General features: G+C 40.3%; 47 protein-coding genes, 1 rRNA gene and 1 pseudogene (1 of these 49 running past the window's edge). 5 read left to right on the top strand and 44 right to left on the bottom strand.

Translation table 11 applies throughout. The features are described 5' to 3' along the window. From NPA36_RS06280 to aroF, 6 genes are all read right to left on the bottom strand, one after another. Positions 1-480: the 5' portion of an ABC transporter permease gene (locus NPA36_RS06280; protein ID WP_256945271.1), read on the bottom strand. The gene continues 276 nt to the left of window position 1, outside the view; 480 of the gene's 756 nt are visible here — the first part of the coding sequence; it begins with the start codon at positions 478-480; the stop codon falls past the left edge of the window. Between the two features lies 1 nt (position 481). Then, complete coding sequence (locus NPA36_RS06275; protein WP_256945270.1) at positions 482-1180, bottom strand: lantibiotic protection ABC transporter ATP-binding protein; 699 nt, start codon at positions 1178-1180, stop codon at positions 482-484. Between the two features lie 468 nt (positions 1181-1648). Then, positions 1649-2731 (bottom strand): chorismate synthase, encoded by a 1083-nt coding sequence (gene aroC, locus NPA36_RS06270; protein ID WP_256945269.1) that lies wholly within the window; start codon positions 2729-2731, stop codon positions 1649-1651. Further along, complete coding sequence (aroA, locus tag NPA36_RS06265) at positions 2728-3975, bottom strand: 3-phosphoshikimate 1-carboxyvinyltransferase (protein WP_256945268.1); 1248 nt, start codon at positions 3973-3975, stop codon at positions 2728-2730. Before aroA ends, aroC begins: the two co-directional genes overlap by 4 nt. Positions 3976-4009: 34 nt before the next feature. Further along, positions 4010-5068, bottom strand: coding sequence for a 3-dehydroquinate synthase (gene aroB / locus NPA36_RS06260; protein WP_256945267.1), 1059 nt, complete (start codon positions 5066-5068; stop codon positions 4010-4012). Positions 5069-5098: 30 nt separating this feature from the next. Continuing rightward, on the bottom strand, positions 5099-6121 hold the full coding sequence (gene aroF, locus NPA36_RS06255; RefSeq protein ID WP_256945266.1) for a 3-deoxy-7-phosphoheptulonate synthase: 1023 nt from the start codon (positions 6119-6121) through the stop codon (positions 5099-5101). Between the two features lie 563 nt (positions 6122-6684). Here aroF and NPA36_RS06250 point away from each other — a divergent pair. Next, a complete protein-coding gene (locus NPA36_RS06250) occupies positions 6685-8019 on the top strand; it encodes a shikimate kinase (protein WP_256945265.1) in 1335 nt (444 codons plus the stop codon). 441 nt (positions 8020-8460) lie between these two features. Here NPA36_RS06250 and NPA36_RS06245 read toward each other — a convergent pair whose 3' ends face one another. The 4 genes from NPA36_RS06245 to NPA36_RS06230 all read right to left on the bottom strand — a co-directional run bounded on the left by NPA36_RS06245 (position 8461) and on the right by NPA36_RS06230 (position 11583). Next, positions 8461-8793, bottom strand: a complete 333-nt coding sequence (locus NPA36_RS06245) for a hypothetical protein (RefSeq protein ID WP_256945264.1) — start codon at positions 8791-8793, stop codon at positions 8461-8463. Positions 8794-9470: 677 nt separating this feature from the next. After that, positions 9471-9857 carry a hypothetical protein gene (locus NPA36_RS06240; RefSeq protein WP_256945263.1) on the bottom strand — a complete coding sequence of 129 codons (387 nt, stop codon included), beginning with the start codon at positions 9855-9857 and terminating at the stop codon, positions 9471-9473. Between the two features lie 16 nt (positions 9858-9873). After that, complete coding sequence (locus NPA36_RS06235; RefSeq protein WP_256945262.1) at positions 9874-10758, bottom strand: hypothetical protein; 885 nt, start codon at positions 10756-10758, stop codon at positions 9874-9876. A gap of 27 nt (positions 10759-10785) precedes the next feature. Then, on the bottom strand, positions 10786-11583 hold the full coding sequence (locus tag NPA36_RS06230) for a hypothetical protein (RefSeq protein ID WP_256945261.1): 798 nt from the start codon (positions 11581-11583) through the stop codon (positions 10786-10788). Positions 11584-11896: 313 nt separating this feature from the next. Here NPA36_RS06230 and NPA36_RS10280 point away from each other — a divergent pair. Then, positions 11897-11959: pseudogene (locus NPA36_RS10280) on the top strand (hypothetical protein); the annotation flags it as partial. A 620-nt stretch (positions 11960-12579) separates the two neighbouring features. Here the strand turns inward: NPA36_RS10280 and NPA36_RS06225 are convergent. The 9 genes from NPA36_RS06225 to NPA36_RS06185 form a co-directional block, all read right to left on the bottom strand. Beyond that, entirely contained in the window at positions 12580-13236 is a 657-nt protein-coding gene (locus NPA36_RS06225) for a sigma-70 family RNA polymerase sigma factor (protein ID WP_256945260.1), read from the bottom strand. Positions 13237-13270: 34 nt separating this feature from the next. After that, the gene (locus tag NPA36_RS06220) at positions 13271-13792 is read right to left on the bottom strand and encodes an NYN domain-containing protein (protein ID WP_256945259.1); all 522 of its coding nucleotides are present in this window, start codon (positions 13790-13792) and stop codon (positions 13271-13273) included. 41 nt (positions 13793-13833) lie between these two features. After that, the gene (gene rlmB / locus NPA36_RS06215) at positions 13834-14682 is read right to left on the bottom strand and encodes a 23S rRNA (guanosine(2251)-2'-O)-methyltransferase RlmB (RefSeq protein WP_256945258.1); all 849 of its coding nucleotides are present in this window, start codon (positions 14680-14682) and stop codon (positions 13834-13836) included. Then, positions 14679-15086: a Mini-ribonuclease 3 gene (locus NPA36_RS06210; protein WP_256945257.1), complete on the bottom strand. Its 408-nt coding sequence runs from the start codon at positions 15084-15086 to the stop codon at positions 14679-14681. Before NPA36_RS06210 ends, rlmB begins: the two co-directional genes overlap by 4 nt. Next, positions 15086-16498, bottom strand: a complete 1413-nt coding sequence (gene cysS / locus NPA36_RS06205) for a cysteine--tRNA ligase (RefSeq protein ID WP_256945256.1) — start codon at positions 16496-16498, stop codon at positions 15086-15088. The genes NPA36_RS06210 and cysS overlap by 1 nt, the downstream gene beginning before the upstream one ends. A 96-nt stretch (positions 16499-16594) precedes the next feature. Continuing rightward, on the bottom strand, positions 16595-18070 hold the full coding sequence (gene gltX, locus NPA36_RS06200) for a glutamate--tRNA ligase (RefSeq protein ID WP_256945255.1): 1476 nt from the start codon (positions 18068-18070) through the stop codon (positions 16595-16597). A 67-nt stretch (positions 18071-18137) separates the two neighbouring features. Beyond that, the gene (locus NPA36_RS06195) at positions 18138-19235 is read right to left on the bottom strand and encodes a PIN/TRAM domain-containing protein (RefSeq protein WP_256945254.1); all 1098 of its coding nucleotides are present in this window, start codon (positions 19233-19235) and stop codon (positions 18138-18140) included. A gap of 123 nt (positions 19236-19358) precedes the next feature. After that, entirely contained in the window at positions 19359-20741 is a 1383-nt protein-coding gene (radA, locus tag NPA36_RS06190; protein ID WP_256945253.1) for a DNA repair protein RadA, read from the bottom strand. Positions 20742-20777: 36 nt separating this feature from the next. Continuing rightward, entirely contained in the window at positions 20778-21356 is a 579-nt protein-coding gene (locus NPA36_RS06185; protein ID WP_256945252.1) for a dCTP deaminase/dUTPase family protein, read from the bottom strand. Between the two features lie 252 nt (positions 21357-21608). On the opposite strand from NPA36_RS06185, the gene NPA36_RS06180 reads away from it, so the two are divergent. Continuing rightward, complete coding sequence (locus NPA36_RS06180) at positions 21609-22712, top strand: ABC transporter ATP-binding protein (protein WP_256945251.1); 1104 nt, start codon at positions 21609-21611, stop codon at positions 22710-22712. Between the two features lie 590 nt (positions 22713-23302). On the opposite strand, the gene NPA36_RS06175 is transcribed toward NPA36_RS06180, so the two are convergent. The 13 genes from NPA36_RS06175 to tuf form a co-directional block, all read right to left on the bottom strand. Then, positions 23303-23842 carry a DUF1697 domain-containing protein gene (locus NPA36_RS06175; RefSeq protein ID WP_256945250.1) on the bottom strand — a complete coding sequence of 180 codons (540 nt, stop codon included), beginning with the start codon at positions 23840-23842 and terminating at the stop codon, positions 23303-23305. A gap of 189 nt (positions 23843-24031) precedes the next feature. Beyond that, positions 24032-24214, bottom strand: coding sequence for a winged helix-turn-helix transcriptional regulator (locus tag NPA36_RS10275; RefSeq protein WP_407932791.1), 183 nt, complete (start codon positions 24212-24214; stop codon positions 24032-24034). Between the two features lie 414 nt (positions 24215-24628). After that, on the bottom strand, positions 24629-25519 hold the full coding sequence (rsmA, locus tag NPA36_RS06170) for a 16S rRNA (adenine(1518)-N(6)/adenine(1519)-N(6))-dimethyltransferase RsmA (RefSeq protein WP_256945249.1): 891 nt from the start codon (positions 25517-25519) through the stop codon (positions 24629-24631). Next, entirely contained in the window at positions 25520-26107 is a 588-nt protein-coding gene (gene rnmV, locus NPA36_RS06165) for a ribonuclease M5 (protein WP_256945248.1), read from the bottom strand. Beyond that, positions 26104-26880, bottom strand: coding sequence for a TatD family hydrolase (locus tag NPA36_RS06160; protein WP_256945247.1), 777 nt, complete (start codon positions 26878-26880; stop codon positions 26104-26106). Before NPA36_RS06160 ends, rnmV begins: the two co-directional genes overlap by 4 nt. A 165-nt stretch (positions 26881-27045) precedes the next feature. Further along, complete coding sequence (gene metG, locus NPA36_RS06155) at positions 27046-29073, bottom strand: methionine--tRNA ligase (RefSeq protein ID WP_256945246.1); 2028 nt, start codon at positions 29071-29073, stop codon at positions 27046-27048. Between the two features lie 530 nt (positions 29074-29603). Beyond that, on the bottom strand, positions 29604-30110 hold the full coding sequence (locus NPA36_RS06150) for a QueT transporter family protein (protein WP_256945245.1): 507 nt from the start codon (positions 30108-30110) through the stop codon (positions 29604-29606). Positions 30111-30344: 234 nt separating this feature from the next. Beyond that, on the bottom strand, positions 30345-35468 hold the full coding sequence (locus NPA36_RS06145) for a Cna B-type domain-containing protein (RefSeq protein ID WP_256945244.1): 5124 nt from the start codon (positions 35466-35468) through the stop codon (positions 30345-30347). Between the two features lie 379 nt (positions 35469-35847). Continuing rightward, complete coding sequence (locus NPA36_RS06140) at positions 35848-37350, bottom strand: hypothetical protein (protein WP_256945243.1); 1503 nt, start codon at positions 37348-37350, stop codon at positions 35848-35850. Between the two features lie 594 nt (positions 37351-37944). Further along, positions 37945-39510 (bottom strand): hypothetical protein, encoded by a 1566-nt coding sequence (locus NPA36_RS06135; RefSeq protein ID WP_256945242.1) that lies wholly within the window; start codon positions 39508-39510, stop codon positions 37945-37947. A gap of 1008 nt (positions 39511-40518) precedes the next feature. Beyond that, entirely contained in the window at positions 40519-41169 is a 651-nt protein-coding gene (locus NPA36_RS06130) for an NADPH-dependent F420 reductase (RefSeq protein WP_256945241.1), read from the bottom strand. Position 41170: 1 nt separating this feature from the next. Continuing rightward, a complete protein-coding gene (locus tag NPA36_RS06125) occupies positions 41171-42217 on the bottom strand; it encodes an Atu2307/SP_0267 family LLM class monooxygenase (protein ID WP_256945240.1) in 1047 nt (348 codons plus the stop codon). Between the two features lie 600 nt (positions 42218-42817). After that, a complete protein-coding gene (gene tuf / locus NPA36_RS06120; RefSeq protein WP_256945239.1) occupies positions 42818-44005 on the bottom strand; it encodes an elongation factor Tu in 1188 nt (395 codons plus the stop codon). A gap of 252 nt (positions 44006-44257) precedes the next feature. On the opposite strand from tuf, the gene NPA36_RS06115 reads away from it, so the two are divergent. Next, on the top strand, positions 44258-44848 hold the full coding sequence (locus NPA36_RS06115) for a TetR family transcriptional regulator (RefSeq protein WP_256945238.1): 591 nt from the start codon (positions 44258-44260) through the stop codon (positions 44846-44848). A 210-nt stretch (positions 44849-45058) separates the two neighbouring features. Here the strand turns inward: NPA36_RS06115 and NPA36_RS06110 are convergent, their stop codons facing one another. From NPA36_RS06110 to NPA36_RS06095, 4 genes are all read right to left on the bottom strand, one after another. Next, complete coding sequence (locus tag NPA36_RS06110) at positions 45059-45922, bottom strand: zeta toxin family protein (RefSeq protein WP_256945237.1); 864 nt, start codon at positions 45920-45922, stop codon at positions 45059-45061. A 1-nt stretch (position 45923) separates the two neighbouring features. Next, positions 45924-46196, bottom strand: a complete 273-nt coding sequence (locus NPA36_RS06105; RefSeq protein WP_256945236.1) for an antitoxin — start codon at positions 46194-46196, stop codon at positions 45924-45926. An 807-nt stretch (positions 46197-47003) separates the two neighbouring features. Then, a complete protein-coding gene (locus NPA36_RS06100; RefSeq protein ID WP_256945235.1) occupies positions 47004-47222 on the bottom strand; it encodes a hypothetical protein in 219 nt (72 codons plus the stop codon). A 390-nt stretch (positions 47223-47612) separates the two neighbouring features. Next, positions 47613-48938, bottom strand: coding sequence for a YcjF family protein (locus NPA36_RS06095; RefSeq protein WP_256945234.1), 1326 nt, complete (start codon positions 48936-48938; stop codon positions 47613-47615). Between the two features lie 222 nt (positions 48939-49160). Between NPA36_RS06095 and NPA36_RS06090 the strand changes: the two genes are divergently transcribed. Further along, the gene (locus tag NPA36_RS06090) at positions 49161-50381 is read left to right on the top strand and encodes a CapA family protein (protein WP_256945233.1); all 1221 of its coding nucleotides are present in this window, start codon (positions 49161-49163) and stop codon (positions 50379-50381) included. 848 nt (positions 50382-51229) lie between these two features. Here the strand turns inward: NPA36_RS06090 and NPA36_RS06085 are convergent. The 8 genes from NPA36_RS06085 to rrf all read right to left on the bottom strand — a co-directional run bounded on the left by NPA36_RS06085 (position 51230) and on the right by rrf (position 57632). Further along, positions 51230-51646 (bottom strand): VOC family protein, encoded by a 417-nt coding sequence (locus NPA36_RS06085; RefSeq protein ID WP_256945232.1) that lies wholly within the window; start codon positions 51644-51646, stop codon positions 51230-51232. Positions 51647-51742: 96 nt separating this feature from the next. Continuing rightward, positions 51743-52930: a MalY/PatB family protein gene (locus NPA36_RS06080; protein ID WP_256945231.1), complete on the bottom strand. Its 1188-nt coding sequence runs from the start codon at positions 52928-52930 to the stop codon at positions 51743-51745. 2 nt (positions 52931-52932) lie between these two features. Beyond that, complete coding sequence (locus NPA36_RS06075) at positions 52933-54453, bottom strand: alpha-amylase (RefSeq protein ID WP_256945230.1); 1521 nt, start codon at positions 54451-54453, stop codon at positions 52933-52935. A 35-nt stretch (positions 54454-54488) separates the two neighbouring features. Next, positions 54489-55406 (bottom strand): aldo/keto reductase, encoded by a 918-nt coding sequence (locus NPA36_RS06070; RefSeq protein WP_407932788.1) that lies wholly within the window; start codon positions 55404-55406, stop codon positions 54489-54491. Between the two features lie 38 nt (positions 55407-55444). After that, complete coding sequence (locus tag NPA36_RS06065; protein ID WP_256945228.1) at positions 55445-56167, bottom strand: hypothetical protein; 723 nt, start codon at positions 56165-56167, stop codon at positions 55445-55447. Between the two features lie 466 nt (positions 56168-56633). Further along, positions 56634-56816: a 4-hydroxy-3-methylbut-2-enyl diphosphate reductase gene (locus tag NPA36_RS06060; protein WP_256945227.1), complete on the bottom strand. Its 183-nt coding sequence runs from the start codon at positions 56814-56816 to the stop codon at positions 56634-56636. Between the two features lie 263 nt (positions 56817-57079). Then, complete coding sequence (locus tag NPA36_RS06055) at positions 57080-57265, bottom strand: hypothetical protein (protein ID WP_256945226.1); 186 nt, start codon at positions 57263-57265, stop codon at positions 57080-57082. A gap of 251 nt (positions 57266-57516) precedes the next feature. Beyond that, positions 57517-57632: ribosomal RNA gene (gene rrf, locus NPA36_RS06050) — 5S ribosomal RNA — on the bottom strand. Between the last annotated feature and the right edge of the window lie 39 nt (positions 57633-57671).

Genomic DNA, 57671 nt, shown 5'->3' with positions numbered 1-57671 from the left:
GCAGAATCTGCTTACTAGAAATGATAGTCCAATCACTGGTAAACTACCGACAAACATGACCACTGTTGCTGCTACTAATACTTCTGCCACTATTGGTTCTCTTAAGATGAGACTGCCAAAAACAAAAATGGCCATAGACGACATGACTAGCATGACCAACAATTCTAAGAGGATGACTATATTTTTTGCTAGGATTATTTTTGCACCGCTCAACCCCATACTTTTTTGAAAAACAAGGTGCTTGTCCTTTTCCTTATTGTTGCTATTGACCACCAGTAGGCTCAGCACAACCGGCAACACCATGATGGGATACCAATTAAATGACGTCGCCATCAAATAACTTTTCCCCTCTGGACTTGGCCCCATTAACATGCCCATAAGCACATTAAAGAATACAAAAATAAATGGAACGATAAGAACTAATTTGACATTAGCTCCTCTTCTTTCTTTGATGAATTCTGCTTTAATAACATTTCTCATACTACATTCCCTCTTTTTTGATAATATCCATGAACAAGTCTTCCAGATGATTGTCATTCCTATCGTTTAGCCCCTCGTAACTTAAATGCCCATGATTTATAATTCCGATCTTATCTGCTACTTGTTGCACTTCACTTAGGATATGACTGGATAAAATAATAGTGATTCCTTGTTTGGCAAAGGTTTTTATCAGCTCTCTAAATTCTTGAATCCCAACTGGGTCTAAGCCATTTGTCGGTTCATCCAATATCAGCAATTTAGGATGGTTGACTAAAGCCATAGCAATTCCTAATCGTTGTTTCATCCCCAAAGAGAATTCCTTGGCTAATTTCTTACCGGTATTTTCCAGAGAGACTATCTTGAGAACGTCATTTATTCTTGCTTTATCAATATTTAATAGCGTCGTTAACACTTCTAGATTTTCGTAAGCTGTAAGATTTGGGTAAATGGCAGGACTCTCAATCATGGCGCCTATCTCTTTTAGATCTTTTTCATTGAGGTTTCTTCCATTAAATAGGATTTCACCTGAAGTAGGCAGAATTGCTCTGGTTATGAGCTTTAAGAGAGTTGATTTCCCAGCACCATTTGGGCCTAAAAGCCCGTAAATCGTTCCCTTCTCTACGCTAATCGACACCTTGTTTAGTGCCACTTGATGTTTGTATTCTTTCCTTAAGTTTTTCGTTTCGATGATATATGTCATAATGTCACCCTCCTCTTGATGTGTTCAGTATAGGATATAAAAATAACTGAATTCTAACAGAGAGGAACTTTAGGTGAAATGTCATTCTAGGTAAAAGGGTATAGTGACTTAAAATATTTAGAAGGAAGGAACAAAAACTCTGTCATCAATATAGAAAGCTTTCTAAATCATAAAAGAGTTCCCCAGAAATCTATCAGAAATGAGAACGGTGGCACCGCCGAAAGCCTTGATCTTTCGGCTTAGCTGTCTACGTGGCTGTAAATAGGCTAAAGCCGAAACATCCACAGTGCGTCAGCTATGCTTTACACCGTTATTTCTGATAGATTTCTGGGGAACTCTTTTATTTGATTACTATTCGGACTTGAATCAGTCCCTTTCTTGACTACTGAAACGATTATATTCTTAACTGCCTTCTGTTTTTTTGACAAGGTCTGGGCTCAAAACACCAAAAGTATTACTAGCAGTAGTTTACCGGGTAAGCAGGAGGTCTAGTATGCCGATTGCCGTCACTGCTTCGATGACCGGGATTGCCCGTGGGACGATGATTGGGTCGTGTCTGCCAACGACTTCTAGATCGGCGTTTTCTTGGCTGTCAATATTGATGGTTTCTTGTTTCTGGCTGATAGAGGCTGGAGCCTTGACCGCCACCTTGAATTGAATAGGCATACCGTTAGAAATACCGCCCGTTATCCCACCATTATGGTTGCTTTTGGTTTTGACTTCTTGCGCTTGATCATAGTAGTAAGCGTCATTGGCTTGCGAACCGTAAAGTTGCGCAATCTGGAAGCCCGTCCCAAACTCAACCCCTTTGACAGCAGGCACGGAGAACAAGAGGTGAGCCAGCACCGATTCGATAGAGTCGAAAAATGGATTTCCAATCCCGGCTGGCAATCCGATAGCCATACATTCAATCGTTCCACCAACCGAATCACCGTCTGCTTTAGCTTGACGTACTAGGTGCTCAATAGGTAGCGCCAGCTCTTGATTCAAGAGAGGCAACTCTTGTTTTTGAAATGATTTCAACAATTCCGGGGTAACGGTTTGGAAGTCCAAAGCATCATCCATGATATCTTTGACACTTGCCACGTGAGCTCCAATAGTGATGCCTTTTTCTGCCAGAATCTGCTTAGCGATAGCACCAGCAAAGACCAAAGCAGCCGTAATCCGACCTGAAAAATGGCCGCTTCCACGATAATCCTGAAACCCATCATAGCGCTTGTGTCCCGGATAGTCTGCCTGACCCGGCCTCATCACACTTTTAAGACTACTATAGTCCTTAGACTTGGTGTTGGTATTACGAATTAGCGCCGTCAAAGGCGTTCCGGTAGTCCGTCCATTAAAATAACCGCTAAGAATTTCCGGAATATCGTCTTCCTTTCTTGGTGTCGAGAATACATTTTGCCCGGGAGCTCTACGTTTCATCTCCACAGCAATCTCTTCTAAATCCAGCTCGGTACCAGCAGGGATGCCATCGATGACGACACCAATTCCTACACCATGTGACTCCCCAAAGATAGTCACCGTAAATTGTTTTCCAAATGTAGCCGTCACTGTGCTATCCCTCCAATTTCTTGATAAACTTCCCAAAAATGCGGGAAAGATTTTGATACTGATTCTGCTTGTGTAATACTAATACTTTTCTGGCAAATGGAGCCAGCAACAGCCAACATCATGGCCATACGGTGATCATTATGACTAGAAACGGTCACGCCGCCAATGAGATGGTCAATTGGGTGAACCTCAATCCAGTCCTCATGTTCCACCAAGTTAGCCCCCAATGAGTTAAGCTCCAAAACGGTAGCAGCTAGACGATCACATTCTTTGATACGCAAACGTTCTACATTGACGATATGAACCGCCACTTTGGCAAAGCAAGCCGCTAAGGTAAATACCGGAATAATATCTGGGCATTGCGACCCGTCAATCACAAGCGGTTGCCCTCCTTCCACGGCTTCATCTAATTTCCGCAAGAAATCAATAATAGCCCTGTCCCCTTGTAAGGAGTTCTCTCTTAAGCCTAACAAGGTCAAGGCATGGCCTAAGTAGTTTGCCACCAAGAAGAAGGCTGCTTGGGAATAATCCCCCTCGATAGAGCAATCTTTGGCACTATAACTTTGGCTACCCTCAATTCGGTATTCTTGGTAGTTAGCGTGCTCAATCTCAATGCCAAACTCTGCCAAGGTCTGCAAGGTCAAGTCAATATAGCCCACCGACTCTAGCGGCCCATCAATAGTAATCTTGGAGTCCCCAACAATCAGTGGCAATGCAAACAACAGTCCGGTCAAAAATTGCGAACTAACATTGCCCGGCAAATGATAATGCCCTGCCACAAGTTGGTCTTGGCTAGCATCAATCAGGATAGCCTCCGAACCAAAGTCAAAGCCAATCCGGTTGGCCGCCAGAATCGGTTCAAAAGGTGTTAGCGGTCTTTCTAATAATTTGCCCCGCCCCAGCAAACGGAACTTTCTTGGAAAGAGGCACAAAATTGGAATCAAAAATCTTAGGGTTGAACCAGATTCTGCACAATCAATGACAATCTCTTCTTCCGAATGACTGAGAAACGAGGTAGCCGGAATGCCTTGAATCTCTAGGTTTGAGCCATCAATTTTAATATCAGCACCCAGTTGTTCCATGGCTCCGATGGTCGCACGAATGTCATCCGACAAGGACACATTGCTCAAGTGGCTAGTGCCCGATGTCAAACTAGCCGCAATAATGGCACGGTGATTGATGCTCTTAGAAGACGGCACCGTCACATTTCCAGAAAAGTTAGCTGGTGAAATGGTTTTAAGCATGGGTGTTCTCCTTTCAAATAGGCTGGATTTTTCTCTAAGGTAAAGGGTTAAAAAATTCTAAATCAGTTGGATAGATTTGGTAATGTCCAATAGACGGAACAATAATTTCATTAAGTTTACCGTTCAAGTTCTTTTTGTCCTTGGCCATGTAAGGTGCTAGTAGGGCAAAGTCCTTAATCGGAAAGTCGTAAGACAATCCTAACTGCTGCAATAAGGCAACCAATCGCTCAACGAGTCCAACCTCACTTAAGCCCAGCCTTTGACTAATCAGGGTGGTTTCTACCATACCCATCACTACGGCTTGCCCATGGGAATAGCTGAGATAATCCGTGTAGGCTTCTAAAGCATGTGCCAGCGAATGCCCAAAGTTCAAGGCCATTCGTTCCTTACCATCAAACTCATCCTTTTCAACAAAGGCAGCCTTAATAGCACAGCAACGATAAATCACCGCTTCCGCCTGCTCCATAAAATCCTGACGACTGGTCAGTCCTTCTAACAAAGTAAAAAGCTCCGAATCGGCAATACAAGCGTATTTGACAATCTCACCTAGGCCATCTTTGAAATAATGATCGCTTAGGCTGTTCAAAACTAATGGGTCAATCAAAACCAAATGTGGTTGCTTGTAGGCACCAACTAGATTCTTCCCCCCATCAATGTCCACTCCAACCTTCCCCCCCACGCTACTATCCACTTGGGCCAGCAAAGAAGTCGGTATCTGAATAAAGTTCAGCCCTCTTAAGTAGGAAGCTGCTACAAAGCCAGCCAAATCCCCGATGACTCCCCCACCTAGGGCAATAATAGTATCGGTTCGGCTAACCCCTTCTTCACTCAACCACTGGTAAATGGGCGCCAAACGATTCCAGTGCTTGCTAGTCTCCCCATGTGGAAGGACGTGCAAGAGAGCGGTGCGCCCCAAATCTTCCAAGCTTGTCATCAAGTCCTCAGCATAAAGTGGCGCCACATTGTCATCTGACAGGATAACCAACTTACCCAGAGGAATGGACTGATGAATGATTTGGGCAAAGTTTTTTCTAAGGTTATTTTCAATATAGATTGGATAATTTCTTTGACTAGTGTTTACCCTTAATTCCATCTTCAAGCTCCCCTTCCTTGTCTCTTGCGCTTATAGGCTTGGGATAATCTTGCCTTCGATGGCCAACAATTGTTTAACCACCACCATTAAGTCTTCGAATTCGTCTAAAGATAGGGTTTGTTGTCCGTCAGACCAAGCTTTTTCTGGTTGCGGATGAACCTCTAAGATTAAGCCGTTTGCCCCGGCCATGACAGATGCCTTGCTCATGGATGGCACAATGTAGCGAGTTCCTGCTGCATGAGATGGGTCCATAACGATTGGCAAATGAGATTTTTTCTGTATGACAGGGACGGCTTGAATATCAAAGGTGTTACGGGTTGCCGTTTCGTAGGTACGGATGCCACGTTCACATAAGATGACATTGTTGTTGCCGCCAGCCATGATGTATTCTGCCGACATAAGCCATTCTTCGTAGGTTGAAGAAAGACCTCGTTTGAGCAGGATAGGTGTTTGCGTCTTGCCCAACTCTTTTAATAGGGAGAAGTTTTGCATGTTACGAGCACCGATTTGGATGAGGTCTACTCGTTCTACGAATTCGTCTAAAAATTCTTCTGACATAAGTTCAGAAACAATCGGTAAGCCAGTGACTTCTTTGGCTTTTTGTAGGCGTTTGAGTCCTTCAACCCCTAACCCTTGGAAGCTGTATGGGGAAGTTCTAGGTTTGAAAGCTCCACCTCTCAGCATGTTGGCTCCTGCCGCTTTGACACGGATAGCCGTTTCAATCATAAGGTCCTCGTCTTCTACCGAACAAGGTCCTGCGCAGACCATAAAGTTGTCGCCGCCAACTGGTAGTCCGCCAACTGAAATAATAGAATCCTCTTCATGGAACTGACGGTTAGCCTTTTTGTAGGGTTCAGCAATTCGTTTCACATCATCCACCATAGGGTACTTCAAGATGGAATCCATTGAGATGGCATTGGTATTGCCTACTAATCCAATGATGGTACGTTCTTTGCCATGAGATATATGTGTTTCCAAGCCCATTTCAACAATCCTTTCGATCAACTCTTCTTCTTGACTGGCAGTGGCGTTTTTCTTTAGTAATATAATCATGTGATGTCCTCCTAGTTTCTGCTCATTTTTTAAATGAATTAGTGGCATGAACGGGTGCGAATCTGAACAAGGTAGGAGAGTAAACAAAAAACTCTACTCAGACGGTATAGACAAGTCTATACGAATACTAAGTAGAGTATAAATCATTATTCCGAAAATAGTTGAGCTACATCGGCCACTTAGTATGTCTAACTACGTGGCTTATTACACACAACAATTAGCCATCATAGATCCAAATCCTTGGTTAGAGTATTTGCACCATGATGTTCATTGGTACAAATACTATCTAAAATAGCTAAAGTAGTAACGGTTGCTATGAAGTTGTATTTGCGCGTGTAACATTTCGTTCGCCCCATTTCATTTGTTAGGCTAATGGTAAAAAAATTCTCCCCATTTGTCAAGAGAAAAGTAGAAAAAACTTTTTTTCTTAAAATTGTTCTTATTGTTTAAGCAGTTCGAACAATTCACAAAAGTGGCTACTGGCTTACAAAAAACTTGTCAGACTGGGGGTGTCTGGGTATACTGAGAACAAGACAATTTTCAAAATGAGAGGACGATTAAGAATGAACTTCCACGGACTGTTAGGTCGGCACCTGCCGCATACTTGGTCACCCCAGCTACATCAATTGATTTACGACCGGATTGGTTACCAAGGCGCCTACCGTCCCTTTGAAATCGAGCCCGACCAATTAGGAGAGTTTTTTAAAGCGGTGGACCTGCTAGGAGTGACAGGGTTTAACGTGACCATCCCTTATAAAGAGGCGGTTATTCCTTATCTGGATGACTTGAGTGAGCAAGCTCAGACTATTGGAGCTGTCAACACTGTTTGCATCAAAGATGGCAAGTTTTTTGGTGACAATACGGATTATGCTGGGATTCAAGCTTTACTGAAGCCATTTGAACCGCTGCAAAACAAACGCATTGCAGTTTTAGGTTATGGTGGTGCTTCTAAAGGCGTAATCGCTTATCTGCAGGAGCAAGCGGTGACAGACTTTGTAATCGTGTCTAGGCGTCAAACCGAGGAGCTCCATTTTGATGGTAGAGTGATTTCTTATGAGGAACTGCCTGATTATAAGGGTGATATCTTAATCAATACGACACCGGTTGGTATGGCTCCTGATGTAGGGGTTAGCCCAATAAGTAAGGAAGTATTTGCTGGTTATGAGGCTGCAGTGGACTTGATTTATAACCCTAGTCAAACTCAGTTTTTAAAAGATGCAGAAGCGGCTGGGCTTGTGGTACAAAATGGGCTGCTGATGCTAGTTGTTCAAGCTATCAGAGCTGTTGAATTGTGGAGTGGACAGGGACTTTCTCCAGAAGACCAAGATTGGGTAATGGAAAGAATGGAAGATTTGGTTAAGCAGACATTGGAAAACCGAGCATCAGATAAGGCGAACTTAAATGTAACTGGACCAATTCTATTAGTCGGGCTGCCCGGCAGTGGGAAAACGACATTGGGTCAGGCTTTAGCCGACTATTTAGGCGTGCCATTTTTTGATAGTGACCTTTATATTGAAGAGACGACTGGAAAAAGTGTTAAGACCTTGTTTGAAGAAGGCGAGTCTGTCTTTCGAGAGGAAGAAAGAAAGGCTTTAGACAACTTGGTGCAACAAGGAGCTGCTATTATTTCTACGGGTGGTGGCATCGTATTGAACGCTGAAAACCGTAACCTGCTTAAACAGCAACAGGTCATTTACCTAGAACGTCCTATTTCTCAGATACTGGTCAATCTGGATGCGGATAGCCGCCCGTTATTGCGAGACAATCCGAATAAGATTTATGAATTACACCTTGAACGGGAAACCTATTATAAAGAAGTAGCCAGTTTGCGCTATCAGAACAAGGGCACCATTGAGGAAGATATGCTGGAGCTTGTTGAACTAATTATGAGCTTATAAGTTAGCATAATGAAAAACTCTTAGAAGAGGTGGGCAAAAAGTCTGTAATAAAATAAAAAATTTTCTAAATCATAAAAGAGTTCCCCAGAAATCTATCCGAAATGGGAACGGTGGCACCGCCGTGAGCCTAGGTCTCACTGGCTTAGCTGTCTACGTGGCTGTAATCGGCTAAAGCCGAAACATCCACTGTGCGTCAGCTATGCTTTACACCGTTCTGTACGGATAGATTTCTGGGGAACTCTTTTATTTGGTTACCATTTGGACTCTTTGTCCAGCTACTATCCTCTACTAATTTTTGAGTATATATTCTAGCTAACATGATTATACAATAAGCATAACTAGATCTTGTCAGCTATTGGAAATTTGACTAGTGAGTGTGCGCTTACTAACTATAGCTTTACTATCCGGTGATAAATCAGATAGTAAAGTGCCTTTTTATTATCATCCTACATATAGCTTTATATTTTCTTTCTCAAATGCTTTTGGTAAAGTTTCTAAAATATAATTAATTCTTTTCTCTATACCAATCTTTATATCTATATTTTTAACATTTTTTTCTATCCATTCCTTAACAAGTTTTATTTCTTTTAGAATTATTGGCATATCTTCCTTTTCAATCACTATTCCTGTTTCAAAAATAGGAACCCAAGCCAATTGTAGTTCTTTGGAAGCTTTTAGCCAATAGTTAGTAAAAGATTCTTCTGTTGCAACTGGAATAAAAAATAATTTTTCTTCTTCATTTTTTGGTTCATCAATTATAATCCCGATTGACATATTCTATTTACCTCCAAATATAACTTGAAATACATAATCTGGAAATTCAGATTGTAATTTTTTAATACTTTGATTTACAGCGTTTTGTAATTCTGCACTATTACCATCGAGTCTAAACACAAATTTTTTAATTCCTTTTATTTCTTGCAAGGAAGGAACTGACTGACTACCATTTACTGTCGTTCTTGTAGCAACTGAAATATCTAAGTTTTTAATTCTATTTACAGTTTTTTGATAAATTTGTTTGTCTGCAAATTGTTGTGGTGTCTGAGTTGGTAATCCAGTTCTAGGATTGACTACATCTAACCCTTTTGCAGTTTTATCCTCATAAAATATTCCTTCATTTAAATCAATTTCATCAAATTCACCAAGAGGGCTACCATATCAGCCTTATTCATAGCGACAAAGTCATTCAGCTTGCTAGTAAGCGTATCCATTTTACTAGAACTTATAGGAGTAGATTCTGATACACGGTGACAGTCTAGTTCCATATTGTCTAACTGAAATAACTGTATACTTAATAAACATTCAAAAGACTAGAAAAGTCCTTGAATGTTTATTAAGTATACAGTTAGCTTTTGTTAGCTATTGCCAACTTAATTGGTGAGTTCGCTCTTACTAGTCAAAACTTTACTATCCGACGCCAACCAGATAGTAAAGTGTATTTTTTATTATATTTACTTATCCATTTTGTAATTTTTAATCCAATTAAGTGTTCCTTTTTTGTTCGTGATTAGTTTGATAAAATTTTCTTCATCAAATTGAACTCGAGTATCTTTTATACTGACACCATGAGCTTCACTTAACATATCAATTATCAATACTTTCCCTTCTGAGCTAGATAATAAATATTGATTGCCTTCTAAAAATATACCTTTATATTGGTTTCCTTCATATAATTCATCACTGAAATTATTCCTCTTACTAATTTCATCAGAAACTACAAAATGTATTGTTTCCTGCAAGTTATCTTCATCGATTTCTGAAAGTAAAAAATCCTCTATTTTAAATATTTGTTGTTGTCCATATGATTGTAAGATGTCCATTATTTGTTTATCTATCACTATACTTGCCTCCTATTTAAGGTTTTGGAACAGGATAGGTAGTCCACACATTTTTTAATTCATCATAAACTATTTTTATATGTGTTTCACCTTTCGTTCCAATAACTTTTCCTATATCAATAATACTGGAAAAAGAATTTTGACCTTGACTTCCTACTCCATTTGGTATAGTTTCTATAATTTTTCCATTTTTTAATGCATCTTGCACTATTTTATTAGCTTCTTCTGCTGAAGAAACATTAAACTTTCTAGCTCGCTTAGCAGTTGAACTATTCAAATGTTTATTCTTAATTTCGAATTTTTTAATTTCAATATCCTGTATTTTTCCAAGTACACTGGCACTCTTCGCTACATCATCCGCAAGACCACTACCTGCACTATAACCAGTTTCCAAGTTCCCATTCAAACTAAAACTCTTACTAGCATCTGCACTAGAGGCCGCCATATCGGCCTTATTCAAAGAGACAAAGTCATCCAGCTTGCTAGTCAGCGTATCAATTTGACTAGAGCTTGTAGGGGTAACTCCTGAAACAAACTGGGGTTCTAGGTTAACATTTAAACGGAAGTTTTGAGCCATATCACTCAGCTGACTATCTACTGCTTTTAGACCAGAACTCAAGTGTTCTGCCCCTGATACGACCGTTTTATTGGTGACGTTGGCAAGCTGTTTACCAAAATTGTCCACTTGTCCCATAACCTTGTCACCAACCTTGTTGGCCAGCTTGACCACATTGTCAACGTTCCGAACCCCTTGTTCAAACCCTTCTTTGAGAGTAGCTTGAAGGAATTCCTTGGCAGCTAGCTTACTACCTGATTTGGCCACTTTACTGAGATACCCAACTCCTGGAACTAAATCAAATAAGGCAAATGAGCCTCGTAAAGCACGCTCCCCATCACTCAACTCTCGCCCTGTTCCCCAGTCTTTGCCTCAGATGGTCGAATACGTTTCTACGGCTGCTAGAGTAATCCCTGCCGCAACACCTGCTGGAGGGCAGAAGATGGTTAGTACGATAACACCAGCTCCTAAAGCAAGGTCTCGCCATAGATCGGTAGTTTCCTGTTGATCACTAATCGAATCATATTGAAAAGCTCGAGTGTGATGACTGGCCATCAGATAGTCAGAGGTGGTCAGTTTATGTTCCTGGTAGGCATCACTCGTTTGATAAGCCTCATAGCTAGCCTCAAGGGCTGTTTTATAAGGATTGTCCACCTGGTAGAGATCCGCCAAGCTAATCTCCTTCGGTGTTACTTCTATGGTCGTGGAATGGCCATACATATCTGTGATTTGGTCTGTGCGCTTATACCCAACGGTATTACTAGTCTTGTAAGTAGAAATACTCAAGGCCTCAAGGCTGGCGCCTACCTTATCCATGGCTTCATAAAAGGGTTTATCAATCTTATCTGTTATATATTTGGAGACATTGCTGAAATAGGTTTCCAGTTTTCCTAGTTTCGCTTGTAACGTCAATGCCTGTTCTTTCTCATCGTGATAGGAAAAGGAGACAACGCCATCGCTATCTTTTTCAGCAATCAACTGTTTAGCTCTCTCGGATAAGTCAACCAAGTCTCTGATTTGTTTACCGAAACCATAAGTCCCACCATAACCATTATAGCCGCCATAACCACCATAACCTGTAGAGGAGTACCCACCCCCACCAGTAAGAGAAGAGAGGGCGTTTTTCATTTTACTCCAGGTGGACGTGTGTAATTCAACATTTTTGGTCATGAGTTTCCCCCCTTCCATATCATCACATCTATTAGGTTTTTAGCTGGATGCATTGCCAATATTTTATCAAACCTCTGCTCTACTTGTGCTCATTGTCTATCCATATATACTTTACCTCCAATTACCAGACCTAAAGTAAAAATAGCTACACTTATAAGTAATCACCATTTCTTATTCTCCAATTGACACTTATCTACAATGATTCTTTTTTTAAATAATACCATAAATTATTTTCCCATGCACAAATTGTTATAACCTGAACATATAGCTATAAATAAGAGAGTTTCCCAAAATATAGCTATGAAAAAACAATAAGATATGGCTAATCAAACGTGCATCTTATGGCTATCGAAATTTCAAGCATTTACGAGCCTAGATTTGTATCATTCAAGATCCATTTTTCCCGACTTTTGCACTTGAATGAAAGAAAACACCACCAAACCCCTTGTTACTAAAGGGTTTTAGTGGTGTTTTTATTTTTTTAAGAGTATATATACAGTTTTTTCAAGTTTTTAATGTCATCAATGAGGAATTCATTTCATTTTCAATATTTTTACATAGTCTTCAGTCAAAATTACTCTGTTTTCTCAAATGAAATAATAATTTTATGCATCTAAATTTGATAAATACTTATATCTTATAGGATAAATTTATCAAAAATCATATGATAAATTAGCTTTTTTATCAAAAAATAGTAAATTTATATACAAAACTTCTATTTAACCATTATAGCAAAACTACTGTATATATACAAGTGTTAATTGATTATATTTTGTGTAACCCTTGTGGCTGTAGGTGTTTGTCGACTTATTTTTTCCTGTAAGTGCAAAAGTCGGGAAGATCCATTTTTTGTCTAAAACACAAAAATCTTCTACCAATATTTGAGCAAACTAAAAAACGTTAGTAGCAAGTCAACCATGTATTTACCGCCCTAACCCTTAGATAAGCACCTAAGGCTAGGTTGGTGAGTAATGGTTTACTTGCTGCTAACGTTTTTTAATTGATTTCCTTTTTGCTATCGTCACTACTTTTCTTCTTCCTAGCCTTAGTCCGATAAACTGACTTTTCTTCGGTCATTTCTAGGTGGACTTTTAGTTTGCGGCGACATCTGTTAAAGGCGTGCAGGACTTTGATATGTGAATAAGCATGTTCTGCGGCTATCTGAGAGATTTTCTTGCCTTTGATGTGTTGGGTTAGGATTTCTTTTTCTAATTCGGATAGGCGAGTCACATATTCTTCTGAGATTTCTTTTAGAAGGCTCACTTCTTCAGCTGAGTAGCTTTGGTACTTGCTTCTTGATGAGCAGTTCATTTGTTCAAAGTATTTGGGCAAGTTACTAGAGACTTGTATCTGGTACGGCACCTTACTTTTGGCATATTCTTTTCTAAGGGTTGAGAAGATATGATGCTTTAAACTAATCTTATAAAACGCAGGAAAGTTGTTGCTTTTGCTTGGCTCGTATTGATCCAGAGCTTGAAATAAGGCAATGGATGCCTCTTGCATAAAATCTTCAAAGTCCACATAGGGAATGCGGTAAGTTTGGTACATCTTTTTCATTAGTGGCTCAAACACCTTCATAAGATCAGAAAATTTTTCGCTGTTTCCTGCCTGTATGCTCCTTACTAATTCTTCTACTTCACTTAGTTTTACCATTCGTCAAAGCCTCCCAGAGCCTCGACCGTTCTTCTTACTCGTCTAATTCATAGCGCAATCTGTCTAATGTTAGCCACTGTTCCTCATTCCACGGGGTCCATCTCATACGGCCTCGTGTTTGGTAATGTTGGCTTAAATCCCTTTGCTTTTTATAGCTCCGTTGAATTTCTTGATAGAATTCTCTGGCAGATTTTCTAAGGGCGCCTTTTTGAAAAATCACCCATTGTTCTGCTAGGTCACTGGTGGCTACTGAAACTTGAGTCAGACGGGTATTCATCTGGCTCACGGTTCGCTCGATATAACTATCGGCAGTCTCATCTTCTGCGGTAAAAACTACCTGAACACGGTATTGCTCAAAGTTTTGTTGGATACCGGGCACAAATTGAGCGTCAAAGACCACCCAGATTTCTACTCCTTCAAACTGTTGGAAGTTGGAACAGAGTTGTAGGAGGCGGTCCCTAGCAGACTCAATGTCATCTGCATTTTTTAATGCAACTAATTCTGGCCAGGCGCCAATCATATTGTAGCCATCCACTAAATAGATTTGCTTTTTCATTTTGGGACCTCCTTTAACTGGTTTAGACTATTCTAATTGGCTTAGCCTCTATTTTCAAATGCTTTGTACATAATCAACGCTGCTGCGACTCCTGCATTCAAGCTTTGAACGTGACCGGTCATTGGGATGGTTAGGATTTCGTCTACGGAATCTTTGACTAATCGTGACAGTCCTTTTCCTTCGTTTCCGATGACTACAGCTATTGGTCCGGTTGCATCCCATTGGCCAAAGTTGGTGCCTGCCATATCGGTTCCAAAGACCCACACTCCTCTTGCTTTTAGCTCTTCGATGGTTTGGGTTAGGTTGGTGACACGGACTACTGGCACATATTCGATAGCACCAGTGGATGCTTTTGCTACGGTTGCTGTTAGGGCAGCTGAACGTCTTTTAGGGATAATAATGCCGTGGACGCCAGTCGCATCAGCGGTTCTCAAGATTGAACCAAGATTAAAGGGGTCTTCAATGCCATCAAGTAAGATAAAAAACGGTTGCTCCTCTTTTTTATTCGCGATGTCGAACAAGTCTTCCAGTTCTGCATACTCAAATGGTGCGATAGATAGCACCACCCCTTGATGAACACCATTATCCGTTAGATCATTGAGCTTGGTTTTGGGTACGTTTTGAACCTGGATTTTATGTTCTTTTGCTAAGGCCAGTATAGTCGTGATTTCTGGACCAGACAAGGCATCCTGAACAAAGAGTTTATTGATGCGCGTGTTTTTTTCTAGGGCTGCCATAACCGCATGCTTGCCATAGATAAAATCTGGATTTTCTCCGGAGTCTATTTGGGCAGAAATATTTATTTTCTCTTTTTTCGGATATGATTCTTTGTTTTTTCTCGAATGTGTCTTGTTTTTCCCTTTTGTCCCTTTGTATGGTTTGTCTCTCATGCTAGGCTCCCTTCAATGTGTTTTATGGACCAGGTCATAATCTCTTCTAGTCGTTCTTCTTGTTTGCTTAGGTATAAATAACCGATTAACGCTTCAAAGCCTGTCGCAATTCGGTAGGTCAGGATATCGGCATTTTTGGCGCTAGTATGACTTTTGCTATTACGGCCTCGTTTGTAATAGAGGTCTTCTTCTGGAGTCAAAAAGCCTTCTTGCTCAAGCATGGTCTGCATGGCAAAACACTGAGCCTTAGCCGAGACATAACTGGTACTAGCCTTATGCAATTTTTTAGGCTGTGTCATCCCTTTATTAAGGACATACATACGCACAAATAGTTCATAAACACCGTCGCCAATATAGGCCAGCACTAACCCATTGTGAGTTTGCCAAGAGTGATCACTAGTCATCAGCTGCGTCTCCATCTAGTTCCTTGAGGCGTATCTTCTAGGATAATTCCTTGTTCTTTCAAATGGTCACGGATGTCATCACTGCGTTGGAAGTTCTTTTCCGCTCTGGCCGCCAATCGTTGGTCAATTAAGTCTTGAATTTCTTGATCCAGCAACTCTTCTTTTTCTTCAAGGACACCAAAGATGCCAAAGAGTTGACCAGCCATTTGCAAGACAAATTCTAGGACTACTTTTGAGACTTCTTCTCGTTCAAGGTAGAGGTTGAGTTCTTTGATTAGCTGGTAGAGGACTGTCATCCCATTGGCGGCATTGATGTCATCATCCATCTCTTCTTGGAATTGCTTTTCTAAGTTTTTGAAACTTTCAATAAGAGTTTGGTCGTCAGCTAGGCTTGCTTGAGCTGTTTCTAATCGGTAACGAGCTTTTTTAAGACTAGTCTGAATCTTAGTCACATTGGCTTGGGCTTCAGCTAAGGCCGCTTCATTAAACAAGAGTGGACGACGGTAATGGGCAGAAGCTAGGAAAAAGCGTAGGACTTGTGGGTCGATGGTTTTGATTAAGTCATGGACTAGAACAAAATTCCCTAAAGACTTACTCATCTTTTCACCATCATCTCCCATGGTCACAAAGGCATTATGCATCCAATAGTGGGCAAATGGGTGCCCCGTCTTGCTTTCTGATTGGGCAATCTCATTTTCATGGTGAGGAAAGGCCAAATCTTGCCCGCCTCCATGAATGTCGATGGTGTCACCTAGGTATTTGGTTGCCATGACCGAGCACTCAATATGCCAACCTGGACGCCCCTTACTCCATGGAGAATCCCAAGATATCTCATCTGCTTTGGCAGCTTTCCATAGGGCAAAATCTAATGGTGACTCTTTTTTAGCATCATCTTGGCTTTCGGTTCGTTGGCTAGCACCGATACGTAGGTCTTGGATACTTTGGTCACTGAGTTTGCCATATTGTGGGAAACTTTCAGTACGGAAGTAAACATCACCTTGGCTTTCATAAGCGACTCCTTTGTCGACTAGGTCTTGAATGAAGTCGATAATATCATCCATGTTTTCCATAACGGTTGGGTTTTTACTAGCTTTTTTGATATTGAGAGCATCCGTATCTTGGTAAAAAGCTTGGATATATTTTTGAGAAACTTCTTGTGGCGTCAGGCCAGTTTGCTTGGCAGCATTGATAATTTTATCGTCCACGTCAGTAAAGTTTGACACAAAATTAACCTGATAGCCGCGGTACTCCAAGTAACGGCGAATGGTATCAAAGGAAACAGTACTTCTAGCATTGCCGATGTGGATGTAATTATAAACAGTTGGACCGCAGACATACATACTCACTTGTCCCGGCACAATTGGAACGAACTCTTCTTTTTGACGACTGAGGGTGTTGTAAATTCGAATCATAATTTTCATCCTTTCTAGTGTTTTATATCTTTCTTATGTGTCAAAAAAGTGGCCTTGAATCCTCAATGACCACTTTTTATGGGTGTTGCTTTATGGTTATGCTTGTAAGCTATTTAAAACGGTATCAATGTGAGCGATACACTTGTCTTTGCCCAAGAGCTCAATCATTTTCCCAATTTCTGGTCCGTGGCTTTGACCACTGGTTGCTACTCGGATAGGCATGAAGAGGTTCTTACCTTTAACGCCCGTTTCTTTTTGAACGGCTTTGATACTAGCAAGGATGTCAGCTTCCACAAAGTTGTCTAGGTTAGCTAGTTGGTTTTTGAAGGCTATTAAAACGACTGGTACCGTTTCTGCTTCTAGAGCACTCTCCGCTCCAGCTTCAATCTCGAAGTCCTGTCTAAAGAATAGAGAAGACAGTTCGACAATCTCAGCTGCGTAACTCATTTGGTCATGATAAAGGGCAATGACACGGGTAATCCAGTTCAATTCTTCTGGACGTAGGTCCTCTTGGATAACCTGTGCTTTTTGCAACTGCTCAATGGCTAGTGGAGCAATCACTTCAAGTGGTGTATTTTTGACATAAGTGTTATTAATCCATTCAAGTTTCTTCTTGTCGAAGGCAGCTGGTGACTTACCTAGGCGGTTTTCATCAAAAATCTCAATCAAGGTTTGGCGGTCGAAGATTTCGTCTTCCCCTTTTGGTGACCAACCTAGCAAGGCAATAAAGTTAAAGAGTGCCTCTGGTAGATAGCCTAACTCCTTGTATTGCTCGATAAATTGTAGGATTGAACCATCACGTTTGGACAATTTTTTACCAGTTTCGCTGTTGACGATAAGGGTCATGTGTCCAAAAATTGGTGTTTGCCAACCGAACGCTTCATAAATCATCAATTGTTTTGGTGTATTGGCAATATGGTCATCGCCACGCAGAACATGCGTGATTTCCATAAAGTGGTCATCAACTGCTACAGCAAAGTTGTAGGTCGGCATGCCATCACGTTTTTTAATGACAAAGTCGCCCCCAACACTAGCCGCTTCAAAACTGATGTGGCCTTTCACCATGTCGTCAAAAGCATAGGTTTGCCCAATCGAAACACGGAAACGAATAACTGGTACTAGACCTTGTGCTTCAAATGCCTCTTGCTCTTCCTTGGTTAGATGAGCGTGCTTACCGCCATAATGAGGCATCTCTCCTCTGGCACGTTGTTCTTCACATTCAGCTTCCAACTCTTCTTCGGTCATGTAGCATTTATAAGCCTTATCTTCTGCCAATAGTTGGTCAATCAGAGGGTTGTAAATGGCTTCTCTTTCCGATTGGCGGTAAGGACCATATTGTCCTGGCTTATCTGGTGCTTCGTCCCAGTCAATACCTAACCAATTGAGGTTGGCTAATTGGCTAGCTTCGCCGTGATCCAGATTCCGTTTGCGGTCAGTATCTTCAATTCGGATAATAAATTCTCCATTATAATGTCTTGCAAATAAATAGTTAAACAATGCTGTACGAGCATTCCCAATGTGTAATTCTCCTGTTGGACTTGGTGCATAACGTACACGAACCGTGTCTGTCATCAATGTCTACTTCCTTCCTCTATCAAATATTTCCGTTCTTTATTCTAAAACTTTTCTGCTTAAAATACTAGTTATTAATTTTCTTTTGGGCATGTAGTGGCTTAGCAAAAATCATTCTGCCAGCAGCGGTTTGTAAGGCACTGGTCACAACGACTTCGATGGATTTGTTCATATAGTATTGGCCATCTTCTACAACAATCATGGTGCCATCATCCAGATAGGCTACACCTTGGTTGCGTTCAGTTCCTGCCTTAATAACAGTCGTTACCATGGTTTCACCCGGAATGACAACTGGTTTAACGGCATTGGCTAAGGCATTGATATTAAGGACTGGCACATTTTGAAACTCACTGACCTTGTTCAAATTGAAGTCGTTAGTCACAATCACTCCGTCAATTGCTTTGGCCAAACGAATAAGCTTACGGTCTACTTCGGTTACGTCTTCAAAGTCTCCATCATAGTTTTCCACCTGAATGCCCTCTTCTTTTTGCAAAGCATTCAAGATGTCTAACCCTCTACGACCACGAACCCGTTTAACACTATCAGAGGAGTCGGCAATATACTGCAATTCATTGAGCACGAAGGTCGGAATGACTAGAACCCCATCAATAAAACCAGTTTTGGCAACGTCATAAATCCGTCCATCAATGATAACACTGGTGTCTAGGATTTTGTATTTGCGATAGTTTTCGCCGGCTTTGCGTTCTAGGACTGGTGACTCTTCCGTTTTTTTACGGCCGATACTAAACAGCTTGCGGAATTCATCCATCCGAGTGGTAGCAATGTAAAAACCTAAGTAGCCTAAGAGGATACTAATGGCTAAAGGCAGAAATTGGCTGATAGCTGGAATTTGTAAACCTGATAAGGGAATACCAATTAACCAGGAAGCCAACAGCCCCAGAATTGTTCCAAACAATCCTGAAAGAATATAACCAGCAGATAACTGGCTTAATGATTTCTCGATGCGGCGTAGAACAGCTAGGATCCAATTCATCATCATTGCTGATAATAAAAGAAAAATAAGTGCACCAATAATAACATTAACAAAATAATTATTAATGAATTGGTCCTGCCATCCGACTAGTTTCCATAAAGAAGGCAAGTATGCCCCTCCAAGACTACCACCGAGAATTAAAAAAAGAATAGAAATAATACGTTTTGTCATTTTTTAATCTCTCCTTTGATAACGATTTTTTGTGTGATTATACCATTAAGTTGTCTGGGCCTAATCAACAACTTTTTCACTTAACCATATCTTGACCAGTCCCAGACTTAAGGGTTAACAAGCTTATATGCCACTTTTTTTAATGGCTTCTTTGATGGTGGCAACACCAATAACTTCAATGCCTGTTGGTAATTCCCAACCACCTAGATTATTTTTTGGAACGAAAATGCGTTTAAAGCCTAATTTTTCGGCTTCTTTAACCCGATCGGTGATGCGGTTAACACGGCGAATCTCACCGGTCAAGCCAATCTCTCCGATGAAGCAGTCATATTCATCAGTCCCTCTTTCCTTATAGCTGGAAACGATACTCATGGCTACCGCCAGGTCAATGGCAGGCTCGTCTAGTTTGAGGCCACCCGTTGATTTGAAATAGGCGTCTTGGTTTTGTAGCAAGAGACCTGCTCGTTTTTCTAGAACTGCCATCAAGAGGGCTACTCGATTATAGTCCAAGCCACTAGTGGTTCTTCTGGCATTGCCGAAAACGGTCGGGGTAATCAGGCACTGGACTTCTGCCAAGATGGGTCTTGTTCCTTCCATAGATGCTACTACTGCCGAACCGGTTGCGCCTACCAGTCGCTCTTCTAGGAAAACTTCTGACGGATTGAGGACTTCTTTGAGCCCATCCTGGGTCATCTCGAACACGCCAATCTCATTGGTTGATCCAAAGCGGTTTTTGACCGAGCGTAAGATTCGAAAACTATGGTGCTTTTCCCCTTCAAAGTACAAAACGGTATCCACCATATGCTCTAGCATACGCGGCCCTGCAATGGCACCTTCTTTGGTCACATGGCCCACGATGAAAATGGCAATATTATTGAGTTTAGCTAATCTCATCAAACTAGCTGTGGCTTCACGAACCTGCGAGACACTGCCAGCAATACCTGTGGCATCGGGATGATTCATGGTTTGAATGGAATCAATAATAACAAAAGACGGTTTGAGAAACTCAATTTGGTTTACAATTTCCTGCAAATCTGTTTCCGCATAAATGTAAAAGCCTTCTGATTTCATGCCTAAACGCTCGGCTCTCAGCTTAATTTGTCCAGCACTTTCTTCTCCTGATACGTATAATACTGAGCCACCTTGTAGTTGTAGTTGGCTGGAGACTTGTAGGAGCAGGGTTGATTTTCCGATGCCGGGATCGCCACCAATTAGGACTAAGGAACCCGGTACGACACCACCACCTAATACTCGGTTCAGCTCTTGGAGTTGCGTGGTCACACGTGGCACTTTTTGTGAGGTTACTTGGTCCAAGCGAAGCGGTTTTGACACATGGGCTTGCTCTGCTACCGAAGTAATCGAGGTTTTCTTATTGGAAGACACGGATGTTTCGTGAAACTCTACCAGACTATTCCACTCCGAACAGTTGGGGCACTTGCCCATCCATTTTGGTGAGACATAGCCACAATGATTACAGACAAAACTGGAACTTTTTTTCTTAGCCATCACTGGCCACCTTTCTCTTGAAGTTTGGATCTGACCTTAGTCATGTAAGGAAGACACACCTGATGAGCCGAAGCCACCTGTTCTTTCTTGAATTTCTGTGTCACTTTCCTCACCATCTGCTTTTAAAAATGGTAGGAAGATCCCTTGACCAATCCGGTCTCCTTTTTTAATCAGCTTATCTTCTAGCCCGAAGTTCAGTAGCTGGAAGAAAATTTCCCCTTCGTTACTAGGATTGTTGTAATAATCACTATCTACTACCCCAACACCATTTGGCAGGATGAGGAAATGTTTGAGTGGGTTGCTAGAGCGGTTGGTTAGTTGCAGGTACTCGTCCTCGCCCATGTAGGACTTAATGCCAGTTGGGACTAAGATTGGGACTAAGACTTTCTTTTCCTCGTCTAGTTGGCCTTCAACTTCTGCTTTATCTGTTTTGTAAATCCATTGCTTTAGGGATACTGCTGTATGTTTGTAAAGCATCTTCCAAAAGCTTGGCAAAACAATATCTTGAGCTGCTTCAAAATCATAGCCAGCTGCGTGTTTGGTAGAGCGTTTTGGGAGATGAATGTTTTTGTCTTGATATCGACTTACTATTTCAAAGCCACGTTTCCTTTTCATACGGGTCCTCATTTCCTAAAAAATTAATCTAATAACTCATTGTTTATCATACCAAAATTACCGCCTTAAGTCATAAGTTTTGACCATTTCTTATCATTATCTTAGCCCTTTTTTGCTAGTCCAATATTACTTAAAGGATTTTGTGCACCTTGCCCAATTGGAACCGCTATTTTTCAGACAAGTTGCCCTAGTTCTTTGAAACGGTTTCATTTATACTAGGCTTATCTTAAATTTGAAGGGAGACCATGCAACATGGTACAAATGGAATTAAATCACATTTATAAAAAATATGACAATGCGGATTTCTACTCCGTAACTGACTTTAACTTACACATTCAAGATCGCGAATTCATCGTTTTCGTTGGGCCTTCTGGTTGTGGGAAGTCAACAACTCTTCGTATGATCGCTGGTTTGGAAGATATTTCTGAGGGCGAATTGAAGATTGGCGAAACTGTTATGAACGACGTGGCGCCTAAAGATCGTGATATTGCTATGGTATTCCAAAACTACGCATTATACCCTCATATGACAGTTTACCAAAACATGGCTTTTGGGTTGAAACTTCGTAAATATGACAAGGCTGATATTGATGCTCGTGTGAAAAATGCAGCAGAAATTCTTGGTTTAACAGAATATCTAGAACGTAAACCAGCTGCCCTTTCTGGTGGACAACGCCAACGTGTGGCTTTGGGACGTGCTATCGTTCGTGACGCTAAAGTCTTCTTGATGGATGAACCTCTATCAAACTTGGACGCAAAACTACGTGTGGCAATGCGTGCTGAAATCGCTAAATTGCACCGCCGTCTAGAAACAACTACCATTTACGTAACCCATGACCAAACAGAAGCGATGACCATGGCTGACCGTATCGTTATCATGAAAGACGGGTTTATTCAACAAATTGGTAGCCCTCAAGAAGTATACAACACACCAAACAATGTGTTCGTTGCTGGATTTATCGGCTCACCTGCTATGAACTTCTTCAGAGTAACTCTTAACAACGGTGTTATTTCAAATGGCCTTGGCTTAACCTTGGAATTGCCAGAAGCTAAGAAAAAACTCTTAAAAGAAAAAGGCTATGAAGGCAAATCACTAGTCTTCGGAATTCGTCCTGAAGACATCGAAAGTGCTCAAATCGCTATTGAAACCTATCCAAAATCATCTGTTACCGCTGAAGTTGTGGTTTCTGAGTTACTTGGAGCTGAAACAATGTTGTATAGCCGTATTGACGACACTGAATTCGTGTCTAAAGTTGATGCACGTGACTTCCACAAACCGGGTGAAACAATCGAATTAGCCTTTGACCTTAACAAGTCTCACTTCTTTGATACAGAAACTGAATTGGTGATTCGTTAAGACTTACCAATAGTTATCAAGCGTCCTCTACCTCCATATTCTACTGCGAATGTGGAGGTTTTTTTCTGCCATTTTTGGAAAAGGAGTTTGCTTCTAAATCACAAACGAGTTTTGCGAAAATCTTATTAGAAATGAGAACGGTGGCTTTCTTATAAACAAGGTGAGCCTTGGTCTCACTGGCTTAGCTGTCTACATGGCTGTAAGGGCTGGGCAAAAAGTCCGTAATAAATAAAAGCATTCTAAAGCATAAAAGAGGTCCCCAGAAATCTATCCGAAATGAGAACGGTGGCACCGCCGAAAGCCTTGGTCTTTCGGCTTAGCTGTCTACGTGGATGTAATCGGCTGAAGCCGAAACATCCACTGTGCGTCAGCTATGCTATACACCGTTCTGTACGGATAGATTTCTGGGAACCTCTTTTATTTGGTTACCATTTGGACTTTTTGCCCAGCCCCAACAGTCTCTGTGTGTCAGCTATGCTTAACCGTTATTTCTGATATTTGTCTCGAGAAGTCTTTTGTTTTATTGTAATACGGACAACTTCTCTCAACCAAACATTTTTTCAACACTACTTCATAGCCTATCTACTCTTCTAATCTACCAAAAGCTCGGCAATCTTTTCAAAAGTATTGCCATTTCGTATGGTGATTTGTTTATAAAAATCTTGTTTGAGCAACTTTTTGTGATAGCTTGTCTTGAGGAATTCTGTTTCATCATATTTCCCCCAATAAATGGCAATGTCCCCAACATGAACGATCTCATTATAAAAATCCATCTTCGCTAAGAAATCTAAAACGTTTACTTTTTCAAGTTGCTGTGAGAAAAATAAAACATCCTTTCGCGCTAAATCTTCTTGCCACCAATCTGGTAGCTTTTCTCTGTCTTGCAAATAGTCTTCTTTGCTAATTAATGCAAATAAAATTGGAAAATCATAATTTTCTTCCAATATGTCCACGATTTTTTCGCAACAAAGCTCATAAGTATCCTGGCTGGTAAAGAAGATGTTTCCACTATTTATATAGGATGACAGGTCCAAAAAGCCCGCCTTCGCCATTAGTTCTTTTAATTCCGTCATAGAAACCTTGTTTTTTCCACCTACATTTACACCGCGCAATAATAAGATGTATTTCATGTGACCACCTCTCAAAAGGATATTTTGATGATTCATTTTTATAATCTCTTACTTGTGCTCACATTATACCAATTAAGTCACTGCTTAGCTTCTAGATTTTTTATTAACACTTCTTCATTCTCTATTATCCATTTTTTCAAGTCATAAAAGACCGAAAGCAGAGACAGACCTAAGTTAGAGAGTGAATACTCAACCGGATACCCAGTCGATGGGATGCCTTTTTTTGTTTAGTATCCCCATTTTGACTAAGGATTTCAAATTTTCTGCTAATACTTTTCTCGAAATACCTTCAATAGTTCGCTCCAATTCCGCAAATGTAGACTCATTCCTGCAACCAATAAAAAATTGATTATCTTTAATAAAAAAGAGCATTCAACTGATTTGCATTGTGAAGCTGGCAGTGGCTACGCTGCCAATGACCAAATTCTTGAATGGTTGACTTAGTTGGCTATTTTATGTAAAAATTTTGGTATCGTCTATAGACTACCACTTAGTTAGAAAATTTCCCTTCAAAACCAATGAAGCTGGGCAAAAAGTCCGTAGATAGCACTACAAAAGAGTTCCCGAGCAAAGAAGCAGAAATAACGGTGAATGAGCATAGCTGACGCACAGTGACTGTTTCGGCTTTAGCCGATTTACAGTCACGTAGACAGCTAAGTCGTGAGACCAAGGCTCACGGCGGTGCCACCGTTCTGATTTCTGCTTCTTTGCTCGGGAACTCTTTTGTGATTTAGAAATAGACTTTATTCTTTAAGGACTTTTTGCCCAGCTCCGTCACCAAACCATCTACCGTATCCCAGCACCATAAAAAGCATTTGCCAAGTTAGCAAACTCTTCTATAGTCAATGTTTCCGCTCTTCGTGATGGATCGATTTGTACTTGAGCTAGGAGTTTTTCTAGATCTGCTTTGGTGACTGACTCATTGACATAGGCTTTACTGAGGTTATTCCATAAAGTTTTTCTTCTTTGAGTGAAGCTGTGACGTACCAGTGCAAAGAAAAAATCTTGATCGTCCACTGCTACAACTGGCTTCTCACGTTTGGTCAAAATTAGGATAGCCGAGTCGATATTTGGTGGCGGATTAAAGACTGTTCTAGGCACAATAAAGCCAATACGAGCCTGACACCAGTACTGGATGGCCACGGTTAGAGAGCCGTACGCCTTGGTCCCCGGTTGGGCGGTCATACGTTGAGCCACTTCTTTTTGCATCATCATGGCAAACCCATCGATAGGAAGGCCCGACTCCAGCAAATTCATGATAATAGGTGTTGTGATATAGTATGGCAAATTCGCCACCACTAATAAAGGCTCACTCAAATCAAACTCTTGCGACAAGGTTTCTGCCAGATTGACCTCTAAAATGTCCGCATGAATCACGTTGACATTGTCATAAGGAGCCAAAGTTTCATCCAAAACAGGCAATAGTCGTTGGTCAATCTCAAAGGCCACGACTTTTTTTGCTGCTCGCGCCAAACGTTCCGTCAAAGCCCCAATACCAGGGCCAATCTCAATCACATTGGTTTCCTTAGAAACGCCAGCTTCATCTAACATACGGGTTAATATGTTGCTGTCGACCAAAAAGTTCTGCCCCAAACTTTTTTTCACTTCCAACCCATGTCGTGCCATAATTTCTTTAGTTCGACTTGGCGTAGCAATATCTTTTTCTTCAAAAGCCATTTAGCCTTCTCCTCTTCTTGGTGATATCTGTTTAACTCGGTCAACTGCCGCTCGCAGCTCTTCTTCGGAAATGGCAAATAAATGTAGTCGATTGAGCAACTGCTTGCCATTAGTATAACCAATCGCTAAATATTCGGTTACTTCTTGCCGTAATGTAGCAGAGCCCGCCCCACCAGTTAAGCCTAAGTCCATCAGTAAACTTCGACTTATTTGTGAGCTCTCAATAGATGGCTCTTCTAGGCTTTGGTGCGCCATTTCCAGAGCTTGCCTTAGGGTTTCTGGACTAGCGTGTTCTACGCCTAGACTTGACCCTTTGCGCTTGCCAACTGCATTCTTCTTGGTGATAAAGGCATGCTTGACACCGGGGACTGCCTGTTGGATAGTGGTACGAATCTTTTCACCCGGAAAATCTGGGTCGGTCAAGACAATGACTCCACGTAAGGCATGGGCTTTAGCAATTAGCGCAAGGGTCTCTTGATTAATCTCGGAGCCATTGGTTTCAATGGTATCCACCTCTCCAAAAACCTCTCGCAAACGGCGGGTATCATCCCTGCCTTCTACCACAATAACTTCCTTTAGTGCCTTCATGATGTCTCCAATCTGAATAATCTAGCGGCATTGTCCCAAGTTTCTTGTGCCACCAGCTCTGGACTTGTTTGACGAACTTGAGCAATGGTTTCAACTACATAACGGGTGTATCCTGGTTCGTTGCGTTTGCCACGATAAGGAACTGGCGCTAGATATGGTGCGTCCGTTTCTACTAAGTAACGGTCTTTAGGAACTTCTTTAGCAGCTTGGCGAACTTGCTCAGACTTTTTAAAAGTCGTCACACCACTAAAAGAAATATGCATGCCCAAGTCTAAGAAACGCTTCATATATTCCACGTCACCGCCATAACTGTGCATAATACCGCCAATATCGTATATTTTTTCATCCTTTAAAATCCGGTACACATCCTCTGTCGCATCACGGTTGTGTATGGAAATCGGCAACTTCATCTCTCTAGCAATAGCAATTTGCCGGCGAAAAACACGTTCTTGTTCTTGCGGAGTCGCGGTATCCCAATAGTAGTCCAACCCCATTTCCCCCATGGCTACGACTTTTGGCAGCGTTAAATCCTTGATGAGCTGGTCTTCAATTGCCTTAGTATAGTTAGCAGCTTCCGTGGGGTGCCAACCGATGATGGCATAAATTTCCGGGTAATCTTGGCTCAGTTGCAGAGCTTTTTCAATCGTTTTTTGGTCAAAGCCCACTACGGCAAAGTCACTAACTTCCAACTGGTGAGCCCGCTGAATGACTTGATCTAAATCCTGAGAGAATTGCTCCACGTTTAAATGGGTATGGGTATCAAATATTTTCATGCTAAAAAGACCTTTCTTGGTTAACTGTGTCTCTTACTTTTTAAAATTAGCCACCATACGACAAATGGTCAAAAGAAGCAGACCAGTCTTGAGCTGAGCTACTTCTTTTTTAATTCTTCTATACTAAACTACTAGTTTTAGGCTACTAATTTTAGGCCACAATCATTAGGCCACTACTGACCCATTCTCTGCTTCTTGTGGTGCTAAAATAACTTGTAGTTTGCCATCTTTTTCAGCTGACAGAATCATTCCTTGGCTGATTTGACCACGCATTTTTCTTGGTTTGAGGTTGGCTACGATAACCACCTTTTTACCCACGAAAAATTCTGGATCCGGATACCATTCGGCAATACCGGATAAGATTTGACGATGATCTTGGTCACCAGCATCTAAGCGGAACTGCAACAATTTATCGGCTCCTTCAACCTTACCACAGGAGATGACCTGAGCAACTTTCAACTCTACTTTATCAAAGTCATCATATTTAATCTCTTTGTCCTTTTCAGAAACCAAAACAGTTTCTTCAGGATTCCATTGTTTTTCTTCCACAGGCACTTCCTCCTCTGCTACCTTGGCCGTCCCCTTCATTTGCTCTTGAATATAGGCTGCCTCAACTTCCAAATCTAGACGAGGAAAAATTGGTTGCCCCTTTTCAACAACCTTTGTACCACTTGGAATAATGCCAAAATGGTGGGCTGATGGGAAATCAACTAGCTTGTCGTCTTGAATATTGAGCTGTTGGAAAATAGCTTTTGGTGTTTCAGTCAAGAACGGTTGAAGCATAACCGCAATGATGCGTAAACTTTCCACCAAATAATTCATAGTACGGGCTAACTCTTCTTGACGATTCTCATCCTTAACTGCTGCCCAAGGAGTTGTTTCATCAATATATTTATTGGTACGAGAAATCAATTTCCAGATGCTGGTTAAGGCTAGTGAAAATTGCATATTGTCCATAGCCTCTTCCACTTCCGCAATCATCTCTGTCGCAGTCGCCACTAGTTCATGGTCTGCTTGACTAACTGGCGGCGTGTATGCAGGGATTTGCCCTGCGAAATATTTATTAATCATGGCAACCGTACGATTGAGGAGGTTGCCTAGGTCATTTGCCAAATCGAAGTTAATTCTTTCAACAAAAGACTCCGGTGTGAAGGTGCCATCTGCTCCGAAAGGCACTTCTCTTAGGAGGTAGTAACGAACGGCATCTACGCCATAGCGGTCGATGAGAACATCTGGGTAAACCACATTTCCCTTGGACTTGGACATCTTGCCATCTTTCATCAAAAGCCAACCGTGAGCGTAAACTTTTTTAGGTAATGGAAGCCCTAGCGCCATCAACATAACCGGCCAGTAAATGGTATGGAAACGAACAATCTCCTTACCAATCACATGAACGTCTGCCGGCCAATATTTTTGGTAAAGATGGTCATCATCCGTCCCGTAACCCAGTGCCGTAATATAATTGGAAAGGGCATCAATCCAAACATAAACCACATGTTTAGGGTCATTTGACACAGGGATACCCCAAGTAAATGAGGTTCTTGATACAGCCAAATCTTCTAAGCCTGGCTTGATAAAGTTATTAATCATCTCGTTTTTGCGAGACTCCGGTTGGATAAAGCTTGGGTTTTCTTCATAGTATTCAAGCAAGCGATCAGCGTATTTGCTCATACGGAAAAAGTAGGATTCTTCCTTAACCAGTTCCACCTCGTGACCACTTGGTGCCACCCCACCAATCATTTTGCCGTTTTCATCACGGTAGACCTCACTCAATTGTGATTCAGTGAAATACTCTTCGTCAGAAACCGAATACCAGCCCTCATACTCACCAAGATAGATGTCTCCTTGCTCTTCTAGTTGTTGGAAGATTTTTTGGACTGCTGTCTTGTGGCGGTCTTCAGTCGTACGGATAAAGTCATCATAGGAAATATCCAAACGTTTCCATAGTGCTTGGATGTTATTGATGATACCGTCCAAAAACTCTATCTCGCTCACTCCAGCTTTTTCTGCCGCTTGTTGAATTTTTTGCCCATGTTCATCGGTTCCGGTTAAAAAATAGGTATCAAAGCCTTGTAATCTCTTGTAGCGAACCATGGCATCACTGGCCACATTTGTGTAGGCATGCCCAATATGCAAATTGCCACTAGGATAGTAAATCGGTGTTGTTAAATAAAATGTCTTCTGTTCAGTCACGAATGAGTGCCTCCTTAGATTTTCCTTAGTATGACTAAGTTTACTTTATGAGCTAGATAAGGTTCTAGCCTAAGTTTTGCTTCTGTAATAGTATATCACATTGGTGGGGCTTTTGATTGGAAAAGATGATAAAAATACTGCGAAACCACTTGGATTCCGCAGTATATTGAGTTCATTATGATTCGTAAAGCTATACCTTCTGAATTGCTAAAGTACTTTTTATATTCCGAATGGGAGCTGGGCAAAAAGTCTGTAATAAAATAAAAAATTTTCTAAATCATAAAAAAGTTCCCCAGAAATTTATCCGAAATAGGAACGGTGGCACCGCCGAAAGCCTTGGTCTCACCGGCTTAGCTGTCTACGTGGCTGTAAATCGGCTGAAGCCGAAACATCCACTGTGCGTCAGCTATGCTTTACACCGTTCTATAAGGATAAATTTCTGGGGAACTCTTTTATTTGGTTACCATTTGGACTTTTTGCCCAGCCCCTATATTACGCAATTTTTATATCCTAACTTCATTTTACAGTATTTAATTCATTTGTTTCTTGAAGTTAATCACTTTGTTCAGTTGCTGCATAACGGGAATCCCTACTAGCATGACTACAATTTCGCCGGTGAAGGTTTGGGCGTAGCTGAGCCAAAATGGTAGTTCAAGTACGATTAAGAGTTCGATGGCAACTAAGAAAATCATAACTGAAAAAATAATGGCTAAGGCAATCATCTTTTGAGTATCTGTTTTTAGATAGCGGAAGACTACGAATCCGATTAATAGAGAAGAAACGGTATGTCCTAACCCAAAAACTAAGTCGTACCAACCAAGTCCTGATGTCGACATGAAGATGGTATTGGCTAAGATAACCCCACCCACGATACCATAAAAATATTTTTTGTCAAAAACAATTAAGTGATTTAACATTTCAGCAATACGGAATTGGATGCTCCCGAATGACATAAATGCAAAAACTGTCGTGATGACAACATAAAGTGCGGCAATAATCGCATTAACGATTAGTACCTTTGTTTGATTTGCTTTCATAATTTCCTCCTAGTTTTTTGACTGCGTGGGATGGTAGACGAACCACGCGTTGCTTTGCAACTGCATTAGTATATCATGATGAGGTTGGCTAGACAAGGTAGCTTATGGTACGAACAACTGGATCTTGAATAATAGAAATGAAAATTGTTTTTCAAATTTCGACCAAAAGAGCCACCTCTAACTGCTCTTACTCAGTTAAAGGTGACTCTGTTTGATTTAGTTTAGTTCATTTGTCTATTTCTTTTGTGCTTTTTTTAAAGAGATTCCACCAAGTGATACGAAAGCTAATGCTACTAATGTGTATAGAAGCGTTGATTCCGTTCCAGTTTTCGGAAGAATAGGTTTATTAGTTGTCGGTGTTGGTTTGACACCTGGTTTAACTGGGGGTACTGGTTTGCTAGGAATATTATTATCATCTGGTTTCGGCTTAATTTCTTGCCAAGTATTGGTGATTGTCATTCCAGATATAGTTTTTACATATCCAGTTGGCACTTTTACTTCATCCACAGTATAGTCATATGCCTTACCTGCAGCATCTGTCACATCTAAATCTGTCCATGTGTGACTTAGAGTACCATTTTCAAGTGTTACTGGGTCTCCTAATGCTTCTCCATTTCTGAAGAGTTGAACTTGGATTTCTGGTTTATTGTCCGGACCATTTACCCACACTTTTGTCATGCTAACGGACGTTTTCGGTGACACGTACTTGTTAGTAATGGTTGTTCCTTCTACTGTCTTGGTGTAGTTTTCCGGCACTTTTACTTCATCCACGGTATAGTCATATACCTCACCTGCAGCATCTGTTGCATCTAAGTCTTTCCATGTATGACTTGTAGTACCGTTGGCTAGTGTTACTGGGTCTCCAAAGGCTTCTCCATTTCTGAAGAGTTGGACTTGAATTTCTGGTTTTTCTTCTGGTCCATCTACCCATACCTTTGTCATGGTCACTTCGGTTTTTGGGGATTCATACTTGTTGGTGAATGTCACTGTTGTCGCAGTTAAGTCTTTAGCTTCACTTTGGTAGTTAAGCAGAGGTAACTCTTGAACGGTATAGGTATAAACTTTGCCTTCAATAGAAGTTGCTGGCAAGCTATTCCATGATAGAGTTGTGTTGCCTGCAGTTAAAATTAGTGGGTCTCCAAAAACTTTTCCATCTTGTAGAAGTTGGAATTTGGCTTCTGGACGGTTAGTTGCATCACCGCCTACCCATTCTTTCGTTACCGTGAAGCTAACAACGCCTGGTGTATAGGTGTTGGTGATAGTATTGCCTTCTAGCGTCTTCACATAGTTGGCTGGTGTTGCCACTTCATCAACAGTATATTCATAGGTTTTTCCATCCGCGTCCGTTACGTCTAAATCGGTCCACGTATGATTTGTTGTACCATTTGGTAGGCTTACAGGGGCACCTAAGGCTACTCCATTTCTAAAGAGTTGGACTTGGATCTCTGGTTTTTCAGCTGGGCCATTCACCCATACCTTCTTAACAGTCACTTCTGTTTTCGGCGACACATATTTGTTGGTAATAGTTGTTCCTTCTACTGTCTTGGTGTAGTTTTCTGGAACAGCTACTTCATCTACGGTGTAGACATAGACTTTCCCATTAGCATCTGTTACATCTAAATCGGTCCACGTATGGTTGGTGGTGCCGTTTGGTATTGTGACTGGATCACCCAAAGCTACGCCATCTCTAAGAAGCTGAACTTGAATTTCTGGTTTGTCTGCTGGGCCACCTACCCATGTTTTATCAACTGTAACTTCAGTTTTTGGTGATACATAGGTGTTGGTGATGGTATTTTTTTCTAAAGTTTTGGTGTAGTTTTCTGGAACAGCTACTTCATCTACGGTGTAGACATAAACTTTCCCATCAGCATCTGTTACATCTAAATCGGTCCACGTATGGTTGGTGGTGCCGTTTGGTAATGTGACTAGGTCACCCAAAGCTACGCCATCTCTAAAGAGTTGGACTTGAATCTCTGGTTTGTCTGCTGGGCCACCTACCCATGTTTTTGTCACTGTGACTTCAGTTTTCGCAGATACATAGGTGTTAGTGATAGTATCTCCTTGCACAGCCTTGGTGTAGTTTTCTGGCACAGCTACCTCATCAGCAGTATAAACATAAGTCTTACCGTCTGTGTCCGTCTCATCCAAATCAGTCCACGTATAAGTTGTGGTGCCATTTGCTAGACTTACTGGATTACCAAGAGCTACCCCATCTCTGAAGAGTTGAACTTGAATCTCAGGTTTGTCACTTGGTCCACCTACCCAAACTTTGTTGATGGTGTAGTCGGTTTTTGGTGACACATATTTGTTGGTAAAGGTTGCTGAGGTTGCTGTTACATCTTTGGCCTCACTTTGATAATTGGCAGTTGGTAACTCTTGTACAGAATAGGTGTAGGCCTTGCCATCGATAGAGGTTGCTGGCAAGCTATTCCATGAAAGTGTAGTATTTCCTGCAGCTAAAGTTAGTGGGTCGCCAAAGACTTTTCCGTCTTGTAAGAGTTGGAATTTAACATCTGGACGGTTTTTGCTATCTCCCCCTACCCATTTCTTCGTCACGGTAAAACTGACAACGCCCGGTACATAGATGTTTGTGATAGTATTTCCATCATTTCTTTTCACGTAATTACTTGGTGTTGCCACCTCATCGACGGTATAAACATAGGCTTTACCATCTTTGTCATTTTGATCTAAATCGGTCCAGGTATAACTTGTAGTTCCACTTGGCAAAGTTACTGGGTTACCAAAAGCTTGTCCATCCCTAAAGAGTTGAACTTGAATCTCTGGCTTCGTTGCTGGTCCGCCCACCCACATCTTGGTCACAGTCACTTCAGTTTTTGGACTAACGTATTTGTTGACAACGGTATTGCCATTGATAGTTTTTGTATAGTCACTTGGTACAGCCACTTCATCAACCGTGTAGACATAGTCTTTCCCGTTGGCATCCGTTTTATCTAGATTGGTCCAAGTATATTCAAGAGTGCCATTTGGTAGCGTTACTGGGGCACCTAAAGCGACGCCATCTCTGAAGAGTTGGAGCTGAATATCTGGTTTAGCTACCGGTCCACCCACCCAATTTTTCTTACCTGTATACTCTGTTTTTGGTGATACATAGGTATTGGTAATGGTGCGGTCTTTGACGACTTTAGTATAATTTTCAGGTACAGCTACTTCATCGACAGTGTAAACATATGGGACGCCATCAACATCTTGAGCGTCTAAATCTGTCCATGTGTAACTTGTTGTTCCGTTCGGCATGCTTACTGGGTTACCGAATGCTTGCCCGTTTCTAAAGAGTTGAACTTGGATTTCTGGTCTAGTTTCAGGCCCACCCGTCCAAACTTTTTCAACGGTGAAGTCTGTTTTTGGTGATACGAAGGTGTTTGTAATAATCGCTCCATATGAGTCTTTACCTTCTGTAACGGCATAATTATCGTAAGTCGTTCCTACTAGATTATTGCCATCCGCATCCACTTCGATCACACTGTAATCAATCTCAATTCCTTGAGCTGTATATTTTGGAAGATTATTGAAGGTATAGGTAGCGTTCGTTTTAGCTACTTCTTGACGTTGGTTTGCTACTGGCGTTGGATTAGCAGTAGAACCTTTTTCTTTGCTCATTAGTTGGAAGTAAACCGTTGGACGATCTTGCTCTTGTCCACCATTCCAAACTTTTTTAGTCTCATAAGACGTTTCAACCCGTTTGTTGAAGACATTAATTAAGGTCGGTTTTGCTGAGTCAACTGTCAAAACATGTTCTGTTCCGTCAAGGATGTACCATGATTTGGTCTCTACTTCTTTTAAAATATATTTTCCATTTGGTAAAGCTGGTGTAATAGCATAGCCTTGTGCGTCTGTTACGATAGTGTGCGTAATTGTTGGATCTGTTTGGCTTGTAACCGTGAATTTAACCCCTTCGATAGGAATTGATTTGTTTAAGTCATCCAGTTTTGTGACACGGATTTTACCTGCCAAATCACCTTGGCCAGTAGCGCCCTCTAATTGAACCGCATTCCTCGAAATACTATGGTAGTTTCTTGTAACTATGGTATTTCCAATTTTGGTGAAAGGAATTAAATCGATATTATTTTCAGAAATTCTTACTGTATTTCTTACTTCGGTATTATCACCTGTTGTCGTCGTGTGATAATCTAAAATATAGGATTTCGTTCCAACATTCGTTAAAGTTATCTTAAAGGACATACCATCTTGTGCAATCACTAACTTATCAGACAAATCAACCCTACCTAAGTCTTTATAGCTGGTTATGTTTGCTGAATCTGGACTATCAAACTTTACTTCCCGTAAGATGAACGAGTCAGGGATGTATTGCACTAAAGTCTTACTGGTGTCAATCTCATCAGAGATAACCACAGGTCCCGTCAAGTTTCTAGCCATTCTATTAATACGTAGGTTGTAAAACATATATGGTTTTGTAGGAAGACTACCACCATTTTTATAGAGGAGTTCATTTTCAACAATTTGGTCACTAGTAACAGCGTTTCTTAGAATCTTGAATTCAAAGTCCTCAATTTTAATCGTAGCTGTTTCGCCAACATTTACACTAGTCAAGTCGAGAGTAGCTTGAATGTTAAATAGCCCTTTAACATTTAAACGCCCTTCAACCGTTTTATTGAAGACAATTCTTAGTATTCCACCCTTGCCACTAGCGTCTGGAACTACTGTCATGGTTCCAAATGTTTCATTCGGATTGTCCGGGTTGACTACTGGTTTAGTGGTTGCTGTTAATTCAATCTCTGCTGGAATCTTGACTTCAAAAAAATCTCCTTCTTTTAAGGCGTCACCATATTTAGATGCGTCATAGTGTCCTAATAACCTAAAAAAGGAACCTGTCGTAGATGCTGTGATATCTTGGTCATTTGAAGCACTTTTAATGGCTAGACTAGTAATTAGGTCTGTATATTGAACGGGTTCGCCCGCTCGTAGAAGACTAGCTTTTTCAACCTTCTTTTCTTCCGTTGGACTAGACGCCGATGGAGCACTAGTCTCACTTGTAACGGTTGTTTCGGTCTCAACAACACGTGTCCTTGAATCAATTGAACTACTTGCTGCTTGCTCTGAAGCAGGGGTGACAGGAGGTGCTTGTGCCTGCTCCTCTGTTGTTATTGAACTTTCTTTCTCAGATACATTTTGATCGGTTACATTGAGAGAATTTTGAGTCGAACTATTGCTGCTTTCTGTTTGAATCTCACTGGTCAATTCTGTGTTAGAAGGCGTAACGACACTTGATGAATCGATAGAATCATTTGCAAATACGGAACTTGCTGGCAACATTGTATTAGTTGTCATCAAAGCAATTGTCAAAAGTACTCCTAATTTATTCCACCATTTCCTACCCATATTCTGATCCCCTTTCTTTTTGTTATAAAAATCTCCATAATACGTTTGTATTACGCATCAATATAGATGCTTATACCTATACTATATCAAATATGCCTTATTCTTAGAAATATTTCAGCCCAAACCCATATTTTTGTCACATGTCACACTTTATGTCATTAATAAGACAAATTTCCAATCCTGACTAACTAAATAAAAAATGCACTACCGCAAGCCCATAAGGTCACTTTCGATAGTGCATTTTGTAGTTATTGGCTACTTAATTACTTGTATATTAGCCAAAAAATTATTGTAGGCGTTAGCTTTATAACGGAATCAAGTTTGTAAGAGGCCTTAAGAAAGTTGCCTTATAAAATAAAATTACCTCTACAGCCTCTAGTCATTTTCGGAAGAGATTTTCAAAAAACGTATTAAATAATTTAGTTGCAACTGATTCTGGGACATTTTCTAACCATTTAATAATATGTCCAAGAATCACTAACTCGTTAGTACGCAACCTAAATGGTTCAAGCTGATGTATAATATTTGGAACGATGTCTAAGAATGCATCTACCAGTTCTGGTTGAACAATTGCATAGCGTTTCCCACTAGGATTCGATGCAGTTTCTAGATCTTTAAAGAAGGACAATGATTCATCTGTCATCAAAAAAGAAACATTTATCTCATTAATGCCCAAATCATTTTCATCATCTAACAAATAAATGTTAACTTTCGGCTTAGCAGAAAGCACTATTAAAGCACGTTTCAAAATATAGATACGGTATTTCATTGGTAAGACTACCATTTTACCGCCAACTTGGATGCGTCCGGTTTTAATAAAATGTTTCACAGCTGTTTTAGTGATAATAGCATAGATTTCATTTTTGAAAAAAATCTTTTCAAACTCTTCGTAACTTGCATCTATGAGACTGATATCTCTTGTTAGAAAATTCGTTGCAAAATCACTTGGAAAAAAGTAAGAACTAAAAAATCCCGAGAATATTATTTTGATCCCTTTTGGAGTTTCTTTACTCCATTCATTATCATCTGGGGCCATAAATGATTGCTTAACGATCTGGAATTTATCGTCAAAAATTTTAGAGTTCTTCTTGAAAATCAGATCATACTGGTCTTTCAACGTAGTGATATTTAACGAAAATAAACCTGTTTTTGAATAGGTTAGCCAACCTAATGCAACATCCTTGAAATACAGAAATTCATCTAGAAACATATCTTCATAGATATATGCTTTTATTTCAAAATAAGAGCTTTTTAGAAATTCTACGGCAAAAACATAAAAATCATTCTCTTTCATTTGCATCAACTGCTGTTTATCGATTGCAATATGAAAGGTAATCGTACGTTTTTCAACAAAATTAATCTTACTAACAAACTTATTCATTAAAAATACCAAATCATTTACGGAAATGGTGGAATAGATATTTAAATCTTTTGAAGTTGAGGCAAGTAGCTTTGTAAAATCTGCATAAAGAGTTTCTCTCATTTGATTGAGATCCATTATAATCCTTGTTTCACCATTGCTCTCCTCTTCAGAATCTTTTACTTGTTTTTCATTCTCCAGTACAAACTGTGACTGTGATTGGTAATATGATCTCTCAAAAAGCCCAACGATCGTACGTTGAACCTCAGCTTGGTTTCTTAAAGGAACCTTAATTTGACACAAAGCTAGTAGATTATCCTCTAAACCGTTGTCTATTATCGCTTCCGCAAATACTTGTGCCATTACCGAAAAAATATAGCTACTATTCTTCTCAGAAGGGATACGTCGACCATTTTTCCATTTGGACACAATTGTCCGGTCGTATTTTAGTGTTTTTGCGATGTCTCCAACTTTCACGCGTGTTAAAAAAAATAGTTTTTGCAATAGTAAGTCAAAATTCATATTATTCTCCCAAATGATTTTCATTTTGCTTATCGGACTGGTGATGGTTTTAACAATATCATTACATGTTTTAGTCACTATTCCTCTAATTTCAAACTGAAAAGTCACTAGCTTATACTTATTCTAATGTTACCTCATTCACCTCATATTAAGCAAGCTGAAATATCTAACCACCTGAACATTTGGTCTTTGATCTAAAAATCTCTCCTAAAGCTTTCTGTAGTGTCAATAGTCTCTTTAAATTTTTCTTTTGAATCTCGGCAACGTCTAGTACCTAATCTTCACTTTTTTGATTTTGACTAACCACTAGGACCACAACTAATCTTTGTAAAAAAATACATCTACTACTTTTTCAATCTCCATTCCTTATGTTCACTTTACTATTGATACTAAACAAAAGAGTTTCCATAAAAGGGCAGAAACAAACATTTAGAGTGCAGTTGCTGTTTCGATATTAGTCTATAACAGATAGATGGCTAGATTGTGAGACCTAGGCTCACGGTAGCACCATTGTTTCAATTCTAAGCCTTTCTCGGAAACTCTTTAGAGGGATAATACTGTTCCTTAGTGGGTGTAGTCACTTTGCCTTGCCGACTACTTCTTAAAACTATTCAAATACTGTTTTGAAAAAACTTGACTGAAAAAGACGCTGCCCATCTGTCCATGGTTGCAATCCGTTCTCTCAGCAATTGTTTTTAGCTTCGTTGGTTTCCAATCAGATAAAGTGTTTGTTTGGAGATGGTGGAAAAAGATTGAATAATTATGATTGGTACGTGAGTCAATTAAGCCATTTGAAAAGATACTCAAGAACCCTGCCATCATAGCAAAGGCGTTTCCTAAATCCCCCGTAATCCAATTCTTCATTCGCAGACTTCCTTCCATATGATGACTAGGTTTTTTGGCCACAAAAGTTTGGAACTCTTCTTGAAAATAGTAGGCCAATTCCTGACTGGTGATTTCATCATTAAACCATAGTTCTTCGACATTATGTTCAACACTGAGCGTTAAAATTCGTTGGATAGGGTTTGACAAGGTGGAGTCTAGCGGATTTTTTTGTAAAGACAAAAACTGCGTTAGCAATTCTACTTGTAACTGGGTAAGTTTTGGTTTCGTTTCTGCTTGTGACACACGTAAAATGTCTTGGCTCAAGCGATGTAAATAATCCTTAGACAGTACAGGTAACAACTGGAAATGATTGATTAGGACAGCTTCCATAAAACTGATGCTAGATTGGCTAGACAAGTCATTAATCCATAAGGGCACCTCGTTTTCTTGAACTTCTAAATATTGTGGGTAAAAAACGTGAGCCAGATAACCAAGTAGTGTGTGTAGCTGCTGTGCGAATGTGAACCGTTTGGGCAGAAAAATAGTGTAGGAGCACTTGTCCAACTGGTGAATAGATGGCAGATGGTGTTCCGCAAAAACAATTTCAATCGTAAAATCAGCAAAAATTTGTTTGAAATATTGGATTTGATTTTCCAAAACTTCAGCTATTTCGGATTGGCTTAAGGCTGAAAGAAACTGTCTATCTGATGAAAAATCTTCTCCTTTTTTCAATTTCCCATAAAAGTTTTGGTAATTTTTTCGATAGGATTGAATTTGACTTGAATAGTGCTTTGTTAAGGCAGAGCCAAAACGATGTTCCAGCACTTCTTGGTGAGTCATAGATTTTTTCCCGTAAAGAATCGAAAAATATTCTTGTAAAAAATATTTGTGCTTGTCTAATTGTGAGCAAAAATCACGAATATTGTTCTCTTTGATAGCTTGGTTCCACTGGGTGGTGAAATGCCTAACGTAGTCATGATATGGCCGGTTAAAATGCTCCATGGATAGTTTGCTTTTCAGTAACAGGGGGTACACTCTTTGGTATTGGGCACACCCATACTCACTGAGAATTGTCTGGTTTCGTTTTAAGAATTCTAACAAATGAAGATTTATAATGGATTGAAACTGATAATCAACAGCATTCAAGTTGGATGGTAACTCTTGTATCGGTTCCGGCATGGGAATTTGAGAGTTTTTTAGGTAGTCTATTTTCCGTATGGTATCAAGCGAAACTAGTTCTTCAATGATAGCGATAAACTCAAGTAATTCTATTTCTTTAGTGTCCGGTTTGCTTTCTATATTTATGCTTTCTGAATTATTAAGTATTTTATCCATAATACACCTCTAAAATCTGTTTTTACTCAATATATCATATAAACTAGTTTTTTGTTAATTAGCATTGATGATTTGTTAAAAGTTTAATTTGTTGTGATAATTTAGTCATAATTTGGTGGAAATTCTACTATTATTAATATAGATAGACCAATATTTACACTCCCTCAGTTCTTTAAGCGTTGTTAGCTAATTATGAGAAATAAACTCCCCTCTTAGACTTTTCCGGGGATTAGAGATTTCCTTATCCCCGGAAACCAATCAGTTTGGACTGTTTTTCTCATAATTGACTATATCTTAAGCTATTTCTACTCAAATTTAGTCTTTATAGCTTGTTTTATGAGAAACAAAACCACTTTTAAACTATTTGCAGGGAATAGAGAGTTTCTTATCCCCACAAACTACTTATTTTTGACTACTTTTCTCATAATTGACTAGTTTCCAGGCCATTCCTATTCAATTCTAAACTTTTGGAACTTTTTTATGAGAAACGGAACCACTTTTTAAACTTTTCCGGGAATATAGGGGTCTTTTATCCCCAGAACTCAATTGATTACCTCTATTCTCTAATAAGAAACCATCACCTCAGGCTTAACCATTTAAAGGTGACTTATAACAAATTAGCCCTCACCCCTCCTTTAAGCAAGCAAAAAAGAGTCTCCACCTCCTCTACCAGTAATCTACACTATCGTTTTGATTTCCAACAGAGGAGCTAGTGACTCCACTCATAGCAAATTCCTCAATCCTTAGGAATGGGACTGGGCAAAAAGTTCGTATTGTAAGACAAAACAAAAGAGTTTCCTAGAACTGTATCAGAAATAACGGTGTATGAGCATAGCTGGCGCACAGTAGCTGTGTCGACTTTAGTCGATTACAGATACGTAGACAGCTAAGTCGTGAGACCTTGGCTCACGGCGGTGCCACCGTTTTTATTTCTGATACAGTTCTAGGAAACTCTTTTGTGATTTAGGAATAAATTTTATTGATACAGACCTTTTGCCCAGTCGCAGTTTATTGTATTTTTTCTAGACTTTCATTAACTACTACTTTAACGTCAGCCATTCCCAGGCTAGCTCCAAATAGTGGAAAACCTGGTTCTAGAATACGTCCATTTTTAAGGGGTCCAATGGATAAGGGGTCAAAGCCAACTTGTTCTATAATCGCTTCAACCTCTTTGACAGCTTCCTGGTCATTTCCAGCGACTAGTACTACTTTTCTGTTTTCCTTACTATCTAACCGTGCATCATCGGCTAGGTTGTGGTATCCGATGTGATTGAAGGCTTTGACAAGCTTGCTTTGGGTAAAATAATCTTGTACGCGTTCGGAAGACGAATAGTCCGCATCGGAATAGACTTGAGAGGTACCGTCGACTTCCCACCAGTAGTTCATGGCGTCAATCATAATCTTGCCTTTGAAGAGTTCTGACTTGAGCGTTTTGTACTTACTTAATGGGAGGGCTAGGATAATGATGTCCGCTACCTCACTGATTTCTTGATTGGTGGACACAAAGGCTCCGGGAACTAGAATATCGATGGTCATTTGTATCTTTTCAACCGAACCTGAAGCAGAGATATAGGTCGTGTAGCCGCCCCCTACTGCTAGGTTACCCAGTGTAATGCCTAATTTCCCAGCTCCTATAATCCCAATAACAGGTTTTATCATCTTAGTTACCTTCTTTCAGCAATTCTTTGATACGTGGGATAACTTTTGTTCCGAATAATTCGATGGTTTTGAACCGTTCTTCTTGGGTTTGTCCATTCATGCCGTAAACTAGGTCAAAGCGTTGGATACCCATTTCTTTGATGGCTCTCACCATTTTTCTAGCCACTGTTTCTGGACTACCTACATAATAAGAACCTCTTGCCACTTCATCTTCAAAATGTTCTTTGGTCATACGACCCCAGCCACGTTCTAACCCAATCTTGTCCATAAAAGGAACGATGTATTTCCATGCATTTTCAATAGCTGTTTCGTCATCGTCTGCAATAAGGCCAAATGAGTGCATACCGATTGGTTGCGCTTTGTGACCGAATTTTTCAAGAGCTTGGTTATAGAGGTTGATGTAGGGTTTGAACCGGGTTGGTTGTCCGCCAATAATCGCTAACATTAACGGGTAACCATATCTTGCTGCTCTGATGACAGATTCGGGAGTTCCACCGACACCAATATGAGTGTCCAGGCGGTGCTCAGTCATTTTAGGGAAAACTTCCATTTCATTAAGGGTTGGTGTAAATTTCCCTTCCCACGTGATTGGTCCACCTTGCACTAACTTATCAAACAAGGCTGTTTTTTCTTCGAACAGGTCATTGTAATCTTCTAAGTCGTAACCAAACAACCCATATGATTCGGTAAATGACCCTCTGCCTAACATGATTTGTGCCCGGCCGTTAGAGATAGCATCTAAGGTAGCGAAGCGTTGGTAAACACGGATTGGGTCATCAGAACTTAAAACGGTAACCCCAGTTCCTAAGGTAATTTTTTCTGTGGTAGATGCAAGGGCTGCTAGAATAATCTCTGGGCTAGAGATAGAAAATTCTTCTCTATGGTGTTCGCCTAAAGCGAAAATATCCACGCCTACTTTTTCAGCCAACTGCCCTTCCTTAACAATGTTGCGGATGGACTCTTCATAGGATATTTTTTCACCTGTTTCTGCATCAATAGCTACGTCCCCAAATGTGTCTAAACCAAATTTAATATCTTCAAAATTCATAGTGATCACTCCATTTTAATTCGTATGTCTTTTACGACACCTGTTGTACATTTATAATTATAACTGTATTCTACAATTTTACAATGGACAATCCATTACCGCTGTCGCATTTGCGACAAAACTACTCAAGTGTTGCGAAATTTGTAGTGTTGTATTTAAAAACGGCTGGAAAATGAGTTATTTACTATTTAAGCAAAAGGAGTTCCCGAGAACTATATCCAAAATAATGGTGCAAAGCATAGCTGATGCACAGTAGCTGGTGGATCTGGACAAAAAGTCCGTGCTGCCATTTAAACAAAAGAGTTTTGCGAAAAAGCTTATCAGAAATAACGGTGTAAAGCATAGCTGACGCACAGTGGATGTTTCGGCTTCAGCCGATTACAACCACGTAGACAGCTAAGCCAGTGAGACCAAGGCTCACGGCGGTGCCACCGTTATTTCTGATAAGCTTTTTCGCAAAATTCTTTTGTGATTTAAAAAAAATAGATATTAGTCATTATGGACTTTTTACTAAACCCATACTACCATTCTAATTTCCAAAAAATAAGCTGGAGATAAAGTTTTCATCAGCAAAAACCTTATCTCCAGCTCTGTCTTCTATTATTTTGTAATCTCAGTTACGATACCAGACCCAACTGTTCTGCCACCTTCACGGATAGAGAAAGTTGTTCCTTGTTCAACCGCAATCGGGTGGATTAACTCTACATCAATCGTCACGTTATCTCCCGGCATTACCATTTCCGCATCGGCTGGTAATTGAATATTTCCAGTCACATCAGTGGTATGGAAATAAAATTGTGGGCGATAGTTGTTAAAGAATGGTGTATGACGTCCGCCTTCTTCCTTAGTCAAAACATAGATTTCAGCCTTGAACTTGGTGTGCGGTGTGATGGAACCTGGTTTAGCTAAGACTTGACCTCTTTCAATCTCGTCTCGAGTGATACCTCTTAGTAACAAACCAACGTTGTCACCAGCTTCACCGTAGTCAAGTGTTTTGCGGAACATTTCAATTCCGGTTACAACAGCTTTTTTAGCTTGATCACGAATACCGATAATTTCTACTTCGTCACCTACTTTGACAGAACCGCGCTCGATTCTTCCAGACGCTACTGTTCCACGACCGGTAATGGAGAAAACATCTTCCACTGGTAGTAAGAACGGTTTGTCTGTGTCACGTTCAGGTGTAGGAATTTCTGCATCCACGGTATCCATTAAGTCCAAGATAGCTTGTTCTGCTTCTGCATCCCCTTCAAGAGCCTTCAAAGCAGAGCCTTTAATAACCGCAATGTCATCTCCTGGGAAATTGTATTCTGTTAATAATTCACGAACTTCCATTTCCACTAAGTCGATCAATTCGTCATCATCTACCAAATCGGTTTTGTTTAAGAAGACGACTAGATGTTTCACACCAACTTGGCGAGATAGTAAGATATGCTCACGTGTTTGAGGCATTGGGCCATCTGTTGCGGAAACCACTAAGATAGCGCCGTCCATTTGTGCTGCTCCGGTAATCATGTTTTTAACGTAATCCGCGTGTCCTGGTGCATCAATATGGGCATAGTGTCGTTTTTCGGTTTCGTATTCTACGTGGGAAGTGTTAATAGTGATCCCACGTTCACGTTCTTCTGGTGCTGCATCAATACTATTATAATCTTGAGGGTTTGCTAGGCCTTTTTTCCCTAATACTGTAGTGATTGCTGCTGTTAATGTTGTTTTTCCGTGGTCGACGTGTCCGATTGTACCGATGTTTACATGTGGTTTTGTTCTTTCATAATGTTGTTTTGCCATTTTACAAACCTCCTATAGTTTTTTCTTGCAGATTCACCGTTTACAAAAGTAATCTGAATCTACTACCTATTATAAGTCAAAATTGGTCAAAGTCAAGCCTTTTGTTTTGACTCTTGAGTAAACGGTGTTGCTTTTACGACACATGTCGTATATACTCATTTTAAAGGAAAAGCTAGAAAATACAATAGACAAAAACCTACGACTGTTGTAATTGCAACAAATGGCTAGGTTTGTCGTGGAGGAGTGAATCTTATGGCTATAGCAGCTGAGGTGGATATTCGAACGAGGCGGACACGGAAGTTGATTTTGGATTCTTTTAAGGACTTGCTACATGAAAAGACTTTTGAGTCTGTGCGCATTTCTGATATTACCAATAAGGCAGAAATTAATCGGGCAACATTTTACAATCATTTTATGGACAAGTATCAGCTCTTGGATGTTTTGACCGAGGAGACCCTGTTGGCACATATTCGGGCAAACTTGACTGAGAACGAGGTATATTCGCCTGACTTAATGAAAAACATCTATCTAACCTTGACAGATTTCCATACGGACATGTCGGCCATCTGTCGGAAAAATTATGTGGAAGACCTTGCCTTGTACACTAGTCAGGTCTTGCGAGAAGAGATTAAACAAACGATTTTGCGCTCTATTCAATTGAAGTATGTGAATGGAGACCGTCAGCGTTTGGAGGCTTTGTCTGCTACCTTGAGCTGGTTTGTTATTGGACTGGCCTATGAGTGGAAACGGTCAAAAAATATTTCAGCGGAAGACTATTTTGAGCGGTTTCGGGAGGATTATGAGAGATTGATATTCGATGAGAAAGAAGAAGCTAGTAGATAATTAGTCGATACCTGAAGCAATTTGCTTTTAACCCGCACGTTTTAGTTGCAGCAAATGAATAAAAAACTATTAAGTAGGTTAACCACTTAATAGTTTTTTTATTTGTTAACAATAATAGTCATATTTGAGCAGAACGTAAATATATACCATTTTATCCCTTAAACTAAAGGAGTGATTGGAGTATAAAAACTTGAAAAAACTTACTAACTCCTAACACTCTGGAAATTTAGGAGTTTCAGGAAGTGGAGGTATAGATGGATGCAAACTTTCTAATTCTTGATGAATCGCTTGAAATTCAGGTGTTGCTTGGTGTTGATTTTGAATCATTTTACCTTCGATTCGTTCTAAAGTTGGTTTGATTTCTTGAATTGATAACTTGCGGTTCAATTCAGTTTCTAGAGTATTCTTTGGACTGATAGATGATGTTTCTAAACTAGAGTATAATTTTACCCCTTTTCGATTATAAAGGCGTATATCACTAAATAAGCCCGTTTTATGAAGTACTTCTAAATTGGTAGGTAAGTTTTTAACCACAATATCATGTGCTTGTTTTGGTGTTGCCCTGGCCGTTACAGCATTTCTTCTAAACATATCTTCATATCGTTCAATCGTACCTAGATAGGATTGAATCTTAGGCACCGCCATAACATACAATTTTGTTTGATATCCTTTTGCTTGCAACATTTCAGCTGTTTGTATAGGCACGTCTACTGTCCGTCCTGTACCCTCAATCACTAAATTATAGCCTTGATCGCTTAATCGTTTAATCAATTCTTCAGTCATTTGGTTAGAAAATGGAGTAACTTGTTCTACTACATTTTTTCCATACATATCAACTAATGCTTCAAAATTAGGATGTTGTTGCTTAAATGTATCATTATCAATAACAATATGATTTCCTTTAGTTTCTTCAGTAATCACATTTCGCAAACCTGTTTTTCCTGAACCTGGTTGCCCTCCTAACAAAAAAGCGGTTGGTGATTCAACCACTTTTTTACCTTGAACTAGTTCTTTTAAGTTATCCGTCACACGATTTTCAAATTGTTTTTCAGTAAAATTTACAATATCAGCCATTTTATGCAGCTTCCTTTTTCACTAAAATCTGTTTAGAATACTTATCCATAGAAAGCCAATAATCATCGATAGATTTTAAATCCTCCAATGAATAATCAAACAAATTAACACGTTTAGCTAATTTTAATTGATTTAACAAATTAACTGCCAACAATTGAGAGTTTTCCATATCTAATTCATGATTTAAAACATAATTCAATACTCTATTATATACACTAGCAGAAAATTCATTGATAATCTCGATTTGATATGTTTTTTCATAATCTAATTCCATTCATTATCCACTCCTTTTTGACATTACCTTGTAATTACACTTATTATAACCTGTTTTACACCAATTGTCTGTTTAACACTAAATCTAAACAATTACTTTACAAATGAAACAAAATCAATATGCTCAAAGTACTGAAGTGTATGCATTCCATGGTAAGGAATAATACAAAGTACGACTATGTGTACACGGTCTCTAAGGACTAATCTATGACACTAATATAACATAACCCTCTTCAAAAAAATAGGAAAAGGGAGGCTTATTTGGCGTGCTCACATTTTCTAAAATAGCCACCAATAATCCTCCTCTCCTATGGAAAACGCAGAAAAGTAAAAATCACCTGCATTTATTTTTGTGATTTAGGAATAGCTGTTATCCTTTAAGGACTTTTTGCCCAGCTCCTTAATCCTAGAATTTTTTAGTTTGATTTATAAGGAGATGAATTGGAGGGCTAAAAATACAAGTAGGCTGTAACTGATTAGGCTTATAAAAAGGATGTATTTTATCCTCATAAACTTGTAGTGATCGACCTTATCGGCGAATCTAGAATTGATCATGTACTCCGAGATAAATGTTGCCGTGGTGACTAAAATGACAAATAGCAGATAGTGCAACCACGGATTGGATGGGCTGAATTTGAAGAAAGACAGACCGATTATGAGCGCAAGTAGACTATACGTGATAGAGAATTGATAGGTTTCGAGAGAGAAGAATTTTTTAGACATATTTGCCACTCCTTGCTTTATGGATTCAGGCTTATCCCCAATACGGGTTGTGGAAGCCTATTATATAATGCAAAGTCATATAACTTTAGAGAACTATTCCGGGAATAAACCACGCTAACCTGACCGGTAAACTACTTGTATCTTTGGAGATTCCTACTAAGATTAGCAGTGTAGGGATAACAAAATTTCTTGCAATAAATAGTAAAGGGATGTTATAAGGAACGCTAACTGTATAACAGGCATAAATGATAAGAGCCGTAATAATCAAAACGAATACATGACCTTTTTTTACTTCTAAATGCATAGATTCTACCTCCTAGCTTCGGTTGCTCCACAAGATTTCTTTATCTACTTCTATTATAGTACACCTTTTTTCTAAATGGTACTTTCGATGAAAAAATGAGAAAAGTTCTTCGTTTTAAGCATGTACTGGGCAAAAATCCAAATGGTAACCAAACAAAAGAGTTCCCCAGAAATCTATCCGTATAGAACGGTGTAAAACATAGCTGATGTACAGTGAATGTTTGGCGCTTCAACCGATTACAGCCACGTAGACAGCTAAGCCGGAAGACCAAGGCTTTCGGTGGTGCCACTGTTCTCATTTCTGATAGATTTCTGGGGAACTCTTTTATGATTTAGAAAGCTTTTTATTTTATCATGGGCTGTTTACCCAACCTTTATTTCATAAGCAAACCTATTTTGCTTTTTTATCTTTTGTCCCTAGCTTCATACTCTTTTGCAGCCAGCCTTGTACTTGTTGTGTCAGTTTTTTAGTTTGTCTGACGCCAATCTTGATGGGGTTTGTTTTTTGTTTTTCATTTTCAATGATTTCAGCTTTGATAGGGCTGTCGTTTTGTAGTTCTTTGGTGATGCCTTGTTGGGCTCTGATGCGTTGGATGTCGGGGTTTTGTTTGCCTTGTTTGAGTCGTTGCTCAATCTTGGTTTTCATGAGTTCTTTTAGTTGGTCCATACTCACTGTGCCGCCTTCTTGTTGGCTCTTGGCTAGGATAGTCAACACCTCAACATAGCTCATGCCCAGTGCAGTGGTCACGATGGAAGCTGTCGTACCGCTGATAATCCCACCTGCAATACTACCAACACCGGGGATTAGCTTGAGGAGATTTGACGTAATGTAGCGCCCCAAAAATGTTGCGCCACTAGTACCGCCAACCACACTAACAATCGTGGTCATCGTATTTTTATCCACCGCCATGCCAAATATTGCCGTAATATGGGCCATCATGGTCACTTGCATTGGCACTAATAGGGTCGCGTCGGAAAATGGTATGGGCGAAAACCCAATGCCAAACGTCGTTGCAATGTAGTGTGTCGCCCATTTGCGTGCTTGCTTAGCTTTACGGGCGATGTCTACTTGCTGGACATTCGTTAAAGCTTCGCTAACTTCTTTTGGGACAACGGTAAAGGTCAAATCAATCAGTTCCACCAAACCAGAGCTCGGAATGGTCACCGACTCGTAAATGGGATAGGGCTGCGCCATAATATTGACCACGCCAACGATACCCAGGTTGAGCTGGTAGATGTACTTGCGAAATTCTTCTGCCGGCGTACCAATAGACTGGGTCAAAACCACAATCACAGGGACTTCCTTACCCAGTTCCTTGATAAAATCGATCTCACTAGCTTCAATACGATTGCTGGCGGCATTCAGACAATAATATACCACATGAATCTGGTCTTCCTTACCTTTATTCTTTTTAATGGTATCTAAAACTTCTTTTTTAACCTGATGTTGGATGGACTTTTCCAACTCCAAACCACGTGTATCATAGAGACTAATCGGCACACCATCTTTGGCGATCTTAACCAAGTGCTGTGTAACAGGTTTGCCAATACCAGTCTGGGAAAGATTTTCTCTGAAGATACTATTGACTAACGTACTTTTGCCTACACCAGTTTTCCCAACCAGCATGACATTTACTGGCGGCATTTTATTGATTTCTTCTTGGGTTTTATGCATTAATTCTTTTACTAAAGACATGTCAAATGAGCTTTTTGCCACCTTACATCCCTCCCCATCTTCTTTGCTTCTATTATACACGATTTTTGGCGTATGCTACGTCTTTGTAAATGGAATTGCAAAAGTTCATTCTTTAGTCTGAGAAATGCTAGGGCTAATGCAGCAGGAATTGTGGTCATTTTCCATGAATTTTGTTGGATACATTTGCAGCTGGCAACGTGTCGTGCTATGCTTGTGGGAGAGAAATTGTTTTGGAGGGATTTTATGCGTAAGGACATGCGCCTTTTAGTCATCACATTTTTCAGTCTTGGACTGGTCTTATTGGTTTATAGTTTGTGGACACTGCCATTTTCAGGGAAAGGACCTGAAGGAGAGACGGCTGTTTCGAGTAGTGAGGTGGCGTCTTCTAGTGAGAGTACTCCGGTTGAGGAGCCGACTTTTCCTAAGCCTAACCAATTACGGTTGCGCTCGGTAGGTGATTTGTTAATCCATGACCGGGTATCTGCTATGGCCTTGAAAGATGATGGCAGTTACGACTTTTCAGACATGTTGTCAGTCATCAAACCCTACACCCAGCACGCTGACATTACGGTTGCCAACTTAGAGGTCATCACCGCCTACCCGCAGTACCCAGTGTCAGGCTACCCAAGTTTCAACGCGCCAAAATCCTTGCTACCAACCTTGAAGGATATCGGTATTGACATCGTCAGCAACGCCACCAATCATACCTTGGATTTGGATGTAAATGGTGCCTATGCATCGATTGAAAACTTGAAAGAGGCAGGGCTGCCTTACAGTGGAAGCTTTGAAAGCCAAGCAGACAAGGCTCAACCACGAATTCTAGAGGCTAACGGGATTAAACTGGGATTCTTATCTTATACTTATGGAACTAACGGCGTGCCCATCCCATATGGTGAAGAATATGTGGTCAACTTGGTGGATACCGACAAGATGCTAGCAGATGTGGAGTGGCTCAAACCGCAAGTGGATGCTGTGGTAGTGACCTTGCAACTGGGGCCTGAATACGATCCAATTCCTAACGCGGAACAAGAATACGTCTTTAACCTGCTTAGCGAAGCGGGTGTGTCACTCATTTTGGGTGGTCACCCTCACGTTTTGCAACCGGTCGACTGGATTAACGGCGACAAGACCTTTGCCATCTACAGCCAAGCCAGCTTCCTATCCGGACAAGTCGAAGAAGAGAATAAGCAAGGCGGCATTACCGAGGTGACATTTGTCAAAGATGACGCGGGTAAGGTCAGCGTGACCAATCCAAAATTCATGCCCATCCACATCCTAGGCTTTGAAAACCAATCCCTTTACCAAACCGTGCCATTCGCTGATTACAATAAATACAGCATTCCAAATGGTGCCACTTGGTGGGAAACCTTGAAAGAACGCATGACATCAAGGACAAATAAAGTTGCAATTGTGACACATTTAGAAACAGCTACTAGTGCTGAGGATACAGATGTGTTTCAATAATGCAACTGAATAAGGGGCGGAGCAAAAACTCCAAATGGTAACCAAATAAAATAGTTCCCCAGAAATCTATCAAAAATGAGAACGGTGGTACCGCCGTGAGCCAAAGTCTCACTGGCTTAACTGTCTACGTGGCTGTAATCGGCTGAAGCCGAAACATCCACTGTGCGTCAGCTATGCTTTACACCGTTATTTCGGATAGATTTCTGGGGAACTATTTTATGATTTAGAATGCTTTTATTTTATTACAGACTTTTTGCCTAGCCCCTTAGCTTACTTATGTAAACTTTGTAATGGTTAGGACTTTGGTGCAATTATGGGAAATTTTAGGCTAAGCCAATTATAAAAAGATGAATTATGAGAAAACTAAGCCATTTGATCCATTTACTGGGACTAAACCACTTCTACTCCCTGTAATTTACTGTATTTGGACTACTTTTCTCATAATTCATTTTATTTTTAGGTTTTATTGCTAGTATTAACAGAGTTTCAGCTGGATTATGAGAAAACTAAGCCCATTTGAGTCATTTACTGGGACTAGACCACTTCTACTCCCTGTAATTTACTGTATTTGAACTACTTTTCTCATAATTCGTTTTCTTTTTAGATTTTATGACTAATATAAACAGAATTTTAGCTCGATTATGAGAAAACTAGGCTCATTTGAATCATTTACAGGGAGTAGACCACTTCTACTCCCTGTAATTTACTATATTTAGACTACTTCTCTCATAATCCATCATTCTGTAGCCGATTTGCGTACAAAAAAGAAAGCTAACAACAAGGATAATTCGTTCCAAGTCATTTGCTTTCCTTTTCATCTAGCTTTTATGCTTCACCAATACACGACTCTACATCTGGGCATTTAGTTCCCAAATGATACCAAACTTATCTTGAATTTCTGCAAATTGAGAGCCCCAAAAAGATTCTGCAAGCGGGAATAGACTGGTTGAACCTGTTGACAATAGCTTTTCTACTAGTGGTTGAATATTCTCTGCAGAATCTATCTCAAGCCAGATCGTTATTTGTGGCTTTGTAGAACTATTCCTTTCCTCTTTGTCAAGAAAATCAGACGCATAAAACAAACTTTCACCTAACTTGAATGTTGCATGGGCAATACAGTTTTTGCGACTTACATCATCCATACAGTCAACATCTTCAAATGTCGTTTTTTCAATAATTTCTGCTCCGAAAACTTCCACATAGTAGTTTAATGCCTCTTCACATTCGTCATAAAAGACTAGAAAAGGAGTCCCCGTCTTAATCATATGATCACCACCTTTGATATATAAATAAAACATTTCAAATATTTAGCTCTCTTTTCTCTTTTTCTTAGGGTATTAGTAGATAGATTCAAAACCCTTCTACACCTTAGAAAGCACCTCAACCATTCGCTCTAGCGCCGCCACTAACACTTCTGTCGGACAAGCGATATTCATGCGGCCAAAGCCCTCTCCATTTGCGCCAAAGATGTAGCCTTCGTTTAAGAAAACTTGTGCTTCCTTGTGTAGCAAGTTTTCTAGCTCTTTGGCAGGGATGCCTAGTGGTCTAAAGTCTAACCATTGTAGATAAGTGCCTTGGATGTCGTAGACTTTGACTTGTGGGAGGTGTTGACCTAGATAGTCTTTGAGGACTTGGTGATTGTGTACAGATAAGTCGACTAGTTCTTCCATCCATTTGCCGGCTTTGGTGTAGGCCAGCTCGGTAGCTTTGGCGCCTAGCATATTGATACACTCGAAGCCACTACAAACTTGGGCATCTCTGAATTTTTGGCGCAGGTCAGGGTTGGGGATAAGGATAGTGGAGGCTTGCAGGCCAGCGATGTTGAAACTCTTGCTTGGCGCCGTACAGACGATACAGTTATCGCGTGCCTGGTCAGATAAGGCCGCAAAAACCGTATGCTGGTAGCCAGGAAAAATAATGTCATAGTGAATCTCATCAGCCACTACGACCACGTCATTGTCAAAAGCCAGGTGCGAAATGGTGCTGAGTTCCTCTTTTGTCCAAACGCGACCGACTGGGTTGTGCGGGCTGCACAAAAATAGCAAACTCACATCTGGTCTTTGCAGCGCCTTTTCCAAGGCAGAAAAATTAATTTGATAGGTCGGGAAATCCTCTTCTAAAGGAACTTCAACGACTTGGCGCTTGGTATTTTGGATGGCCATTTTGAAAGGGTGGTAGACTGGTGTCATAATGGCTACGGCTTGGTCTGGCTGGGTGTAGGCGTGAATAGCTGTGTAAAGTGCTGGCACAACACCGCTTGAGGTCAGAATCCAGTCCGGATCCACCAACCAATCATGGCGATTTTTGTTCCAATCCATAATGGCCTGCTTGTATTCAGGCCCAACCATGGTGTAGCCCAAAACCGTGTTGCCTATATAGTCTTGTAAGCCTTCCACAATCTCAGGCGCAATCTTCATATCCAAATCTGCCACCGAAAATGGCACAATTCCCTCTTCTACTTGCGGGTTCCAAACTTTCATGAGCTCCCATTTGTTAGAATTGTCCTTGGATCGATCGACTATACTGGTAAAATCATACTCTCTTGACACAACTACTCCTCCTTCTTATCCATTTCTGGCTCAACTGCCACTTCCTGAAAGGCCTCGTCGTCGCCGATGTCTTCCACAACCCAGACCGATACCGACTGAGCAAGCACTGGAAAGTCTCCAAAACCTTCCTCGTCAATTAGGATTTTTTCTTTGATGGTAGAAGTATAGTCAGCAAAATACTGACCAGCATACTGCTCTCCCACCAACATCCGTTTGCTTGTGGCATCCTTATTGGAAAGAACCACAGCGCAGCCAAATGGGTGTTCCTCATTGCCTTGGCGCACCCAACCGATACAGTTAGGGTTATCAAAATAATCATCTTGTTGCCCATAAGCATGACGACTACGAATATAGGCTAATTTATCCAGATATTCCCCCATACCTGGTCTAGGGTCAGGGCCTTCTATCCCGTAATAATCCCCATAGAAAAGGGTCGGCATGCCAGACTCTCTCAAAAGAATCAAGCTGTAGGCTAGGGGTTTAAACCAAGTCTCTACATAAGACTCCAGTGCCTCACCGGGTTGGGAGTCATGATTGTCAACAAAGGTCACGCTAAGTGTCGGATTCTTTTCAGTAATCGTATCAGAAAAAATCTTTGTCAAATCATAGTTTTCTTTATCTAAAGAAGCTTGGTGTAGGTTATGGTGCAACTTCACATCAAAAAGGTCAATCTCGAATTGCGTTTGCTTGAAATAATCCTCCAAGGCTTGGTAGTTGCTGTTCCAATACTCCCCAACGAAATAGAAGTCTTTGCCCTGCTGCTGACGGACATAGTCGACAAATTCAATCATAAAATCGGCATTGATATGCTTGATAGCATCCAGTCTTGCACCATCAATCTTCGTTTCCTCAATAAACCAATCTACCCACGTTTTGGTTTCTTGCACAACTTCAGGGTGTGAATAATCAATGTCAGCATTCATAAGATAGTCAAAGTTTCCAAACTCCGTATCCACCGTGTCATCGTCTGCCCAACCCTTATTCTCTCCGGCAATCATGTAGATGGTCTGTTTGCCGGTAGCGTTATTGACATCCACCCCTGAGAAATGATACCAATGCCATTTGAAATCTGAATACTGATTTTTTCTTCCAGGGAAAGTAAAGCCGGTCCACCCTTCAATCTCATAGGCGTCAGTCAGGATTTGCTGGCGGTTATCTGGGGCGACTTCATAAGCAAAGAAACGCTCGGTCTTGTCGGCACCAGCTCGGTGATTCAGGATAATATCTGCGTAGACCCATAGACCTTCTTTGTGAAGCTCCTCAATGGCAGCCAGTAAGTCTTCCTTGTTGCCATATTTGGTGCGCACGTCACCTTTTTGGTTGAATTCACCTAAGTCATAGGCATCATAGATACCATAACCGACATCATTGGTCCCAGTCGCCTTATAACAAGGTGGAATCCAAACACTAGTCACGCCGATTTGTTTCAGGTGAGCTGCATCTTCCTTTAGTCGCTGCCAATGTTTTCCATCATTTGGAATATGCCATTCAAAGTATTGCATCATTAAGCCATTTTCTAGCATATCTTCACTTCGCTTTCTGTGCCAAATTTTTCTACTTAAGGCAAGGTATTACCTGCACTAGTATAGAGTTCGTACCATTCTTGACGGCTAATCATAACATGTGCCGCCTCTGCAATTCGTTTAATACGTTCCGTATTCATGCTACCAATAATCGGCTGCATGTTTGCCGGATGGCGCAGTAACCAAGCAATAGCAACCGCTTCGTCGCTAATCCCATGCTTAGTCGCCACTCTACTAATGCACTGGTTCAACTCTTTGTAGCTGTCATTTTTTAGAAAAATCCCCTTTTGCAAATCAATTTGGAACGGAGACCATGGTTGAATGGTAATGTCATGTAGACGGCAATAATCTAGAATTTCGCCATCACGGTTGACGCCGCCTTCTTCTTTCATATTGACGTGTAGTCCGCTGTCGATCAGTGGTGTATGGGCCAAACTCATTTGTAACTGATTGACCACCAGTGGATCAGAAAAATATTTTTGGATGAGTTCAATCTGTAGAGGGTTGCTATTGCTGATTCCGAAATAACGAACCTTTCCTTCAGCTTTCAATTGGTCAAAAGCCGCTGCCACCTCTTCTGGCTCCACAAGAGCATCCGGCCTATGCAAGAGCAGGACATCTAGATAATCCGTATCCAAACGTTCCAAAATACCATCAACCGACTCTAAAATATAGTCTTTAGAATAATCAAAGAAACCCGAACGAATCCCACATTTGGACTGAAGAATGATGTCTTCTCGCTTCACGCCACTTCGTTTGAGCGCCTTACCGAATATTCGCTCCGACTCACCCTTGCCGTAAATATCCGCATGGTCGAAAAAGTTAATACCAACTTCTAATGCTTCTTCAATAACTTCCAATGCCTCTTCAACACTAAGTTGAGCCATTCTCATACAACCTAAACCAATAGTCGAAACATGTAAATCCGATTTTCCTAATGCAATCTTACGCATCATCTTACCTCCATTTTTCATTTATTTTTTATGTGTCATTAATTTTTGGGCAGTGCCAGTGGCTCTTGTTGGTCGAAACCATTATATTGAATAACTATTTCTTTGATCTGTGACGTTTTCTTATCCTCTAGTGCTTGTATAGTCTTAATATGAACCGATTCTATCCGATGTGTTTCTTTTGAGGCTAGCATGTCCAATTCAATATTCGTGCTTTCTGGCAGTTGGATTGCTAACACATTTTCCAAAGCCGACCGAACCTTTTCATTGGACCCCTGAAATCTCATACGATAACCAGATTGCTCCACTTTCCACTCAACATCTGAACTAATGGCTTGAGTAAACTGAGCAATCGTACGATAAGGGTATATAACAATATTCATCAAACTCGATATAGGCGTCACCGTTTCTTCCCAAGGATTCTGATGGTAACGTATCATACCCTTAGAAGCATCCGCAATCACTTCCATCTGATTCTTTACAGCACCATTTACCTTATCAATCCGCGTCCCATTTCCACCATTGTCTGCGATAAAAACCGCATTAGCAATTGTTTCACTTTCCGGTATGGCTGGTGCCGATTTGGTGGTGTCTTCTGTCTTATAATCCGCTAACGTTACTAAAATATGATAACTATTGAGACGATTCATCTCACCAGTAATCTCCGCTTGAAATTCCACAGAAGTAAGCGCCTTACCGCAAGCAGTTAACCCCACTGCCAACCCCAACATAACAAAACCTTTCTTAATAACCTTCCAATCCATAACTAACCTCCATCACTTCCTTAACACCCCTATTGTATCAAAATTCCGCCCCATAAGATATTGCAAACTAATAACGAAGAAATGGAGCTACTTACGCTTGCATAAGTTGGTCTATCACCGCTTTATCTTGAATACCTGCTTCTACTTGCTTTACGCCGCATAAGCAGAATTTGAACACTTTTATGCCTTATTCAGAGCAAAATAAAAGCACTTAGATTTCTCTAAGTGCTAATTGCTGAAATACTAGCAATTTCATCTTCAAAATATTCATACAAACTCCCATTGACATCAATACCAATTGAGTCAATATCTTCTTCGTTATCTTCTTTACTACAATACTATTGAACAAATCCCAAAACTATTGAACCATCTTTTAGCATAAGTTTTACATTTTGCCTTGAAAAAGTCCATAATTTCATACTTTACCTCCAGTTGGGCAATATGACCCAGACTTTCTATGCTTTAACTAATTGTTAATTACTTCAATTTTTTTAATGTCACTTTCAGGGTAGGTATATTCTCTAATTGCAATTTCATCATCACCATCTAGGGTATATCCATCGTCCCAATCTTCAACAACTCCAACAATAATTCTACCGTCAGTTAAAGTTAGACGAACCTTTTTCCCTACATACTCCCACAATTTCATTTTTACCCCATCCTTCTATCATTATTCACCAAGCATTCTTGGAACTATTGACGTTTTACAATAAATTTATCTAAGGACCCATCAATGATATGTATCTTAGTCAACGCCTCGCCATCAATTCAGTTCCTAAAGATATTCAATTGGCTAGCATTAATCTCATTCCCGTCAATAAGCTCTCCACGTTTCATCTTCTGGTAGTAATACTTTAGTGTTTTTCAGACTATTACCCAATAATCGTTTTTAGCCATTGTATCGGTCTTTTTTTATGACATATCCATGTCCAAAACCACGTTTTTGAGTTCTAACTCAATGGCCTCCTCATCTTCTGGAGAAACAAAAGTAAACCGCAGACGTGCAATATCTTCAAGAGTCATTTCAGATGGTACAATAGGCTCTGACTTCAAGTTTAAAGAATCAATATAAGCAAAAGCTTCATCTAATTCCATCATTATCATTCCTCTCTTAAGTTCATTTCTATAACTATTTCCACTCTTAGTTTCCTGCATCCTAATTACATCAATTTTTAATAAGTATCATAGTATGGGTACAGTAGTTAATCTCACAACAGCCACCATTTAAGTAACAACTTGTCTTCTTTAATGGTATTATATCCATATCCTTGAATTTTAACAACGATTTCAGAAGTTGAAATATAAAAAAAGCATCCTCTAGATATCCTCTAGAAGATGCTTTTTATTTTGCGTGGCAACGTCCTACCCTCACAGGGGGAAACCCCCAACTACTATCGGCGCTAAGAAGCTTAACTGCTGTGTTCGAGATGGGAACAGGTGTGACCTTCTTGCCATCGTCACCACACTTTTTTTGATTGAAAAAGCTTTTGCTCTCTCAAAACTG

The sequence above is a fragment of the Granulicatella seriolae genome (genome assembly GCF_024543085.1).
In the GTDB taxonomy this organism is placed as follows: domain Bacteria; phylum Bacillota; class Bacilli; order Lactobacillales; family Aerococcaceae; genus Granulicatella; species Granulicatella seriolae.
Note: the sequence above shows the minus strand (reverse complement) of the source record. Positions and strands in the feature narration are given on the sequence as shown.

Bases quoted from the DNA above. Each gene is read 5' to 3' on its own strand.
- NPA36_RS06275 (WP_256945270.1), bottom strand. From the start codon at position 1,180: ATGACATATATCATCGAAACGAAAAACTTAAGGAAAGAATACAAACAT.
- aroA (WP_256945268.1), bottom strand. From the start codon at position 3,975: ATGCTTAAAACCATTTCACCAGCTAACTTTTCTGGAAATGTGACGGTG.
- aroB (WP_256945267.1), bottom strand. From the start codon at position 5,068: ATGGAATTAAGGGTAAACACTAGTCAAAGAAATTATCCAATCTATATT.
- aroF (WP_256945266.1), bottom strand. From the start codon at position 6,121: ATGATTATATTACTAAAGAAAAACGCCACTGCCAGTCAAGAAGAAGAG.
- NPA36_RS06250 (WP_256945265.1), top strand. From the start codon at position 6,685: ATGAACTTCCACGGACTGTTAGGTCGGCACCTGCCGCATACTTGGTCA.
- NPA36_RS06245 (WP_256945264.1), bottom strand. From the start codon at position 8,793: ATGTCAATCGGGATTATAATTGATGAACCAAAAAATGAAGAAGAAAAA.
- NPA36_RS06230 (WP_256945261.1), bottom strand. From the start codon at position 11,583: ATGACCAAAAATGTTGAATTACACACGTCCACCTGGAGTAAAATGAAA.
- NPA36_RS06225 (WP_256945260.1), bottom strand. From the start codon at position 13,236: ATGGTAAAACTAAGTGAAGTAGAAGAATTAGTAAGGAGCATACAGGCA.
- NPA36_RS06220 (WP_256945259.1), bottom strand. From the start codon at position 13,792: ATGAAAAAGCAAATCTATTTAGTGGATGGCTACAATATGATTGGCGCC.
- rlmB (WP_256945258.1), bottom strand. From the start codon at position 14,682: ATGAGAGACAAACCATACAAAGGGACAAAAGGGAAAAACAAGACACAT.
- NPA36_RS06210 (WP_256945257.1), bottom strand. From the start codon at position 15,086: ATGACTAGTGATCACTCTTGGCAAACTCACAATGGGTTAGTGCTGGCC.
- cysS (WP_256945256.1), bottom strand. From the start codon at position 16,498: ATGATTCGAATTTACAACACCCTCAGTCGTCAAAAAGAAGAGTTCGTT.
- gltX (WP_256945255.1), bottom strand. From the start codon at position 18,070: ATGACAGACACGGTTCGTGTACGTTATGCACCAAGTCCAACAGGAGAA.
- NPA36_RS06195 (WP_256945254.1), bottom strand. From the start codon at position 19,235: ATGACAAAACGTATTATTTCTATTCTTTTTTTAATTCTCGGTGGTAGT.
- radA (WP_256945253.1), bottom strand. From the start codon at position 20,741: ATGGCTAAGAAAAAAAGTTCCAGTTTTGTCTGTAATCATTGTGGCTAT.
- NPA36_RS06185 (WP_256945252.1), bottom strand. From the start codon at position 21,356: ATGAAAAGGAAACGTGGCTTTGAAATAGTAAGTCGATATCAAGACAAA.
- NPA36_RS06180 (WP_256945251.1), top strand. From the start codon at position 21,609: ATGGTACAAATGGAATTAAATCACATTTATAAAAAATATGACAATGCG.
- NPA36_RS06175 (WP_256945250.1), bottom strand. From the start codon at position 23,842: ATGAAATACATCTTATTATTGCGCGGTGTAAATGTAGGTGGAAAAAAC.
- NPA36_RS10275 (WP_407932791.1), bottom strand. From the start codon at position 24,214: ATGCTCTTTTTTATTAAAGATAATCAATTTTTTATTGGTTGCAGGAAT.
- rsmA (WP_256945249.1), bottom strand. From the start codon at position 25,519: ATGGCTTTTGAAGAAAAAGATATTGCTACGCCAAGTCGAACTAAAGAA.
- rnmV (WP_256945248.1), bottom strand. From the start codon at position 26,107: ATGAAGGCACTAAAGGAAGTTATTGTGGTAGAAGGCAGGGATGATACC.
- NPA36_RS06160 (WP_256945247.1), bottom strand. From the start codon at position 26,880: ATGAAAATATTTGATACCCATACCCATTTAAACGTGGAGCAATTCTCT.
- NPA36_RS06150 (WP_256945245.1), bottom strand. From the start codon at position 30,110: ATGAAAGCAAATCAAACAAAGGTACTAATCGTTAATGCGATTATTGCC.
- NPA36_RS06145 (WP_256945244.1), bottom strand. From the start codon at position 35,468: ATGGGTAGGAAATGGTGGAATAAATTAGGAGTACTTTTGACAATTGCT.
- NPA36_RS06140 (WP_256945243.1), bottom strand. From the start codon at position 37,350: ATGAATTTTGACTTACTATTGCAAAAACTATTTTTTTTAACACGCGTG.
- NPA36_RS06135 (WP_256945242.1), bottom strand. From the start codon at position 39,510: ATGGATAAAATACTTAATAATTCAGAAAGCATAAATATAGAAAGCAAA.
- NPA36_RS06130 (WP_256945241.1), bottom strand. From the start codon at position 41,169: ATGATAAAACCTGTTATTGGGATTATAGGAGCTGGGAAATTAGGCATT.
- NPA36_RS06125 (WP_256945240.1), bottom strand. From the start codon at position 42,217: ATGAATTTTGAAGATATTAAATTTGGTTTAGACACATTTGGGGACGTA.
- tuf (WP_256945239.1), bottom strand. From the start codon at position 44,005: ATGGCAAAACAACATTATGAAAGAACAAAACCACATGTAAACATCGGT.
- NPA36_RS06115 (WP_256945238.1), top strand. From the start codon at position 44,258: ATGGCTATAGCAGCTGAGGTGGATATTCGAACGAGGCGGACACGGAAG.
- NPA36_RS06110 (WP_256945237.1), bottom strand. From the start codon at position 45,922: ATGGCTGATATTGTAAATTTTACTGAAAAACAATTTGAAAATCGTGTG.
- NPA36_RS06105 (WP_256945236.1), bottom strand. From the start codon at position 46,196: ATGGAATTAGATTATGAAAAAACATATCAAATCGAGATTATCAATGAA.
- NPA36_RS06100 (WP_256945235.1), bottom strand. From the start codon at position 47,222: ATGCATTTAGAAGTAAAAAAAGGTCATGTATTCGTTTTGATTATTACG.
- NPA36_RS06090 (WP_256945233.1), top strand. From the start codon at position 49,161: ATGCGTAAGGACATGCGCCTTTTAGTCATCACATTTTTCAGTCTTGGA.
- NPA36_RS06085 (WP_256945232.1), bottom strand. From the start codon at position 51,646: ATGATTAAGACGGGGACTCCTTTTCTAGTCTTTTATGACGAATGTGAA.
- NPA36_RS06075 (WP_256945230.1), bottom strand. From the start codon at position 54,453: ATGCTAGAAAATGGCTTAATGATGCAATACTTTGAATGGCATATTCCA.
- NPA36_RS06070 (WP_407932788.1), bottom strand. From the start codon at position 55,406: ATGCGTAAGATTGCATTAGGAAAATCGGATTTACATGTTTCGACTATT.
- NPA36_RS06065 (WP_256945228.1), bottom strand. From the start codon at position 56,167: ATGGATTGGAAGGTTATTAAGAAAGGTTTTGTTATGTTGGGGTTGGCA.
- NPA36_RS06060 (WP_256945227.1), bottom strand. From the start codon at position 56,816: ATGAAATTGTGGGAGTATGTAGGGAAAAAGGTTCGTCTAACTTTAACT.
- NPA36_RS06055 (WP_256945226.1), bottom strand. From the start codon at position 57,265: ATGATGGAATTAGATGAAGCTTTTGCTTATATTGATTCTTTAAACTTG.